We start from the raw sequence: 57,671 nt of genomic DNA on the forward strand, positions 1-57,671 counted from the left end.
CGCCGCCACCTGCGGTGGGCAGGAATCCGACCGGGCGCAGCGCATGGGTGTCCACCGGCGGGACGAGGGTCCCGTCTCTGGCCTCGGTGGCGAAGCTCTCCAGAACGGCCCGCGGAGCGTCGACGAGCGTGCGCCACGTCGGCCGCCGCTCGTGGCCGCCGATTCGCACCACGGCAGGGTGCACGGCGTCGGGGGGACCGGCGGCGTCGGTCAGGACCACGTCGATCGAGTCCGGGACGTCGCCGTCGACGGGTGTGGCCCCGGTTTCGATGCGAACAGCCGCTGGGTCTCCGCATGCCCACGGCATGGCCCACGGCAGCGCGTTGTCGATCCCCAGACGCAACCCACCTGTCGGACGGCGGAAGGTCGACGTGCCGCCCTCGAGCGTCGTGGCGAGGACGTCGGCGAGCCGGAGGAGCCCACGGAAGCGCATGGTGAGCCGTACGTGAGGGATCGGCTGCTCGACCACCTGCTGCTGAGCGCTCACGACGGCCCGGATGCCGACTGAGCCGTTCGGGAGCCTGACCAGGCCCGTCTTCGGCAGGCCACCGATGACGAGGTCGAACACCTTGCTCGCGCAGCCCATGGCCACCAGTTGCGGCAGCATGGCACGCAGAGCGACCACCGAATCGGCCACCACCATGATCCGGGTCCACGTGGCGTCCACATGGCTCTTGACGTCGCCGCCGAACAACTCGGAAAAACCGACGACGGTGTCGCATTCGCGACCAGAGGCAAGATTGACAAGCTCGTCATCGGTTGTGATGAGTAATCCAAGTGCAGCCACGGCTCGTTTTCCGCCCTTTCGGAGTCGGGGCGACCTTACCTGAGCTCAGTCGCTAGAGTCTGCCATCGGTTTCGAACTTCAGGGAGTTGTTCATGATCACGACCGCTCGCCGAACCGCCGCGGCGCGGAACGACTGGCGCAGCCTCTCACCGCGCGCGCTCGGTGAACCGCCCACGACGCAGGTCGCAGTGAGCGTGGTCATCCCGGCGCACAATTGCCAGCATGAGCTCGATCTCGCGCTGGCGGCTCTGGACGCGCAGAGTCACCCGCGCGAGCTGATCGAGGTCGTCGTCGTCGACGATCGGTCCGAGCCCGCGCTGGTCCTGCCGCAGCGTAGGCCCGCGGCGACGAGCATCGTCCGGGTGGAGGGCGGAGGCCACGGTTCCGGCCATGCCCGGGACGTGGGTGCGCGCCGCGCCAGCGGCGATGTCGTGCTGTTCCTCGATGCGGACATCATCGCCGATCGCCATCATGTCGAGGCGCACGCGCGTTGGCACGAACTCATCGACGACGCCGTCGTGTTGGGCTTCCGCGATTTCGTCGACGTCGAAGGCATCACCGCGGAGCAGGTGGGTTCGGCCGTGGACGGCGACCGGTTGGCCGCTGTCGTCGAGGGCCGGCCCAAGGAGCCCCACACCTGGATCGAGCAGTTGCTGGAGAAGACCGACGATCTCGTGACCGACCGCGAGGACCTGTGGCGCGCGGTGGTAGGGGCGAGCGTCTCCACGCGCCGGGACTTCTACGAGTCCATGGGCGGATTCGCCCACTTTCCCCGCCGAGGGATCGTCGACACCGAATTCGGATATCGCTGTTTCACAGCCGGCGGCGTGATCATTCCCGAGCGTGCGGCGTACAGCCTGCACCAAGGTCAGCGATCCTTCGCGATCAGGGGTGACGAGATCGCGCGCCGTAGGGCTCCGCTGATCGCCAATCACATCGCCAACCACCGGTATCGGCCGCCGGTCAATGGGCGGCAATGGGCCGTTCCCTATCTGCATGTCATCGTTCCGCCGGCCAGGGCCACGTTCATCACGGTGCGGAACACCGTCGACGACCTGCTCGCCGGCGATTTCACCGACCTGGTGGTCAGTGTGGTTTGCCCGCCGGACCACCCCGAGGCCGATCTGTATGCCGACTACTGGCAGTCCGATGGGAGGGTCCGGCTGGTCCCCGAGGCACCGAGCACCGGATTTCCCAGCCCGGCGACCATGGTGGTGCCGATCGGTACTCGGGTCGGCCGGACCGCGGTCGGCGGCTTGGTGACTCGTCTACGGGCGTGGACGCACGGCCTGGTCAGCGTCAGCGTGACGGGCTTGGACGCCCCGGTCGAGGTGTGGGCCACTCGCGCCCTGACTCGCGCGGTCCGCGCAGCCGGAGACTCCTCGTTGCGCGCGTGTGCACGCGACCTCTTCGGCGAGGCGTGGGTGGCCGGGGTCGACCATGGCATCGGGGTCGAGTCGGGCGCCTCAGACCGGCGGTTCGAAGACGGCCGCTTTCACGCCGGTCGGTAGACGAGTACAGCCGAACGGTCGGTGCCGCTGGCCTCGCGGGCCAGGCCCGGGGTCTCGGCGAGCCAGGCCTCAGCGGCCTCCTGTTCCTCAGGACGATCCACGTCGTCGAGCACGACCCGGGCGCCTGGCGCCAGCCGCGGTCCTAGCAGCGGCACCGCTGGGTAACGCGCTCGTGGACCACTCGCGCGTGGCGGGCCGTCGACCAGGAGGAGCTCGATGTCCTTGAGGTCCTGCACCGCGCCTGGGTCGTACCAGGTGAATGTCTGCCCGTCGAGGTCGATCTCACTCAGCGGCGCCGTGCGTACCTCGGCCACGTGGGACAGGCCGTGTTCGTCCAGTGCTCGCCGGGTCTGCTCCGCGTAGCGCTCGTCGTGTTCCAACGCCACGAGCTGGCCTTGGCCGATGGACTCCAGGGCGTACGCGAGCCAGACCGTCGATGCGCCGCTTCCGCACTCCACGACGAGGGCCGGACGGCTCTGCTCGACGAGGTGGAGTAGCCGGAGGATCGCGGTGGGCTCCATGGCCCAGCCTCCGGTCGGAGGCAGGGGAGCGCGGGCGGTGACGCGGTCCCGCAGCTGCAGCAGGGCCTGGACTTGCCGCACCGGCTCGTAACCCAGCTTGTCGATGTGTTCACGCAGCGTCACTTGCCGGCGCTTGTTGGCCTTGGAAGCCTCGTCGAGGCTGGCGATGACCTCGCGGCGCAGGTCGGCGACGCTGTCTGTGGTGTCGGAGACACCGTCGCGGACGCTGGCGACACCACTGCTGACGCCCAGGATGTCGGCGATCACCTTGTCGACCCGCTCGGTCAGTTCAAGATGCCGCTCGGCCGCGGCCAGCCGCTCCTGGGCGATGCCGCTGAGCGTTCCCTCCCCGGCGGCCTCGATGCGGCCGGCAGCGACCTGGAACTCGTCCGTCAGGGCTGCCAACGACCGCTGAGTGGCGGCCTCGACGTGACGCGGCAGCGTCTGCAGCCGGTCGAGACGCCGGTTGGCGTGCAGCTGTCGCTCAGCCGTCCGCTTGAGCCGCCGGGCCAGCTCGCCCTGCCTGCGCCGGACGTCGACGACAAGGATGAGCAGGCCAGCGAGCAGGAGTCCTATGGCCCCCACCGCAACATCGGTCTGGCCCGCCACCCCGGCGATCGCGGTCGCGACACCGAGTGTCGCGGCGGCGACACTAACGACGAGTTGCCGACCTGTCATGCCCAACACGAATTCGCCCAACCTTCCTTCGTCAGCGTGGCCGTGAGACTACCCTTTCGCGCGGCGGCACAGGCAAGAACCGTCTCCGTGTGGGCCATCAAGGCCGGCCGGGTTGTGAGTTCGTGATTCGAGGAGACGCGAGATGCGCGCATTCGTGCTGTGCACGGGCCGCTGTGGTTCCGTGACGTTCATCAAGGCCTGTGCCCACATCGACAACTTCAGCGCCGGTCACGAGACCTTGGCGAGCGAGGTCGGCACGCGGCGCTTCGCCTATCCGGACGACCACGTCGAGGCGGACAATCGGCTCTCCTGGTTCCTCGGCCCCCTGCATGCGCGGTTCGGTGCGGACGCGCTCTTCGTCCACCTTCGCCGCGACCCCGTCCTGGTCGCGCAGAGCTTCGAGCGGCGCTGGGACAACGGGCACAATGCGAACATCATCAAGGCGTTCTCCGAAGCCGTGATCCCGCACCGGCGTGAACGGCCGGTCGGCGAGCGCGGCGAGCTCGCGCGGTTCTACGTGGACACCGTGACCGCCAACATCGAAGCGTTCCTGCGGACGGTCCCGTACTCGATGACGATCGACCTCGAGGACGCGAAGGATCGCTTCCCGGAGTTCTGGTACCGACTCGGCGCGGAGGGCGACCTGGACGCCGCGCTGGCCGAGTTCGACCGTCGGCACAACGCCAGTGTCACTGACGCCACGGACGGTCAGGACAGGAACGGCGCCAGCGACTCCTCGAGCCGCGGTGCGAGGGTCCGCGCGTAGGTCGCCGTCAGATGGTGTGAGTCCCGCCAGACGACGACGTTGCCGATGACGGCGGGGCAGGTGTCGGTGGGGCAGATGGCCTCGTTGAGGTCGATGAGGTCGATCCCGCCCAGCTCCTGGACCGCGAGCACCTGGGTATCGCCGGAGCGGTCCAGGGCGTCGTCGGTGGGTTCGGCGCAGGTGGTGAGCCGGTCGGGGTTTTCGGAGATGCATTCGGCGGGGTCGTTGCCGAGCCAGGGGGTGTTGCGGATGACGGCGAGGTCGACGCCGGCGTCGCGGACGGCGTGCCAGCTGTCGCGCATGCCCGCGGCCAGGCGCTGGCTGCTCTCGTCGTCCCCGAGCTCGTGGCCGTCCTCGGCGACCCGGTAGGAGTTACTGCCAGTGGTGATGACGAGGTCGGGCCGGTCCGGGCCGGTGAGCTCGTCGAGGAGGACGTCGTTCCACTCGGTGCACGACGTGTACGGAGCGCCGTCGGCGTTGATGACGTCGACGCTGAAGAACCCGCATGCTGATTTGGTGTAGGTCTCGAGCCGCCAGCCGTTGCGGGAGGCGACCTCCTCGAGGGCGGGTTGCCATTGCGCGGCGTGGGAGTCGCCGACCAGCGCGACCACCCGGTCGGAGTCGAGATCGCCGTACGCGCACATGAGGATCTCGGCGTCCGTCTGGGACTGGTGGCAGCCATCCGCGTACACGTCGGCGTTGTCGTCGGGGACGTGGACGGGGTCGGGGGTCATGGCGGTGACGTGGTCGACGGGGCGGGCGTCGGGGTCGGTGGCGGGGTCGGGGCCGAGGGCGGCGGCGCCGGGGGCGTGGGTGGGGGTGTCGTAGTCGGGGATGGCGCGGGTGGTGAGGAACGCGGCGGTGAGGGCGATGGCGGTGGCGGTGGCGCCGACGGCGAACGCGCGGGCGGGGTGGGTGGCCAGGGCGCGGGCGTGGTGGATGGGTGCCTCGACCAGGCGGTGGGTGAGCCAGGCCGGGACGAGGCTGGCGGTGACCACGCCCAGGCCCTGGGCGGGGGTGAGCTCGCCGAAGGCGGCGGTGGCGGCGATGAGCAGGGGCCAGTGCCACAGGTAGAGGGAGTAGGACAGCGCGCCGATGAAGCGCATCGGGGTCGTGGACAGCAGCCGGCCGGGGGTGGTGTGGGTGGTGGTGAGCCCGGCGGTGATGACCGCGGCGGTGCCCAGGACTGGGAGCAGGGCGGTGTGGCCGGGGAAGGTGGTGGTCGCGTTGTAGGTGATGGCGGCGGTGGCGATGGCGCCCAGCCCGGTCCAGGCCAGGACGGTGGCCGCGGCGTGGGGTAGGCGGGTCAGGCGGGTGGCGCTCAGGGCGATGGCCGCGCCGATGCCCAGTTCCCAGGCGCGGGTGGTGGTGATGAAGTAGGCCGGGCCGGGTGCGGTGGCGCTGAGGTGGATGGACCAGGCCAGCGACGGGACGGTGATGGCGGCCAGGGCGGCCAGCAGCACCCGGCGCGGTGAGCACCCGCCGCGGCCGCGGCGGGTGGTGTGGCGGCGGTGGGCCCAGATGACGGCGATGATGAGCAGCGGCCAGGCCAGGTAGAACTGTTCTTCCACGGCCAGGGACCAGAAGTGCTGCACCGGGCTGGGTGGGGCGTCGGCGGCCAGGTAGTCCACCGTGTCCCCGGCCAGGCGCCAGTTCACCAGGTAGGTCGCCGAGGCGGCGATGTCGCCGGCGGTGGCCGCCCACCGCACCGGGGGCAGCAGCGCCACTGTGAGTGCGGCGGTGGCGCCCAGCACCACCGCGGTGGCCGGGAGCAGGCGGCGGATGCGGCGGGCGTAGAAGCGGGCCAGGCGCAACCGGCCGGTGGTCTCGATCTCGCGCAGGATCAGCCCGGTGATCAGGAACCCGGAGATGACGAAGAACACGTCCACCCCGACGAACCCGCCCGACACCAGCGGCAGCCCGGCGTGATACGCCAACACCAACCCCACCGCCACCGCACGCAAACCCTCGATATCCGCACGGAACCGCGATTGCCCGGTGTCAGCCGGGGCCGAGCTCAGGACAGCGGACCCGGCCACCGTCGCCATCAATGTCATCCTCCGTGCGTCTTCCCCTGCGTCCGCAGCCCACGATGATGCCATCCCGCATCGTCGACGCACGCCAGAACGCCGGTACTGGAGTGGGTCCGGGCCGCGGTGCTTCCAGCTCTCGTGCCTGTGCCACGGTCGCCATGATTTCCGCGATAAAGTCCCCCCTGGCGGCGCTGCCGCGGGGAGCATAGTGGTGGGACTCATGGCAGGAGGAGCTTCTCGATGACCGACAACTGGATCCGGAACGTGATTGCCGAGGCGGTGGGCACGTTCGCAGTTGTCTTCGTCACCGTGATGACGCTGGGCGTCGTCGGGCAGGCGACGCCGGCCATACTCGCGTACGGCTTCGTCGTCATGGGTATGGTCGCGGCGTTGGGTCACGTGTCCGGCGGGCACTTCAACCCTGCGATCACGCTGGGCATGTTCCTGGCGAAGAAGATCGATCCGTTCGGAGCCGCGGTGTACTGGGTCGCCCAGTTCGGCGGCGGTGCGCTGGGCGCCCTCGCGGTCATGCTGACGACGAACCGGGAGAGTGTCGCCGCCGGCACACCCATGATCAACGAAAGCCTCGTGAACGTCGGCGGCGCCATCGCCTTGGAGGCGCTGGTGACCATGCTGCTCGTGCTCGTTGTCTTCGGCACCGCCGTCGACGAGCGGTCGCCGCTGTCCGTCTACCCGTTCGCCATCGGCGGTACCGTCATCGCTGGCAGCGCTGCGCTCCTCGCCGTCACCGGTGGCGCGCTCAACCCGGCGCGTGGCTTCGGCCCTGCCGTCGTCAGCGGCGAGTGGGACGGTATCGCGGCCTGGCTGGCCGGGCCTCTCATCGGTGCGGTCCTGGCGTGGGCGCTCTACTGGTTCGTCATCGCGGACCGGCCTTCGTCGAGGCACACCCGCTATCCCGAGCCCGTTCCGCCGCCCGGGCCCTCGCTGCTTCCCTGACGCGGGACAGAAGGTCAGCTACAGGTCAGTCGGTTAGTCACAAGTGCGTTGGCCCGGTGTCTCCAGCGCGGGCCGAGCACTACGCCGGACCTGGTCGCGCCGCGTTCATCGTGCCGGATCGCCGGCCGGTCGTGAACGGGCGACCATAGTGATGCGGTAGGCAATTCCTCCGCTAGAGTCCTGCATGCTGGGGGCTCGTCGGCCATATCGGGCACACCGACGACCACGGCCCGCTCGGGGTGGAGCGAGCTGAGCCGTGGTGCGGGCTCCGCTGTTGGTGACGACGAAGGAGCGAGATGTATCCGGATGAAGGCGGCGGGGAGTACACCTCCATCGACGTGGACGCCCTTGGCGATGCCGTCGACGACCTGGACGCCACGCTGACCGGGCTGACCGACAGGATCTCCGGCCTGGAGTCCGACTTCGGCTATTTCGGGGTCGACAAGGGCAACCTGAACAAGCTGCTCGAGGCCAAGACCGACCTCGAGGACATCATGCCCGACATGCGGCGCCGGCACAGCCTGGCCGTCCAGCTGCTCGCCGAACAGCAGAGCAACGGGTGGGCCGGCGACGGCGTGATCAGCGTGCAGGGCACCGACATCCTCAACGACGACTTCGAGTCCGTCGAGGACGCCCAGAACGCCGGCCGGGAGCTGGCCGAGCAGGTCAACAACGGCGAGGGAGAGATCCCGCCGGAGGTCTACGAGCAGCTCGAGCAGTACGGCCATGACCCCGACTTCGCCGAGGCGTTCGTCAACAATCTCGACCCGGCGTCGCGCGGGCTGTTGCTCATGGACGCGGACAACCAGGCCAACGAGTACGGCGACGACGCGAACGAGGCCCCACAGCTGGCCGTCGCCAACGTCTTCTCGACGGCGAGCTTCCGCATCGACTACGACGCGGAGTTCATCAGCGAGATCAACCAGGCGCTGCTGGACATGGGTCTGCATCCGGACGGCATCAGGATCGTCGACCGCATCAGCGCGCTGACCCAGCACGGCAGCTGGGATCACGGCTCCCTGGTGGCGTTCTCCGAGGCCGCGCTGCACGGCGACTACGAGACCGTCGGCAAGGTCGAGAACTGGGCCGCGGTGTACTCCGGCCTGGCCCGCAACCCGCGCGCCAGTGCGGAGTACATGGCCGAGCACCGCGACGAGGTCTGGGAACAGATGCAGGTCATCGGCCCGGTGACCAGCGAAGAGGACTACCAGGTCGCGTTCGCCGAATTCTTGAACGCCGCCACGGTCGACGCCCGCGGCGTGTACGAGCGGCTCGGGCTGTACAACGACGACCAGGTCAACTTCGCCGAGCAGAACGCCGCCTTCGTGATCGAGAAGGTCGGCACGCTGGATGAGCCGTTCCCGTTCTTCGACGCCTACCGCACCACGTTCGTGAACATCACCGAGGAGTACTGGGACGACCTCGTCTACAGCATGGGTGCGCCCGGTGGCGTCAGCGACAACCCGGACCGGGACGGCATCGAGGTCGACCCCTCGGCGTGGCAGGCGTTCATCACCGAGGGCATGCGCAACCCCGACGGCGCGGCCCGGCTGCACGAGATGATGTACACCTGGTACGGCGAGTACATCAGCGGCAGCGCCGGGTCCGAGAACGGCAACGAGCACTTCTGGGACGACCTGGTGTCGCAGCAGATGGCAGCCGCGTTCAGCGGGTCGTGGGACACCGTCCTGCAGGAGATCGCCGACGACGAAGCGGCCCGTGAGGCGTTCATCGGCTCACTCGTCGACTTCGGCTTCAGCTTGGTCCCGCCGGACCCCCAGGCGCTGATCGACATGGGCAAGGACGCCTTCATCGACGCCATGAAGAACACGATCACGCAGGCCATCGTCAACGCGGGTGGCGGTCAGGGCCCGCCCGAGCTCAGCTACGACTTCGCCAACCAGCACAAGACCTGGGTGGCGACGGCGGTCGCCGAGTACAACGCCGGCAGCGTCGACCCGTACAACGACGGCGACGTGACCTGGGACTCCGACCCGGCGTTCTACGAGGAGCTCTACGGCGGCGACTTCACCGACTCCTCCGGCAACGTGATCTCGCCGTTCCTGCCCAGCGGGGAGCCCAACCCGGACTTCCCCGACGACCCCAACTCGCTGCATGCCTTCAACCAGTGGGCACAGAACCCGGCCATGCAGGTCTACATGGGCGAGAACCACCACGGGCGGTTCTGACCGGCCGCGCCGCCGCACCGGCGCGAGCTCAGTCGGGCACGTCGATCAGCACGATGATCTGGTCGTCCTCGCCGGTGGCGGCGACGGCGATGGTGTCGTCGTCCGCCCAGGCGGCAGGGCCCCCGAACGCGGCGGCGACGGATGCCTGGCCGTCGGCGGAGAGGTAGAGCGTCGGGTGTGCCGTCTGGTCGTCGTCCGCGGCGGCGTCGGCGACGGCCTGGGCGTGCTCGCTGCCGTCCTCAACCCGCCAGCCGTAGGCGTCCTCGTCCCAGCCGGTGAGCGCTCCGGTGCTGGCGAGGATGCCGCCGTCGTCGTTGACCGCCAATGTGAGCTGCGGGAAGCTGGGCTGGTAGTCGATGCTCAGCGCGTCGGCCGTGCCATTGAACGGACCGTCCTCGGTGACCGGCGGCGCGGACCCTCCGGCGGCCGAACCGAGCACCGTCGTCGCGATGCCACCGTCGATGGTGAAGACGCTCTGCGTAGTCTGCACCACCACCTGCTCGCCGGGGCCGGCGGCGATGGCCGACTCGCTGAACAGGGTCAGGTCGGCGGCGGCGGTGCCGTCGGGGAAGAACGCCGCACTGGTTTCGTCGTCGGTGAGGCTGCGATCGTGGTCGGGGTTGGGGCGGCCGGCGACGGTGGCCAGGGTGCCGTCGGACTCGACGCGGCGCAGCAGGAAGCCGGCGTCGGCGCCGGCTGGGTCGGCCTGCTCGGTGAACAGCAGGCGGCCCTCGGAATCGACGGCGATGTCGCCGACGTAGCCCAGTTCGGCCTCGGCCGCGGGGGCGCCGTCGGGCGTCACCGGCCCGGGAGCCTCGGGCGTGGGCGCGGGGACGCCGGCGGCAGGCATGAGCTCCCCGTCGGAGTACTCGTAGACGACGGCGTCGCCGCCCTCCTGGCCGGACCGGTCGGGGAGCACGTACACGCGACCGTCCGGGCCGGCGGCGATCTCCTGAACCGCACCTGCGGCCAGCTGGAGCTGCGCGGAGCGAACGGCGCCGTCCTCGCCGACCTGGACGATGACATCGGTACCGGCGACGCCCCAGAGGGTGCCGTCGCCGTCGGAGGTGAGCCGGGTGATGGCGAAGGGCAGCGCCGCGTCAGGTCCGGAGCCGTCGGACTGATCGCCGCCACCGGCCAGTAGTTCGACCTCGAACCCGTTCTCGTCGTCGGAGGAGCAACCGGTGACGACGGTGAGAGCGATGACCGTTCCTATGACCATCTTCCTGGTTCGCACGCAGTCACCCTAACCATCGCTGTCGGCCCGGTATGGAAGCGACATGGTAGCCTCACCATGCTCGTGACCGGACCGGAAGCAGGTAGTGATGAGCGACGACGTTCGCATGGTTCCCAACCCGTTCATCTCCGCGATGGAAGGGCTGCTGACCCGTACCGAGAACGCCGTTTCCGAGACGCCGAACATGGACGCTCCCACCGAGGCCATCGGCGATGGTCCGGCCTGGACGGGTAGCAAGGCCCGGCAGATCCACGACGACTACCTGTCGCCCAACGCCGGCCCGGTCAAGACCGCGCTGGACGGCCTGGCCGACGACGTCCAGGAGAAGATCGACGAGCTCGAGCCCGAGGTCTCCGAGGGCGCGGCCCGCGCCATGCGCATCGACCTGCAGATGCGCTGAGCGGGGTCCCGCCGGCCGGTCAGCGGTGCGGGGCTAGCGCCGCCAGCAGCTGCCGTTCCGTGCGCCCCAGCCCGTCCGGGCCCACCACCAGTGACGCCGTACTGCGGTACGTCACGAAGATCGCGCCCAGGGTGGCGCGCACGTACTCGTCCCACGGCTGAGCCGGATCGGTCCAGTCAGCCTCGGCGATCAGCAGCTCGGCCGGGTACCCGTAGCCGCGGGCGGCGGCCAGCGCGGGCGCGTCCATGACCACCACCGGCCGGAACCCGGCGGTCAGCACCTGCAGTTCGGCCAGCTCGTCCAGCACCGCGCGGACCTGGTCGGCCGAGCGGCCGATCATCACCACCACCACGACGGGGAGACGCTCGGCGCCGACCCCGGCCAGCAGCGTCCCCGGGGCGACGTCCATCGGGGTGTGCTGCTTGGAGTCGACCGCGAACAACCGGTGCACGACAGCCCGGGCGGTCACGCTGCCACGCAGCCGCGGCACCACCGTGCGGCGGGCGTACCGGTAGCCGGGGAGACGGCGCACGTGGCGCATCACCCGGCGGGGCCTGCGTCGGTCGGCCATGTCAGCCCTTCTCGGCGAGCGTGGTCAGCACCCGGGCCGCCTCGGCGGCGCCGTTGCCCGGGTCGGCGTCGGCGACCCGCTTCACCATCTGCTCGCCGCGGTCGAGGAGATCGGCCAGCAGCGGCTTGGCCTGGTCGACGGTGACGACGTCCAGCGAGTGCGCCCAACCCTGCTGGGCGGCGTAGTGCGCCCGGGCCTCCTGATCGTCCAGCGCCGTCGAATGGTTCGGCACGAACAGCGTCGGCAGGCCGAAACGCAGCAGCTCGTGGAACGAGTTGTAACCCGTAGCGCTGACGGCGAGGTCGAAGGCGTGGTACCGGCGCGACAGCGGGAACTCGCGCACGACGTGGACGTCGTCGACCCGCCCCTGCTGGGTGGCGATCTCCGGCTTCGTCACGCACACCTCGACCCCGAGGTCGCGCAGGGCGGCGACGACGGCGCCGAGGTCGCCGCTGGTGTCGTTGATGTTGCCGGCGCCGAGTGACACCAGTGCCAGCGGAACCGACGGGTCGAGTCCCAGCGCCGCACGGGATTCGGCCTTCGAGCCGAGGTCGTCGCGGTCCAGCACCGTCACCGGGCCGACCCGGTGCGCCGTGGCGGTCGTGGTGACACCGTGGTCGGCCGGAGCGGCCAGCTCACCGGGCTCGATGACCACGTCGAACCAGGCCGCCTTGGCCAGCTGCTCCCGGTTCTTGCCGGCGCGCCACATGCCGCGCCGCGACCACACCCACCGCACCTCCGGGAAGGCCGAACGGACCAGCGTGATGCCCTCGTAGGGCCACGTGCCGTCGAAGACCACCACCGACGGCCGGATCCGCTCGATGGTGGCGGACAGCCGGGCGGCGAAGTACTTGTGCCAGCGCGCCGGCTCCAGGCCGGTGGCGGTGGCCGACGGCAGGTACTCGTAGGGATGCCCGAAGTTCCCCACCACGGGCGCGGCCTGCGACAACGAGAAGAAGTGCGGCTCCAGGGCGGGCACGCTCCGCTGCGCGTAGGCCAGCAGTCGGGTCAGATGTCCCATGCCGGCACCGTTGCTGCTGACGAACAGCGCCCGCGGCGTCGCGGCGGTGCTCGCCGCGGCGGCGGCCGCGGCCGGTGCCGTCGTGCCGATGGGCGCCCCCGACGGCGGCCCGATGAGCCGGTGCAACCGCTCCACGTGGGCCTCGTGGCCGAACCGGGACCTGGCGGCACCGCGGGCCCGCTCGACCTGGGCGTCGTAGGCGGCCCGATCGGCATACAGGGCGTCGATGACACCCCGCACCTGGTCGGGCTCGGCGTACACCGCGGCGTCGCCGAAGACCCGCTCGAAGTGCGGCGGCAGCACGGCCGGGACCCCGGTGGCGAGCGCTTCCAGGATGGTGCGCCCGAACGCCTCGACCCAGCGCGGGTTGTGGAAGTAGACGAAGAAGTCGAGCGAGGCGAGGAAGTCCCGCGGCGGCAGCGCGCCGAACTCGAGCACCTCCCAGCTGTCCGGTAGCTCACCCAGCAGGTGCTCGGCCGGGCCGGCACCGCCGAGCACGCGCACCGTCCAGGACCCGTCGACGGGGTAGACGGCACGCAGGGTGGCGGCGTCGGCGGGCCACTTCTGCGGCGACGAGCGGCTGTGCCGGCCGACGACGGGACGGTCACCGGGCCGGGTGCCGGCCGGCCGCTGCGTGGCCCACGCGTCGACGTCGATGATGTTGACCCAGTCGGAGTCTGTCAGCGTGTGGGCGGGCACTCGCCCGGCGATGGAGTCGCGCACCAGCGGGCCGATGGGCGCCCACAGCGGCTCGCGGCCGAACCGGTGCCGGGCGATGTCGTGGACGGCCTCCGGGCGGTAGTGCTCGTGGCCGTCGATGTCGTAGGGCGCGGCGTTGGCCACGATGACGACGTGGTCGGCGTCGACGGGCGGCAGCTGGTCGGCGGCGTGCTGCAGCACGGCCGGATGCCGGACGACGACGACCTTGGCGCGCACCGGCGCCGGGCCGACGAACAACCGCGCCCGGCCGGCCTCGACCGCCCGCCGGATGAGCCGGTTGACCGGCGTGACCTTGGCCACCAGGGGCCCGTTCAGGCTGATCAGCCCGGTGGAGTAGCCGGCACGAGCCTGCGCGGTGATCTCCTCGGCGACACTGTGCGACGTGCCGCCCGGGAAGCGCAGGTCCGAGACGTCGAGGACGTCGACTTCTCGCGCGTCGTGTGCGGGCATGGTTTCAGATGGTGCCACACCCGGAGGGGCGCTCACTCCTGCCCGCCCGGATCGAGAACGGCACGGCCATGGTGATCGAACGGGTCAGGTGGTGGAGGCCGTCACCCGCTCGGCGGCGGAGCGGGCCGCCCGGCCGTCCGGGTTCTCGTTGCGCACCAGGACCGCTGACCCGCCGACGGCCAGCGGCACCAGGAGCGCGTCCAGCAGGGCGGTCCCGAGGTCGTCAGTTCCCACCAGGAGCCGGCTGCCGGGCCCCGCATCGAGCTGTTCGGCGCGCAATCGGCCGCGGTCCACCAGGCCGGCGAGCGTCTGCGTGGTCCCGGCGTGCTCAAGGGCCGGCTCGGCAGGGTCCGGCGGCAGGATCGGCGCGAACCGGTCCGGGTAGCCGGGCACCTCGACGGCGTAGTCGACCACGCCGGCCGGCAGCGGTTCGGTGAACCGACCGCCGAGCGGGCGCAGCGCCAGGGCCACCGCATCGCCCGGCCGGCCGGCCGCGACGTCCAGGGCGTCCGGCCCCGCGACCGTCACCTGGACGGCGTCGTCATCGGCGTCGAGAACCACGCAGGCGCCGACGGTCCAGCATGCGCACGCCCAGGCCAGCGCCTGCCAGTGGGCCGGCAGCAGCAGGCTCACGCGGTCGCCGGGCTCCACGCCCAGCCCGTCGGTGAGTAGGCCGGCGGTCTTCGCCACCCAGTTGTCGAACGTGATCGTGGAGAGCTCCACTCGCTCGCCGGTGGCGTCGTCGTAGAAGGTGACCAGCGGCCGCGAGCCGTCACGGCCCACCTCGGTGCGCAGTAGTCCTGCCGGGGTGTCGGTCATGGGTCGCAGCCTACGGCGGTGGACGGGCAGGCTGTCGGATCGGCGTGCTTGACTGGCGATGTGATGAGCAGGACGTGGCGGCCGCGGCGTCCGGTCGACGTTCTGCCGACGCTCGCCGTCCACCAGCGCGGGCCGTACGACCCCGCCTTCCAGGTCGACGGCGCCCGCATCTGGCGTACCTGCCGGCCCGGCGGCGAGCCCGCGACAGTGTGCCTGCGCGTCGTCGCCGGCAGCCGGGCCGGAGCCACCGAGGTGGCCGCCACGGCCTGGGGGCCGGGTGCCGCGGCCGCGCTGGAGGCCGTGCCCGACTGGCTCGGCGAGCACGACGACCCCACCGGCTTCGATCCTGAGCACCCCGTGCTGCGGGAGGCACACCGACGCCATCCCGGCGCCCTGATCGGCCGCACCGGGCTGCTCATGGAGGCGCTCGTGCCCGCCATCCTCGAGCAGAAAGTCACCGGCACCGAGGCATTCCGTGGCTGGATGCGGCTGCTGCGGCGCTTCGGCGAGCCCGCGCCCGGCCCGGCGCCGAACCGGCTGCGGGTGGTTCCGACGGCGGCCGAGTGGGCGCGCATCCCGTCGTGGGAGTGGCACCGCGCCGGGGTCGGGCCGCAGCGCTCCCGCACCATCGTCACCGCGGCCCGGCACGCCGCGCGGCTGGAGGAGACCACCGGCATGTCCACCGCCGACGCCGACCGCCGGCTGCGCGCCATCCCTGGCATCGGCCCCTGGACCTCGGCGGAAGTGCGCCAACGCGTGTTCGGCGACCCCGACGCGGTCTCCGTCGGCGACTACGGGCTCCCGCACGCAGTGACGTACGCCCTGACCGGGCAGCGCCGCGGCAGCGACGAGCTCATGCTGGAACTCCTCGAGCCCTACCGCGGGCACCGCCACCGCGCGTGCGTGCTGGTGCTGCGCTCCGGGCCCATGCCGCCGCGGCGCGGCCCACGCGCCCCGGTCCGCGACTACCGCGCCATCTGAGCCCCGGCGCCGCGGTCGCCTGGGCGACCTCCCCGCCCGCCCGCGCACGCCCCCGCCAACCCCAGCTCCTGCCGTCCCGCCCTCGCCAGCCCCTGCCGTCCCGTTGATCTTGGAGTTTTCGCGGAAAAGGCAGGCGAAATGTCCGGCGGCGTCCAGCGGTGGAAGCAACGGTCATGCTGCTGCCGGGTTGGCGAGCAGTTCGGCCAGCGCTTGGGCTGGGGTCTTTAGGTCGAGGGTAGGGCGGGGCCGCTGGTTGAGGGTGGCGGCGATGCGGTCGAGGTCGGCGGCGGTGTGGGTGGACAGGTCGCTGCCCTTGGTGAGCCAGAATCGCAGCAGCCGGTTGGTGTTCTCGTTGCTGCCGCGCTGCCAGGGCGAACGCGGGTCGCAGAAGTAGACCGGCATGTCCAGGTCGAGTTGGATGCGCTGATAGTCGGCCAGCTCGGTGCCGCGGTCCCAGGTCAGGGACCTGCGCAGATGGTCGGGCAACCCGCGCATCTGGTTGATCATCACCGCGGCTACGCTGGCCGCGTCGTGGCGCTGCGGCAGGTGCAGCAGCATGGTGAAGCGGGTGGTCCGCTCGACCAGCGTGCCGACCGCCGACGCGTTGCCGGCGCCCACGATCAGGTCGCCCTCCCAGTGTCCCGGGACGGCCCGGTCGGCGACCTCGGCCGGGCGTTGGCGGATCGTGAACGCCTCCCGGTACGGGCTGCTTTCCCGCTTGCCGGCGGTGCGTGGTCGACGCGCGGCGCGTTGCAGGCTCAGCTGCCGGTGCAGGTCCCGGCGCAGCTGCCCGCGGGTCTGCACATACAACGCCTGGTAGATCGTCTCGTGGCTCACACGAGCCATCCTCGCCCCAGCATCGGCGCCGGGACGCTCGCGCCGCAGGACCGTCGCGATCAGTCCCGGCGACCAGCCATCGTCCATCCACCCCTCGATCGCCCGGCACAACATCGGGTTCTCGACGAGCTTGAACGGTTTCGGCCGGCGGCGACGCTCGTGCGCGGCCCGATGCGCGACCGACGCGTAGTAGGAGCCGTCGCCGCCCCGGTTACGCCGCACCTCACGACAGATCACCGACTTGTCCCGCCCGATCGCCGCGCCGATCTGGGCATACGACAGTCCCTGACGCAGCAGCGCCGCGATCACCGCCCGGTCCTGACTGCTCAACGCCCGACGCTGCCGGGCCAGCGGCCGCTGCTGCCCGCCGGTGACACCGGGAACCGCTGCCGCCCCGCTGCCGGGCAGTCCCCCGCGGCGGCCTGGCTGGATCGATAGGTCCACAAGCCCCGATGCTCGCCACCACAGCACACCAGTCCACGACGACACGCCGACCACCCGCGCCGCCGCCTGCGCCGACAACCCGCCACACAACAGCTCAAAGAACTCCTCACGCACCTCACACGAGAACACCTTCGGCATCGGACAACACCTTCCACCAGGCGTTGCTACGACCGATGGAATCCGCCTCCGATAGATTCCGCGGAAACTCCAAGATCAACGGGGAGGGGGTCAGGGAAGGCCGGGGGTCGGAGGCGAGGGCGAGCCGGGTCAGAGCGTGACCGTGAGGTCGTCGACGGCGGCGGGCGGCATGAGCGGCGCAGTGACGGCGGCGTGCCCGATCGCGACCGCGCCCATCGGCGTCCAGCCGGCCGGGAGACCCAGCGCCGCGGCGGACGGCGCCGGGTCGGGGAGCAGCCACACCGACGCCAGGCCCTCCGCTGCGAGCGCGATCAGCAGATTCTGCACCGTCGCGCCCAGACCCAGCAGCGCGTCGGAACCGTCGAGCAGGCAGGGAACGACGACGTACGGCGCGGAGCGCAGCAGCTCAGAACCGTTCAGCGCCCCCGTCAGCCGGTGCCGCGCCGCGGCCGACTCCAGCAGCGCGAACCGCCACGGCGGGCCGTCAGCCGGCGGCTCAGCGCCGCTCACGGCAGGCTCGGCGTCACTCGCTGCCGGCTGATCCGGCCGCGGTGCCGTCAGCGCCGCCGCGACCGCCTGCCGAACGGCCGCCGGGTCGACCGGTTCGGGCGTGAACTCGGCGACCGTCCGGCGGGCCAGCACGGCCTCCCGCATCGCTTCCGGGGTGCCGAGCCGGAACCGGTCCTCGGCGCTCGGCCGCACCAGGGCGCCGGCGCCGCGATCGTCGTCCGACGGGTCCAGCAGCAGATGGGACAGTCCACGCACCACGGCGACCGGGACCCCGGACAGTTTCGTCCGCACCAGCTCGGACGCCGCGGCCAGCTCGTCGACGACGGCGACCACGGTGACGCCGAGGTCGTTGCCGTAGGAGTCGGTGCTGCCCCGCAGGTCGTCGACGGCGCGGACGCCGGCCGAGCCGACGGCGAAGTCGGTCACCCCGTTGCGCCACACCCGCCCGGCGGTGTCGGTGACGACGACGCCCACCCGCACCCCGAGCCGGTCGCGCAGCCCGTCGCGCAGCCGCCGCGCCGAGGCGTCCGGGTCCACCGGCAGCAGCACCACGCTGCCCGGTGTGACGTTGGACGCGTCGACCCCGGCCGCCGCCATGACGAAACCGTGCCGGGTCTCGGCGATACGGGTGCGCCCGCGCGGCGTGGTCCACTCGGAGACGACGCGGACGGTCTCGTCGTCGATGGCGTCGTCGCGGTCGGTGCCGGCGCGGATGCGCCCCTCCGCCTTGCTGACGATCTTGCTGGTGACGACGACGATGTCGCCGTCGGCGAGCGCCGCGGAGCCGGAGCCCGCCGCCGCGGGGCCGGAGCCCGCCGCCGTCGCCAGTAGTTCGACGAGGTCATCGCCGGGGCGGACCTCGGGGATGCCGGGCAGGCCGAACACCTCGAACCGGTCGCTCACCGGGCCCGGGCCTCCTCGGCCAGGTCGAGCGCCGTACGGGCCATCGCGGCCGCGGCGTCGACGTCGGTCATGAGCAACGGCACCGCGCGGCAGCGCACCCCGACGGACTCGACCGCCGGCACGGCCGCTGCGTCGACCGTGTCGACCAGCCAGCCGTCGAGCAGGTCGGCGAACAGTTCGGCGACGGCGGCCGCCGACGTGGGCACGCCGATGGCCGTCAGGGCGGCGTCGGCCATGCCGCGTACCGGCGCGCCGCCGATGATCGGTGACACCCCGACGACGGGCGCGGCGGCGGCGCGCACGGCGTCGCGCACCCCGGGGACGGCCAGGATCGGGCCGATGCTCACCACCGGGTTGGACGGCGGCAGGACGATGACGTCGGCGGCGGCGATCGCGTCGAGGACGCCCGGCGCCGGTGTGGCCTGCTCGATGCCGACCAGCACGATGCGCCTGGCCGGTACCTCGGCGTGCAGTCGGACCCACCACTCCTGGAAGTGGATGGCCCGCTCGCCGCCGGTGTCTCCGCCGGCCGCCTCCGAACCGGACTCGGCCACGACGACGTGCGTCTCGACCCGGTCGTCGGTCATGGGTAGCAGCTGCACGCCGGGCCGCCACCGGTCGCACAGCGCCTCGGTGACGGCGGACAGCGGATATCCCGCGGCGAGCATCCGGGTTCGGATCAGGTGGGTGGCGAGGTCGCGGTCGCCCAGGGTGAACCACTGCGGCTCGGCGCCGTACGCGGCCAGTTCGGCGGCTACGACGTTGGTGTCGTCACGGCGCCCCCAGCCCTGGGACTCTTCGACGCCGTCGCCCAGCGTGTACATGACGGTGTCGAGGTCGGGACTCACGTGCAGGCCGTGCAGCGTGATGTCGTCGGCGGTGTTCCCGATGACGGTGACTTCGGCGTCGGGGACGGCGCGCAGCAGCCCGCGCAGGAACCGCGAGCCACCGATCCCACCGGCCAGCGCGGTGATCCTCAGCACAGCTCGACCGTACCCGGTGACGCGGTGCCGGACGGCGCGCAGGCCGGACTCCGAGACGGCGCCGGTGGGCCGGCCGGAGCGGCGCATCGGCTGAATGACCGGCTGGCGCGGGGCCCGGACCGGGGCCTATGCTCCCGCGTCGAGCCGGTGCGCACGATGAGCGCCGGACCGCGGCAGCGAGGCCGCGAACCGCGTGCGCGGCAGCGGCCGAGGAAGAACAAACGAAGATCTTTAGCACGGATCCGCTTGACGAGCACGTATTGCATGCATGTAATTTCGTACGTGTCGTTCAGTGGTTTCGCGAATCGACCACCGCGGAGCCGCATCGGGGGCCGGTCGCAAGGCCGGGCGAGGTCGAAGGAGGCGAGCCATGACTGAGTGGGAGGAACTGGACCTGCTCTTTGGCGACGCCGAAGAGTTGAGTTGGCAGGAGCGGGCGCTGTGCGCCCAGACCGATCCGGAGGCGTTCTTCCCGGAGAAAGGTGGGTCCACCCGAGAAGCCAAGCGGGTGTGCCTGGGGTGCGAGGTCCAAGCCGAGTGCTTGGAGTACGCCCTGCTCCACGACGAGCGCTTCGGTATCTGGGGCGGACTGTCCGAACGGGAGCGCCGCAAGCTGAAGAAGCGGGCTGTCTGAGGCCCTGTCCCCGCGGTCACGGGGCCGGTGAACGCTGCCGTTTTCAGCATCTGCGCGTAAGGTTGGCGGTCGGCGCACGAGTCGCTCGGTCGACACCGGCCGACTCGCCCCACCGGACGCGGAGTCCGGAGGCAGAGTCCGTGCGTCACACACAGAATCGCTGGAACGACGACGAGGCATGGCACCGGACCCTGTGACCGCAACCGACAACGGCAGCCCGACGCCCAGTGTCTATTCCGACCCGGGCATCGGAGCCGACGCCGCACTCGACGCCTTCGCCGGTGACGTCGCCGAGCCGCTTCCCGTCGACCCGACGGAGCTGCTCACTCACGACGTCACCGCCGTCCTCGTCGGTCACGACGGCGGCCGTTGGCTGCCCCGCACCCTGGAGTCCCTGGCGGCGCTGCGCCGCATGCCCGAGCGCATCGTCGCCGTCGACACCGGCAGCAAGGACGACACCGAGCAGATCCTCACCACCGCGCTCGGTGCGCCGTCGGTGGTGTCCATGCCGCGGTCGGCGGGGTTCGGCGCGGCCGTGGCGGCCGGGGTGCAGGCCGCCGACGAGATGGTCCGCGCCGGTCACGCCGGAATGCTGCGCCGTGACGAGACCACCAAATGGGTCTGGCTGCTCCACGACGACAGCGCTCCCGCGCCGGATGCGCTGTCCCGGCTGCTCGAGGCCGCCGTGCGCCGGCCCGATGCCGGCATCATCGGGCCGAAGGTCCTCGACTGGCGCGAAGGCCGCCAGCTGCTCGAGATCGGCTTGACCGTCACCGGCGGCGGTCGCCGTCACACCGGCCTGGACAAGCGCGAGTACGACCAGGGCCAGCACGACATCACGCGCAACGTGCTGGCGGTCGGCAGCGCCGGCATGCTGATCCGCCGCGACGTCTGGGACGAGCTCGGCGGGTTCGACCCGAAGCTCACGATCTTCCGCGACGACCTCGATCTCGGCTGGCGGGCCAACGAGGCCGGCCACTCCGTCGTCGTCTGCCCGGAGGCCGTCGTCTACCACGCCGAGGCCGCCGCACACGGCCGGCGCCGCCTGGGCGCCACCCGTGACCGGCCGCACCTGGCCGACCGCCGCAACGCGCTGTACGTGCTGCTGGCCAACACCCCCGCCAGGTCGCTGCTCCTGGTGTTGCTGCGGGTGCTGGTCATGGGGCTGGGCCGGTCGCTGACGTTCCTGGTCGGCAAGCAGCCGGCGCTGGCCGGCGAGGAACTGCTGGCGCTGCTGTCGGTCGTCGGCCGGCCGGACGTGCTGATCCGGGCGCGAGCCCGGCGCAAGCGCACGCGCAAACGCTCGGCGAGCCAGCTGCGCTCGTTGTTCCCACCGCCGGGGCAGCAACTGCGGCACGCGGGCGAGAACGTCCTCAGTGTGCTCACCGGCTCCGGCTCCGGAGCCGGCCACGACGTGTCCGGCGGCCGGCGGGCGGCGAGCTCCGGCGGCGACGACGATGACGAGGCGCCCGCCGGCGACGACACCTTCATCCTGCGCTTCCTGCTGCATCCCGCGGTGCTGCTGGTCACCGCCCTCATCGTCGTGACGCTGGTCACCGCGCGCGGGCTGATCGGCACCGGCCGGCTGTTCGGCGGCGCGCTGCTGCCGGCCCCGGCGGCGGCCGGTGACCTCTGGCAGATCTACACCGAGTCGTGGCACGGCGGCGGCCTGGGCAGTCCGTCCGCGAGTCCGCCATACCTCGCCGTGGTCGCGCTGCTCGGCTCGATCGTCCGCAACGCCTCGGTGGCCGTCGACCTGTTGCTCATCGGGTCCGTCCCGCTGGCCGGGCTCACCATGTACCTCCTGGTCCGCCGGCTGGTCCGAGGCCGCGTGCTGCGGGTCTGGGTGGCCGGAACCTACGCGCTGCTCCCGGCGCTGACCGGCGCCATCGCGGCCGGGCGGCTCGGTACTGCCGTAGCCACCGTGCTGACCCCGCTTCTGGCGTTGGCGGTCATGCGCACGCTCGGCACGCCCGGGCGTTCGGGGCCGGGCCGCGCGGCCTGGAGCGCCGGCCTGCTGCTCGCGGTCATCGCCGCGTTCGTGCCACTGGCCTGGATCATCGCGCTGGTGCTGGCCGGCGTCGGCCTGGCCACGATCTTCCGTGACCGCCGGTCGCTGCTGCGCATGGTCGTGATGCTGGCGGTCACCCCGGTCGTGCTCATCCCCTGGACCGGCAGCGTGCTCACCCGGCCGATGTTGCTGGCGACCGAGGCCGGCGTGCCCGGCCCGGACCTCTCCGACCCGGAGCTCGTCCCCTGGTCGGTGCTGCTGCAGAACCCCGGTGGCCCGGGAAGCGCTCCGATGTGGCTGGGTATCGGCGTCCTGCTGGCCGGTTGGGTGGCGCTGTTCCGGCCGGCCCGGCGCCTGGCCGTCGGCACTGCCTGGGCCGTGGCTGGGGTGGCGCTGGTGTCCGGAATCGTGCTGTCGCGGCTGGCGGTCAGCGGACCGACGCTGGAGACGCCGGTCGCCGGGTGGCCCGGTTATGCGACGGTGCTGGTGGCCGGCGGGCTGCTGGCCGCGGCGGCCATCGGCGGTGAAGGCGCGCGTGAGCGCCTGTCCCGGGCCAGCTTCGGCTGGCGGCAGCCGGTCGCGGTCATCGTCGTCGCCGCAGCGGTGCTGGCCCCGCTGGCCGGCGCCGGCTGGTGGCTGGTCCGCGGCGCCGGCGACCCGCTGGAACGGCGCGAGCCGGCGATCCTGCCCGCGTACGTGTCCGACGAGGCGGCCCGGCCGGAGCGAGTACGCACGCTGGTCCTGAGCCGCGCGGACGACGGGCGCATCACCTACGCGCTGCTGCGCCAGTCCGGGCCCCGGCTCGGTGACGCCGAGACCAGCCCGCCGCCGGAGGAGTACGGGCCGCTCGACGAGGTCGTCGCCGACGTCGTGTCCGGACGCGGCGGCGCCGACGGAGCGGGCCTGGCCGAGTTCGCCGTCCGCTACCTGTACCTGCCGCGCCCGTTCGACCCCGAGCTGGCCGACACCCTCGACACCGTGCCCGGCCTGGTCCGCAGCAGCGCGCCGGAAGGCGCCGCGATGTGGCAGGTCGATCAGCCGGTGGCCAGGGTGTGGATCGCCGAGCCGCTCGCCGAGGGCGAGGTCGCGCCGCAGGCCGACGAGAACGCCGAGATCGTCACCATTCCCAGCGGCGAGGTCGACGCCGCGGGTCCGGTCCCGGAGGGCGCCGAGGGCCGCCTGGTCGTGCTGTCGGAGCTGGCCGACGACGGGTGGGAGGCCACCCTGGACGGCCAGGAGCTGGAGCCCACCACCTACGCCGGCTGGGCGCAGGCCTTCGAACTGGGGGCCGGGGCCGGCGAGCTGACGGTCACCTACGAGGGCAACCGCCGGGCGGTGTGGCTGTGGTTCCAGCTGGGTGCCGTCGTCGTGGCCGTCGTCCTGGCGCTGCCGGGGATGCGCCGCGACCGGGGCGCCGTCGACGACGCCGCCGACATCGACCCGGACGACTCCTCGCCGCGGCTGCCGCTGGCGCCCGTGCCAGCCGAACCGGTCGGCGCCCGGGCGGGACGGCGAGCCGGCTCCCGCACCGAGCCGGCACCCGAGCCCGTCGCGCCCGAGCCGGCGCGCGAACCCGTCGGGCCGTCGTGGCTCGCCGAACCCGCGCCCCTGGGCGAACCCGCCGCCCCGGTGGGCGAGCGCGATCCGCTGCTGGAGCCTGATCCGCTGGCCGACGAGCCCGCCCGGCAGCCTCAGCCGCAGTTGCGCGCCGAGCCGCCGCTGCGGGTGCGGGCCGAACCGGCGGCGGGGGAGCGCGAGCGGCACGCCGTCGGCGAATGGGACCCGTTCGCCCGTGCGGGAGCTGAGCGGGACGCACCGCGAGGGTCCATCAGCGACGCCTACCGCGGCCGCCGGGCGGCGGCTCAGCCGGCCGATGAGGGCGCCGGCACCGAGCCCGCCGAGGGCGGCTACCGAGGGCGCCGCGCGGCCGGCAAACGGACCAGCAGCAAACGGACCGCCAGCAAGCGGGCCGAGACGACCGGCACGCGTGGCCAGACCGCCAAGCAGGCCGACAGCGGCAAGCAGGCCGACAGCAGCAAGCGCACCGCCGGCCGCCGGTCCAAGGGCGGTCGCCGAGGGGACAAGGAATGATCAGCGCACGTTGGGCCGGGCTCGCGGTGGGCGCCGGGGTGGCCGTGGCCATCGGCGGGGCCACCCTCGTCGGGCCGCCGGAATCCGTGGTCACCGACTACCCGGAGGTCAGCGAGCCGGTGGTCCGGTCGTCCCTTGTCTGCCCGTTCGTCGGCGGCGAGGACGAGGGGGCGGCGGAACTCGCCGTGCTGGCGCTGCCCGACGTCGCGGTCCCGGAGACCTCCGGTGACACGCAGCCCCCCATCACGGTCCAGGGCCTGGCATTGCCGCCGGATCCGGAGGCCGAGGAAGAGCCGGCGGCGCCCGCAGAGCCGCTGCTCACCCTGCCCGACCGCGGTGTCCCGTCCATCACGCCGATCGAGACCCCGGCCGGCACCTCGTTCGCCGTGACCGGCCAGGGTGCGCTCGCGCCCGGTCTGGCGGCGGAGCAGTCGCTGGTCATGCAGTCGGTCGACCTCCGGGGCATCAGCACCGCGGCCTGCACGGCACCGCGGCGCGAGCACTGGTTCGTGGGCGCGTCCGGCGAGGTCGGCCGCCGCGGCCGGCTGGTGCTGGCCAACCCGACCGACGTTCCCGCCGTCGTCGACGTCGAGCTCTGGGACGAAGCCGGCCCGATCGACGCGCCCGGCACCCAGGACGTCGGCGTCCCGGCGCGCGGCCAGCGGATCTTCCTGCTCGACGCGCTGGCACCGGGCTCGGTGGCCACCGGTGTGCACGTCGCCACCAGCCAGGGCCGGGTGTCCGCGGCGCTGGAGGTCCGGGAGATGTCCGAGATCACCCCGCAGGGCATGACCTATGTGCCGGCGTCCGTCGCGCCGGGCGACGAGCTGGTGATCCCCGGCGTCCCGGGCCAGGGCGAGCGGTCGCTGCGCATCGTCGCGCCGGGCGACACCGATGCCATCGTGTCCATGCAGTTCCTGGGCCCGGAGGGTGCGTTCAGCCCGGTCGACCAGGACGTGCTCACCGTCACCGCCGGGTCGGTCGCCGACATCCCCATCGATCCCGGCGTCGAACCCGCCGCCATCCGGTTGCGCAGCGACGAGCCGATCACCGCGTCGGTGCGGGTGGTCCAGCCGGCCGAGGACGGCCTGCCCGATCTCGCCTACACCGCGGCGTCCGAGCCCCTGACCGGCCCGAGCCCGGTGCTGCTCAGCCGGGCCGCCGGCGGATTCACCAGCACGCTGTTGCTCACGTCGGCGTCCGACGCGACGTCCCGGGTGACCGTGCGGACGCTGGCCGCCGACGGCTCCGTCGCCACCGAGGAGCCGCTGGAGATCCCGGCCGGCGCGACCATCCCGGTGGAGCTGGCGCCGCAGGGCGACGCCGTCAACGCCACCGCCGTGGTGGTGCCGGAGACGCCGGACACGGTGGTGGCGGCCCGGCAGATCGCCGCGACCGACGACGACGGCGCGCTGCTCGACCTGATGCCGCTGGTGTCGCCGACCATCGAGGTGAACGTGCCGGAGGTCGTGGGCGAGCTGCCGTCGGTGCCCGAACAGTCCGTCACACCTGACTGACGCGTCAATCTCCTCCCGCCGGTCCGTTGATCTTGGAGTAACTGCGGAATCGCTGGGCGAAATGCCCGATTGATTCCGCAGTTACTCCAAGATCAACCGAGGGGAGCGGTTGCGGTCGGCGGGTGGGCCGGCTGCCCTGGCGCTCAAGCCACCGCGAGCCGTTGGCGCTGCCTGTCCATTGCCCGCCGTACGCGAGCGCACAGGCGACTCGGGTGGCGCAGGTCTTCGGCCGTCACGCGGATGACCTCCCAGCCATGGTCGCGCAGCACCTCGTCGCGGGTGATGTCGGCCTGCCATCGCCTGCGATTCGTGCGATGTACGTCGCCCTCGTACTGGATGGAGATCTTGAGGTCGGGGTAGCTCAGGTCCGGCCGACCGATCCAACCACCGTGCTCATCGCACACATCCACATTCGGCGCTGGACACGGTAGTCCGCCGGCGACGAGGGCCAGGCGTAGGCGAGTCTCCTGCGGGGAGTCGACCCGTGCTCGGACCTGCCGCGCCAGTGCCCGAGCCCGTACTATCCCGCGCCGCCGCCGGGTGCGCTCGGTCGTTTCGACGAGTTGTTCAGGGCTCGTAAGTCGCCGACGGGCCATCGCATCGCCGACGACCACGAGCTCGATGTCGTCGAGCGTGAGGGACAGGTCGAGCCAGGTGCGTTCAGGCGTCGTGACCCGCAGTCCGCGCCAGATCCTCGTCTCATCAGGCCCCAGCCCTTCATGGGGTTCGAGTCCTGGCCGGCGGCGGGGCACCGTGCCGGGCGGCACGATGATCTGGAAGTTCCGAGGCCTTGACGCCGGGAGCTCGTACCACCATGCCGCTGTGGCGCCGTAAAGCGCGGCGTCGTCCGGTAGGGCGAGCATCCACGCGCGGGCCTCCTGCTCGCCGTCCAGTGTCAGCGCACGGTCGGCATAGACCCGCCGATGGACGTGCACGTAAGCGATGCGGCGTAGCTGATCCGCGCCGACGCCTGCTGCATGCGCGTCGGTGCGGGTGAACGCATTTCCGCGCAACCCGTCGGCAGCGGGGCAGGGTTGGCGCCCGGGCTTGCGGCGGCGCGGCAGGTGCATCCGTTCACCATTGGGCGACGGCCCGGTGGCCTCAAGGTGGGTTCGCCGGAATGTGGATGACTGCGGGCCTCGGCGAGCCCTGTGGATGGCGCTCTATTCCCTGCACGCTCGTTGATTTTGGAGTAACCGCGGAATTGCTGGGTGAAATGCCCGATTGATTCCGCAGTTGCTCCAAGATCAACGCGGGTAGGGGCTCGAGGAGGGACGGGGGCGGGGCACGAGCAGGGACGGGGGCGGGGCTCGAGGAGGGACCGGGCGGGCCGGGCGTGGTCAGCCGAGGTCGTGGCCGCCGTAGGCGGGATCGATCTCCTCCGGCTCGACACCGAACAGCTCGGCGACCTGCTCGGTGACGACGTCGCCGACCAGGGCGCGCAGCTTGCCCGACTCGGGGGCGCGGGTCTCGATGGGCCGGCGGAACACCACCACCCGGGCCGGTAACGCGCCGCTGCCGGCGAAGGCGCGGGCCAGAGGCACCCAGGTGCGGTCCCAGTCGTCCAGCGACGGGACGTCCTCGACCGCGAACTCCACCTTGGCCAGCTGCTCCTGCCAGCGCTGGTCGAGCCGCTCGACGGCGGCGATGACGAGGTCGTCGAAGCGCTGTGCACGCGACACGGCCAGCGGCGACCCGCTGGGCGCCAGCGGACCGCGCATGCCGCGCCCGTGCCGGTCGCGCCACACTCGGGGGAGGTCGACCCGGGACGGCACGTCCGGGCCTGGCACACGTCGGCTCACCCTCGGCAGACTAGTCCTGTCGGGCGGGTCGTGCCCGGATCTGGCGTGCCGTGCCCGGTGGTGACCGCCTAGACGCTAGCCTTCCCTTGTGAGTCCGATGCGTCGCTGCTCCCGATCAGCATGTCCGCGGACTGCTGTGGCGACGCTGACCTACGTGTACGCCGACTCCACCGCGGTGCTGGGCCCGCTGGCCACCTACGCCGAACCGCACAGCTACGACCTGTGCTCCGAGCACTCCGAACGGCTGGTCGCGCCGCGCGGCTGGGAGGTCATCCGGCTGGCTCCCGACCCCGCCGCCCTGGGGCCGAGCAACGACGACCTGCTCGCGCTCGCCGACGCCGTCCGGGAGGCCGGCCGCCGCCCGGAACCCGCGCCGCCCCCGGCCGTCGGCGAGGGCGGCACCCGCCGGGGCCACCTGCGCGCACTGCCGGACCCCGACGCCTGACGCCGGCCGTCTCACCATGGCCAGCCTCCTCATCGTCGGGCGCGACCAGCGCGTCTCCGTCCCCGTCCGGGCCTGTCTCGGCCGCCGGGGATATGTCACCCAGATCTACACCGACCCCGTGGCCGCGTACGCGCCCATCACCGTCGGGCTGTTCGACGTGGTCCTCGTCGACATCGGCGGACCCGGCGACGATGCGTGGCGTCTGCTGGGCCAGCTGCGCTCGGCCGGGTACTCGGTGCCGGTGATCGCGCTGGCCGGGCCATGGGACCGTACCGGCGAACTGTGCCGGCGGCACGGGGCCGACGACGTGCTGGGCAAGCCGTTGCGGTTCGACCAGCTGCCGGACCGGGTCGTCCAGCGGCTGCGCCGGCCGGCCACGGCGACGGCGGACGTGGCCGGGATCCGGCTCGATGTCAAGGCCCGTCGCGCCTGGGTTGCGGGCCGCCAGGTCCAGCTGACCGACCGGGAGCTCGCTCTACTGCAGACGATGGGGCGCGAACCGGGCCGGGTGTTCGGCCGTGCGCAACTGCTGTCGCAGGTGTGGGACCGGGTGGACGAATCGGCGACCAACCTGGTGGCGGTGTACGTGAACGCGCTGCGCCGCAAGCTCGGCCCCGGCGTGATCGAGACGGTCCGCGGCGCCGGCTACCGGCTCACCGCGCAGGGCTGAGCGTGGTGCGGGCCGGGGACGCTCCGGTCGTGGCCCCGGCCGTGTCCGGCGCGAGGTAGTGTCGGCCCGTGCGCGACCTCGCCCCCGTCCTCAAGGCCTACGACATCCGTGGCCTGGTCCCCGACCAGTTCGACGAGGACACCGCGAGGGCCATCGGCTGGGCGGCCGCCCAGGTACTGGCCGGCGGCTCCGGCTCTCTGGTGGTCGGGTACGACATGCGGCCCACCTCGCCGGGCCTGGCCGCCGCGTTCGCCGACGGCGCCACCGCGGCCGGGGTGGACGTCGTCGACGCCGGCCTCACCAGCACCGATCAGCTCTACTACGCCAGCGGGGCGCTCGACCTCCCGGGCGCGATGTTCACCGCCAGCCACAATCCGGCCGCGTACAACGGCATCAAGCTGTGCCGCGCCGGTGCCGCTCCGGTCGGCCGCGACACCGGGCTGCTGGAGATCAAGGCGCTGATCGACGACGGCGTCCCCCCGGCCCCAGTGGCGGGCCGGGGCGCCGTTGAGCGGCGCGACACCCTCGGCGGCTATGCGGCCTACCTGCACGGCCTGGTCGACCTCAGCGGGAGCCGGCCGCTCACCGTCGTCGTCGACGCCGGCAACGGCATGGCCGGGCACACCGTTCCGGCGGTCCTGGCCGTCGACGGTCTCACGGTCGTGCCGCTCTACTTCGAGCTCGACGGCACCTTCCCCAACCACGAGGCCAACCCGATCGACCCGGCCAACCTGGTCGACCTGCAGGCTGCGGTCCGCGAACGCCGCGCCGACCTCGGGCTGGCCTTCGACGGCGACGCCGACCGCTGCTTCGTCGTCGACGAGCGCGGCGAGCTGGTGTCACCGTCGGCGCTCACGGCGCTGATCGCGGTGCGCGAGCTGTCCCGCGACCCCGGCGCCCCGGTGGTGCACAACCTCATCACCTCGAAGGCGGTGCCTGAGATCATCGCCGAGCACGGCGGGCTCCCGGTGCGCACCCGCGTCGGCCATTCGCTGATCAAACAGACCATGGCCGAGACGGGTGCGGTGTTCGGCGGCGAGCACTCCGGGCACTTCTACTTCCGCGACTTCTGGCGGGCCGACTCCGGCATGCTGGCAGCCCTGCACACGCTGGCCGCGCTGGGCACCGACCCGGCGGGACGGCCGCTCTCACAGCTGCTGGCGCCGTACGAGCGGTACGCCGCCTCCGGCGAGATCAACAGCACCGTTCGCGACGCCGACGCCGCGACGGCCCGGGTCGAGAAGACGTTCGGCACGGCGCCGGACATCACCATCGACCGGCTGGACGGCCTCACCGTCGAGCACACAGGCACGCCGATGTGGTGGTTCAACCTGCGCCCGTCCAACACCGAGCCGCTGCTGCGGCTCAACGTCGAGGGCGCCGACCACGCCGTCATGGAACGGGTGCGCGACGACGTCCTGCGGGTGGTCAGGGAGCCCGGAGAAGGAGACACATGAAACTCGACGCGACACTGCTGCAGATCATCGCCTGCCCCGCGTGTCACAGCCGGCTGGAGCCCGACGACGCCACCTCCGAGCTGGCCTGCACCGGCTGCGCGCTGGCCTACCCGGTGCGCGACGACGTCCCGGTACTGCTGATCGACCAGGCACGCACTCGCTGAGCCGGAGACACACCCTACTGATGAGAGGGAGCCACCACACGTGTTCTTCGACGGATCGCTTGACGACCCCAAGGCGCTGAGTGTCATCGACCCGGTGCTGCGGGCCATCGCCGGCTGGGGTGCGCAGGTGCGGCTGGCGGAGACGGCCGCGGCCGACGTGCTGAGCGGGCTGGACAGCGGCAGGGACCGGCCGCGCGCCGTCGTCGCCGGCGGGCCCGACGGCCGGTTGTTCCGTGCGGTTCTCGAGCCGATCTGCCCGGTCCCGTTCGTGGCGTGGCCGCATCACGGGCTACCTGGCTGGGCCGGCCCGCTCGACCTGGTCATCGTGGTGTGCCCCAACGGTGCGGGCGAGGACGAGATCTCCGCTGTCGCGGAAGCCCGCCGCCGCGGCTGCGCCCTGCTGGTGGCCGCGCCGGAGGGGTCGCCGATGCACCAGGCGGCCGCGAGCCGGGGCACCGTCTTCATCCCGGCCGGGTCGGCCGACGCCACCGCGCTGGCCGTTCCGGTGCTGCACGCGCTGCACACCCTGGGTCTCGGTCCCCAGGTGGAGGCCGAGCCGGTGGCGGCGGCCCTGGACGACGTCGCCGAGCGGTGCGGTCCCGGCACCCCCGCCGACGTCAACCCGGCCAAGGAGCTGGCGCTGGCCTTGGCCGACGACATCCCGGTCGTGTGGGGTGGGTCCGTGCTGGCGGCGCGGGCGGCCCGGCGGGTCGCCGAGGCGCTGCGCTCGGCCAGCGGCCGGCCCGCGGTAGCCGGCGACGCCGACCAATTGGTGCCGCTGCTGGCTGGTGCCCCTGAGCCGGACCTGTTCGCCGACCCGTTCGAGGACGGCCCGGCCACCACCACCCGTCCGGCGCTGGTCATCCTCGACGACGGCGCCGACAACGCGTCCGTCGTCGCCGAGCGGGCCCGCCTCGACGAGGCCGCCGCCAGCGGTTCGGTGCGGGTGCAGGAGGTACGAGCCATCGAAGGCCCCGACATCGGCCGGTTCGCGGCGCTGCTGGCCACCGGCCGGTACGCCGCCGCCTACCTCGCGCTCGGGCTCGGCCGCCCGGCCTGACAGCGGCCTCGCGCCGACGTCACGACCCTGGCGACAACGGGGCGGCTAGGCTTGGCGCTCGTGGCCCTGCTCCTGGACAACCCGGTGCGTTCGTACGCCTGGGGTTCCCCCACCGTCATTCCCGACCTGCTCGGGCGGCAGCCGACCGGGCGGCCCGAGGCCGAGCTGTGGGTCGGTGCTCACGCCGGCTCGCCCTCGACCGTGGTCGGCGACGGGCGCAGCCTGGACCGCTACGTGGCCGACGACCCCACCGCCGCGCTCGGCTCCGCCGTCGTCGAGCGGTTCGGCCCGAAGCTGCCGTTCCTGCTGAAGATCCTCGCCGTCGAGCAGCCGCTGTCGATCCAGGTGCACCCCACCATCGAGCAGGCCGTTGAGGGCTACGCCGCCGAGGACGCCGCCGGCATCGCGCTGGACGACCCACGCCGCTCCTACCGCGACCGCAACCACAAGCCGGAGATGGTCGTCGCCCTCACCGAGTTCGAGGCGCTCCTCGGCTTCGACGACCCGCTCGCCGTGGCCGAGGCGCTGGAGACCTGTGACCACCCCGATCTCGCCGGGGCCGGGGCCGTGCTGCGCACCCCGGGCGGCCTGGAGCAGGTGGTTCGCCGCTGGCTGACGCTCGGCGACGACCAGGCGGCCGAGATCGTCTCCGCGCTCGTCTCAGCAGCATCCGCCCACCGCGACGACCCCCGATTCGGCCTGGTGACACGACTGGCCCAGGCGTACCCGCACGACCGTGGCCTCCTGTTGGCGCTGCTCATGCGGCTGGTGCGGCTGGCGCCCGGTGAGGCGGCCTTCGTCCCGGCCGGGGTGCCGCACGCCTACCTGTCCGGTGTCGCCGTCGAACCGCAGGCCAGCTCCGACAACACGTTGCGTGCCGGCCTGACGCCCAAGCACGTCGACGTCGTCGAGGTGCAGCGCCTGCTGCGCTACGAGCCCGGCGGCGCCGTCATGGTGACGCCGAAGCCGGCCGGTGCCGAGGACGTCTACCCGGTCCCCGGCGTCGACGAACTCCTGCTGTCGCGGGCTGCGTTGACGGCGGGGACGGCGGTGCCGGTGCCGGGGCCGCGCCTGGTGCTCGTGGTAGACGGGAACGCCGTCGTGAGCAGCGGGGACGCCGTCGTGAGCGGCGAGGTGACCCTGCGACGCGGCCAGGCGGCGTTCGTGCCGGCCACCGAGGCCGGTGCGACACTGCACGGCGACGGCGTGGCGTTCACGCTCACCACCGCGCTCGACACGGCACGATAGACCTCCCCGCCTCCGGCAACAACGAAGGAACTCGCACCCATGGCCACTGAAGGTGGTACCAAGGCAGTCCTCGCCGCGCTCCTGGCCAACACCGGCATCGCGATCACCAAGTTCATCGCGTTCGCACTGACGGGGGCGTCCTCGATGCTCGCCGAGGCGGTGCACTCCGTCGCCGACGCCGGCAACCAGGTGCTGCTGCTGGTCGGCGGCCGCCGGGCGCAGCGCAAGGCGACGCCGGAGCACCCGTTCGGCTACGGCCGGGTGCGGTACGTGTTCGCGTTCATCGTGTCCATCGTGTTGTTCAGCATCGGTGGCCTGTTCGCGCTGTACGAGGCGTACCACAAGTACGAAGAGGTGCACGCCGGTCACCCGAACGAGCTGCTGGAGAGCCGGTGGTGGTGGGTGCCCATCGCGGTGCTGGTCGCCGCCATCATCATGGAGACGTTCTCGCTGCGTACCGCGGTCATCGAGTCGAACCGGGTCCGTCAGGGCGCCTCGTGGGTGCGGTTCGTACGCCGGGCGAAGTCGCCGGAGCTGCCGGTGATCCTGCTCGAGGACATCGGTGCGCTGCTGGGCCTGGTGTTCGCTCTGATCGGCGTGGGCATGGCCCTGATCACGGACAACGCGTACTGGGACGTCGCCGGTACCGCGGCCATCGGGGTGCTGCTGGTGATCATCGCCGTCATCCTGGCCATCGAGATGTCCAGCCTGCTGATCGGCGAGGGCGCGGCGGCGGAGAACGTCAAGGCCATCCACGCCGCGGCGATCGCCGGCGACGACATCGGGCGCGTCATCCACCTGCGCACGCTCTACACCGGCCCGGAGGAGTTGCTGGTGGCGGCGAAGCTGGCGGTGCGTCGCGACCAGACGGGCGAACAGATCGCCGCGGCCATCGACGGCGCCGAGGCGCGCATCCGGGCGGCGGTGCCGGAGGCCACCCACATCTACCTCGAACCCGACCTCGACCGGGCCGCACGCTCCGCGCCTTCCCCATGATCATCAAGAGTTGACCCGGCCATCACCGGGCCAACTCTTGATGATCATGGGAGGCGGGGGAGTAAACTCGGCGGCGACCACACCGGCGCAGGTGATGCCGCGGACTCAGATGGGTCGCGCCGGGTCGGACCGTTCGGCGCTGTCCTGCCGTGCCCGCCGTCCGACCCATCAGTCATCCGCTGAGAGGAACTGTCCCATGTCCGTCGACTTCAAGGTCGCTGACCTGTCGCTGGCCGAGTTCGGCCGTCGTGAGATCCGCCTGGCCGAACACGAGATGCCCGGTCTGATGGCCATGCGCGCCGAGTACGGGGAGAGCAAGCCGCTGACCGGTGCCCGCATCACCGGATCGCTGCACATGACCGTGCAGACCGCGGTGTTGATCGAGACGCTCGTGGCGCTCGGCGCCGAGGTCCGGTGGGCGTCGTGCAACATCTTCTCCACCCAGGACCACGCGGCCGCGGCGATCGCGGTCGGCCCGGACGGCACGGTGGACGCGCCGGCGGGGGTGCCGGTGTTCGCCTGGAAGGGCGAGACGCTGGAGGAGTACTGGTGGTGCACCGAGCAGGCTCTACGGTGGCCCGACACTGGTTCTGGCTCTGGCGGCCCGAACATGATTCTCGACGACGGCGGCGACGCCACGCTGCTGGTCCACAAGGGCGTCGAGTTCGAGAAGGCCGGTGCTGTCCCGGCGCCGGCGGAGGGCGACCCCGACGAGTGGCGGGTCGTGCTGGGGGTGCTGCAGCGGTCGCTGGCCGAGGCCCCCGGCCGCTGGACGGCGATGGCTCAGGAGATCAAGGGCGTGACCGAGGAGACCACGACCGGGGTGCACCGTCTCTACGAGATGATGCGCGACGGGGCGTTGTTGTTCTCGGGGATCAACGTGAACGACTCGGTCACGAAGAGCAAGTTCGACAACAAGTACGGGTGCCGGCACTCGCTGATCGACGGCATCAACCGGGCCACCGATGTGCTCATCGGCGGCAAGGTCGCGGTGGTGTGCGGCTACGGCGACGTCGGCAAGGGGTGCGCGGAGTCGCTGCGCGGTCAGGGCGCCCGCGTCGTGGTGACCGAGATCGACCCGATCTGCGCGCTGCAGGCGGCCATGGACGGCTACGAGGTCACCACACTCGACGACGTCATCGAGCGGGCCGACATCGTCATCACCGCGACCGGGAACCGCGACGTCATCACGGCGGAGCACCTGTCGCGGGCCAAGCACCAGGCCATCATCGGCAACATCGGTCACTTCGACAACGAGATCGACATGGCCGGTCTGGCCGCGGTGCCGGGTGTGACACGCACGGAGATCAAGCCCCAGGTGCACGAGTGGCGGTTCCCCGACGGGCACACCGTGATCGTGCTGTCGGAAGGCCGGCTGCTGAACCTCGGCAACGCGACCGGGCACCCGTCGTTCGTGATGTCGAACTCCTTCACCAACCAGGTCCTGGCCCAGATCGAGCTGTTCACGAAGAGCCAGGACTACCCGCTGGGCGTGTACACGCTGCCCAAGCATCTGGACGAGAAGGTGGCCCGGCTGCACCTGGACGCGCTCGGGGTGAAACTCACCGAGCTGACCCCGGCTCAGGCGGGCTACCTCGGCATCCCGGTCGACGGGCCGTACAAGAGCGAGCACTACCGCTACTGAGGCGACGGTCAGGACGGCGGAGCGAAGCCCTGGTCGTGCCGGGGCCGCTCCGCCTGTTCGTCTCCATGCGGGGACGCGGGCCGCGGTTCGGGGGCGGCCGCGGCGACGTGCCCGTCCCCGGCGCCTTCGCGCGGGGCGAACCTGAGACTGTCCCGGCGGCGACGCTCGGCCAGCACCGCGGCCAGGTAGGCCCACGGCGGCGTGCCTGGCGGCGGCGGAGGGCTGACCACGGATGCGACCTCGGACGCCAGTTGCGTGGTGAGCCGGTCGCGTGCCTCCGGAGCGAGCTGCGGCGCCCGCGCGAGCAGGGTGCGGGCAGCCATCGCCAGCTGGTCCGGCAGCCGCGACAGCTCCAGCGTCGGCGCCCAGGCGGCCAGGCGCGGATCGACGGCCGGTGGGGGCGCCGTCGTCGCCGGGATGCGTTCCCGGACGACGACGGTCCCGGCCAGCAGGTCGCCGATCCGCTTGTCCCGGGAATTCAGCAGCGAGCACACGACGGCGCCGACGCCGAGCGTCACGAGGAAGTCGGCGAAGACGCCGGCCAAGGCGCGGACCAGTGCATGCCGGAACCGGATCGGCCCGCCGTCGTCGCGCACCACCCGCAGCCCGAACGCGGCCTTACCCACTGACTTGCCCCTGGTCAGGGTCTCGATGGTGGTCGGGATCACGACGAGCACGAACACCGCGCCGGCGATCAGCATCGCGCTGGCCAGGGCGACGTCGACGTCCGGGACGACCTGGGTGAACAGCAGGAGCAGCCCGAGCCCGACGGCGGCGAGCAGGATGCCGTCCAGCACGAGGGCGAGCGCTCGGGACGGCAGCTTGGCCAGCCGCAGCTCCAAGGGGACGGCCTCGCCGGTGACCAGGTCGCTCATCCTGGCTAGTCTGCCGCACTCCCCATGACCATCGGCGATCGACCACGCCATGACGGGGCCGATCGCCGATGATCAAGGGGAGGGTCGATAGGCTCGGCTGCCGTGGACCTCGACGCGTTCGTCGCCGCGCACCGCGCCGAATGGGACCGGCTGGAACAGCTGGCCCGAAGGCGCGGCCGGCTGAGCGGTCCGGAGGCCGACGAGCTGGTCGCGCTGTACCGAGCCGCGTCCACGCACCTGTCCACGCTGCGTTCCGCGGCACCCGACCCGGCCGTCGTCGGGAGACTGTCGGCGCTGGTGGCGCGGGCCCGGACGGCCATCTCCGGCGCGCACGACCCGGGCTGGCGCGACGTCACCCGCTTCCTCACCGTCAGCTTCCCGGCGGCGGTGTACCTGAGCCGCCGATGGTGGGTCGCGGTGGCGGTGGCGTTCGTCGCGGTGTCGGTGGCCATCTCGTGGTGGGTGGCCGCCAACCCGAGCGTGCAGGCGTCCATCGGCGCGCCGGAGCAGATCCGCCAGCTGGTCGAGCACGATTTCGAGGACTACTACTCCGAGAATCCGGCGGGGTCGTTCGCGGCCCGGGTCTGGGTCAACAACTCCTGGGTGGCGGCGGCCTGCCTGGCGCTGGGGGTGTTCCTCGGCATCCCGGTCGTGTACGTGCTGTGGATGAACGTCGTCAACCTGGCGGCGTCGGCCGGGCTGATGGCCGCGGCCGGCCGCCTCGACATCTTCTTCGGGCTCATCACCCCGCACGGGCTGCTGGAGCTGACGGCGGTGTTCGTCGCGGCCGGCGCCGGGCTCCGGCTGGGCTGGACCGTCATCGACCCCGGGCCGCGCAGCCGGGCCACGGCGCTTGCGGAGGTCGGCCGGGCCACCATCGGCATGGCGGTCGGACTGGCCGGGGTGCTGCTGGTGTCCGGCGTCATCGAAGCGTTCGTGACCCCGTCCGGGCTGCCGACCTGGGGCCGCATCGCCATCGGGGTCGTCGCCGAGGTGCTGTTCCTCGCCTACGTCTGGGTGTACGGACGGCGGGCGGTGCTGGCCGGTGAGGTCGGCGACGTCGACCGCGGCGAGCGCGCCGACACGCTCCCCGTCGCCGGCTGATCCGCCTCCGGCCGTTCCCGCGCGGTCCTCCCCGGTTGATCTTGGAGTAACCGCGGAATCGCGACCCGAAATGTCCGACAGATTCCGCGGTTAGTCCAAGATCAACGGGAAGGGCGGGCCGATTCAGAGGCGGCCGGTGGCCTTGAGCTCGAGGTAGCGGTCGGCGACGGCGGGCGGCAGGTCCGCGGGGGCGGCGTCGACGACGTGAGCGCCTCGGCGGGACAGCAGTTCGGCCACCCGGGCCCGGGCCAGCCGGTCGTGCTCGGCGGCGGCCGCGGTGTAGACGGCGTCCGCGTCGCCCCGTCCGCGAGCCAGCGCGGCCAACCGGGGGTCGGCCACCGACGCCACCAGCACCGTGTGTCGGCGGGTGAGCTGCCCGATCACCGGCAGCAGCCCGAGCTCGACGGCGCTGGAGTCCAGGCCGGTGACGATCACGACGAAGGCGTGCCGGCCGGCCCGGGCCATGACCTGCGCGGCCAGCGCCCGGTAGTCGGTCTCCAACAGTTCCGGCTCCAGCGTGGCGACGGCGTCGACCATGCGGCGCAGCACGTCGCCCGGAGCTGGGCGCGCCACCTCGGCGCGCACCCTGCGGTCGTGGGCGAGCAGGTCGACGCGGTCCCCGGCGCGGGCGGCCAGCGCGCCGAGCAGCAGCGCGGTGTCGATGGCGGCGTCCAGGCGTGGCTCGTCGCCCACCCGGCCGGCCGAGGTCCGCCCGGTGTCGAGGACGATCAGCACGTGCCGGTCGCGCTCCGGCCGCCAGGTCCGGACGACGACGTCGCCGCGCCGGGCCGTCGCCCGCCAGTCGATGGAGCGGGTGTCGTCGCCGATGACGTACTCGCGCAGGGAGTCGAACTCCGTCCCCTGGCCGCGGACCCGCAGCGCCGAACGGCCGTCGATCTCGCGCAGCCGGCTCAGCCGCGACGGTAGATGTCGCCGGGCCCGGAACGGTGGCAGCACCCGCAGCGTCCACGGCGAGCTGTGCGAGCCCTGCCGCCCGGCCAGTCCCAGCGGGCCGAAGCTGCGCACCGTCACCCGGTCGGACCGGCGGTCGCCGCGCCGGGTGGGACGCAGCACGGTCTGCACGGTCTGCCGGCCGCCGGGCCCGATGTCGACGGCGGAGCGGTCGGACCCCGCGACCACACCGGCCGACGGCGGCCAGGCGTCGCGCAGGACACCCCGCACCGGGCGCCGCCCGGTGTTCACGACGGCGAGGGCGACGGTGGCCGCCTCGTCCAGCCGGACGGTCTCGTCGCCGCGTCGCTCGAGCCGCAGCTGCCGGGGTGAGCCGGCGAGCGCGGCGTCGAGGAGTGCCAGCGCCACCACGACGGCGGAGACGACCACGACGCCGCCGGCGGACGGCGCGGCCACCGCCACGACGACCACACCCAGCGCCGCGAGCAGCGCCACCCGGCCCGAGACCACCATCGCCCGACGCCTCCTAGCGCGGCACGGCGACGGTGGACAGGACGGTGTCGAGGACGGAGTCGGCCGCCACACCCTCCATCTCCGCCTCCGGGCGCAGCGTCAGCCGGTGCCGCAGGGTCGGGCGGGCCAGCGCCTTGACGTCGTCGGGAGTGACGAAGTCGCGCCCGGACAGCCAGGCCCACGCCCGCGCGGTCTTGAGCAGCGCCGTCGCGCCACGCGGGGAGACACCCAGCTGCACCGACGGCGACGTGCGGGTGGCCCGGCAGATGTCGACGATGTACGCGAGGACGTCCGGCTCGACCCGCACGGCCGCGACCGCATCGCGCGCCGCCACCAGGTCGGCCGGGCCGGCGACGGTGCGCACACCGGCGGCGTCCAGGTCGCGCGGGTCGAAACCCTCGGCGTGCCGGCGCAGCACCGCGACCTCGTCGTCCCGCTCCGGGACGGAGACGGTGAGCTTCAGCAGGAACCGGTCGAGCTGGGCCTCCGGCAGCGGATACGTGCCCTCGTACTCGATCGGGTTCTGGGTGGCCGCCACGAGGAACGGATCCGGCAGCGGACGGGGTTCACCGTCGACGGACACCTGGCGCTCCTCCATCGCCTCCAGCAGCGCCGCCTGGGTCTTCGGCGGAGTGCGGTTGATCTCGTCGGCGAGCAGCAGGTTGGTGAACACCGGGCCGGCTGAGAACGAGAACTCCGCGGTCCGCGCGTCGTAGACGAGCGAGCCGGTGATGTCGCCGGGCATCAGATCCGGGGTGAACTGGACCCGCTTCGTCTCGACCTCGAGGGCGGCCGCGAGGGCACGGACGAGGAGGGTCTTGGCGACCCCGGGCACCCCTTCGAGCAGGACGTGGCCGCGGCAGAGCAACGCGATGACCAGGCCGGTGACGGCGGGGTCCTGCCCGACGACCGCCTTCGCGACCTCCTGCCGGACGCTGGTCAGGGCTTCGCGGGCCGGTTCGGCCGGTGCGGTGATGGACGCGTCGGTCACGGTGAACGGGGATCCCTTCTCGTGGACGTCGCGGGGCCGGCGAAACCGGCCCGCTCGAGGGCGTCGAGGTCGTCGGCCAGGCGGACCAGGCCGGCGTCGTCGGCCGGAGCCGGTCCGGCCAGCAGGGCGGTGATGTCGTCCGCGGACCGGCCGGTGCGTTCGGCGAGTACCGCGGCCAGCGCGGCGACGTCGCCGGAAGCCGTGCCGCCGGGGGCCGTGCCGCTGGGGGCCGTGCCGCCGGAGCCGGAGCTGGTACCGGTGCCGCCTGCGGTGGCGCGCAGCCGCCGGATCGCCGCCGCCCGGAGCAGCGCCGCGGCGTGTTCCCGCGACCGCCCGCGCCGGTAGAGCCGGGCCCGTCCCTCGGTGGTCTCGCTGGCCCGGACGACGACGGGCAGCGGCTCCGGCACCAGCCGGCCCAGCCGCCGGGCCCGCCACAGCGCGGCCAGCGCCACGGCGACCGCGAGCTGCCAGGCGGCGGCCGTGACCCACCCGGGCAACTGGTCGGTGAACGGCGCACTGGACTCGTCGGAGGTCTCGGGCACCGGCCGGTACCAGACCAGGTGGTCGTCCGCGCCGAGCAGGCCCATCGCGAGCGCCGCGTTGCCGTCCTGGTCGAGGTGCTCGTTGGTGAGTGGGTCGGCGGAGCCGAGCAGGACCGCCTCGCTGCCACCGGCGGTGGCCGTCACCACGAGCGTCGGGTCGCCGTCGACGGGGTAGCAGCGTGCGCCGCCGGTGCGGCTGACGTCGCCGGTGTACCCGGTGTCGCCGAGCCGGGCCGATCCGGCCCGGTCCGCGGCCGGCAGGTCGCAGCCGGGGTCCGTCTCCGCGGCCCCGGCCACGGTGGTTGGCGAGAGCCCCGGCGCGAAGTCGGTGAGGCTGGACCGGGCGGCCACCAGCACCAGCCGGGCGCCGGTGTCGACCACGCGGTCCACCTGCTCCGGTGTCAGGAGGTCGGGGACGGTGACGAGCAGGGTGTCGTCCGGTCCGGCGAGGCCGACGGCGTCGGTAGCGGTGCGGACCGGGCTGATGCGGACGCCCTGGTCCTCGAGCAGCTGGGCCAGCGCCCGGGCGCCGCTGGCGTCGACGCCGTCCGGGTCGAGGAAACCGCGGCTGGCGCGGCTCTGCACGATGCCGAGCACGATGGCCGTGCTCAGCAGCAGCGCGATGACGGCGAGCGGGCGCCGCCACCGGCGCCAGTGTTCCGAGCGGGTCGGGTCGAGCGGCCGCGACTCGGCCGGCTGCGTTGCGGCGTCCGGGCGGGGCGCCGTCGTCGTCGCCGTCACGACGGCACCGCCAGGGTCGGCCCGGTGGGCGCCCCGGTCGTCGGCCGGGCGGCGGCCACGGCGTCGTCCAGCGACCGCAGCGCGGCGTCGTCGGCGGCCACCGCGTCGGCGCCGCCGTAGCGGACCGCGTCGAACAGTGAGGCGCCGCGGCGCATCGGCTCGGCGACTCCGGCCAGTGCCGCGCCGGTCTCGCGGGCGGCTTCGTCGGCGGTGCGGCCGGAACGGGTGTCGAGGACGCCGCGTTCCTCCAGCGCGGAGACGACGGCGCGATACCGCTCGACGACCGCGGTGTTCCAGTCGGAACGGGCCGCGGCAGCATCGGCGGAGGCGCGATGCTCGGCGGCCGTGCGGCGGCGATCGGGCAGGACCGGGCCCAGCCGGCGAGCCGACCGCCGTGCCAGCGGACCGGTGCGCAGCACGATGACCACCGCCAGCATCACCACGACCGCCACGATGGCGGCGACCGCCAGCCGGCTGGAGAACGCTCCCGTGGCGGCCTCGAGAAGCCGTTCGATCTGCTCCACGAACCAGCGCAGTACCCGGGAGAGCAGCGGCTCGTCGCGGTCGTACGAGGGCTTGGACAGTTCGTCGCGGGCGAGGTCACGGGCCTCGTCGCGACCCAGGTCGACCGGAACCGACGCCTTGATCACGGCGATGGCGGCGCCGTCGGTCCGCCACCACGGCCGGGCAGCTCGACGCCGGCCGCCTGGGCCAGCTCGATGTCGAGGCCCTCACGACGGATGCGCCGGTCGATGTACAGCAGCGCGGTGGCCGCCGCCGAGAACGGCGCGGTGATGGTGGCCGCGATCATGCCGGCGAGGGTGTTGAGCACGAACCAGCTGGTGGTGTCGTCGGGACCGTCGCCGAGCACGCCCGGGAGGCCGAACGGCACCGCCACCACCTGGTTGATCAGCCAGACCACGATGGTGATCAGCAGCAGGATGCCGAACACCCGCCACCACGACGTGCGCACCAGCGCGGCGGACCGGCGCAGCGACTCACGCACCCCGATGGGCCGCGGCCCACCGTTGCCGGCCGCCGACGTCTCGAGCATCAACGCCGGCATGGACAGCGCGAACCGCACGTACAACCACACCGTCAGCGGGATGGCCGCGAGCCCGGCCAGCACGGCGAGGATGGCCGCCGGCGCGCCACCGACCGCGGCCAGCGCGATCGCGAGCACGATGACCAGGATGGTGGGGCTGAGCCAGATCAACGTGTAGAGCAGTGTCAGGCCCAGCAGCCGCAGCAGGCGGCCCTTCGACGCGTTCCAGGCCTGCCCGATGCTCAACTGCTGCCCCAGCACCGCCCGCCCCACCACGACCGTCAGCACACCGGTCAGGAAGACCGTCGCGACCAGCGTGACGAGCAGACTCGCCACGGTGAGCGGGATACCGCGAGCCAGGGTGTCCAGAGCCTCGGACTCGTCGGTGATGCCGAGGTCGGGTTCGGTGATCTGGTCGCCGAACGCCCAGGCCAGGGTGGCCGCGGAGAGGATCTGGGTGGCCGCCGCGACCAGCGCGGACAGGCCCAGCATGGCGCCGAGGTTGCGGCGGATGGTGGTGACGGCGCCGTCGAGGATCTCGCCGACACCGAGCGGGCGCAGCGGGATGACGCCCGGCTTGGCATCGGGGATCCGCCAGCTGGGCGTGCCGCCTGCGGGCTGCTGCCACCCGCCGGGCGACTGCCAGCCGCCGGGACCACCCGTACCGCCTGGTGCGCCCGTACCGCCTGGTGCATTCGGGCCCGCACCGCCTGGTGCGCCGGCGGGACTCTGGCCGCCCGGGTCCTGCCCGTCCGGCTGCTGCGGGCCGCCGGCTTGCCAACCGCCGGCCTGCCAACCGCCCGCCTGCCAGCCGCCGGACTGCCAGCCGTCAGCCGGTGAACCGCCCGGCTGCTGCGGTGACCAGCCCGGGTAGGGCGGGGCCGGCGGCGGTCCGGCCGCGGTGTGGTCGTCCGGCTGGTCGTCGCCGGCAGGGCGCTCGTCCGGCGGGGGCGGCGACCCTGCGTTCCCGGACATCGGTCCTCTCCTTCGCGTGCACGTCGGGCGGCTGCTTCGGCCGTCGGCGCGGTCCCGTGCTGACTCGTCGCACGAGCGTCGGCGACGCCGGTGCACCGGTCGATCGGTGGTCACGACGCCTGCGCTGTTCGCACAGGCACGAACATCCTGTCACGTCCCCCCGACGGTGTTCGGACCAGGCGACCGGCGCGTCCGTTGATCATCGGCGATCCGGTACGCCCGAGGACTACTCCCGCTCCACCATGCCCACATCCCTGGTGGAGCGGGAACAGCCATGGTGGACGTGATCATTTGGGGGCACGACAGGCGGGTCACAGGCGGTTTTTCGACGTTCGGGCCACATCGGTGTCACGATATGGACATGAAAGGACGTGTGCTCATCGTCGACGACGACACCGCGTTGGCCGAGATGCTCGGAATCGTCCTGCGCGGGGAGGGCTACGAGCACGCGATCATCACTCGTGGTGACGACGTGCTGCCAGCGTTCCGGGAGTTCAAGCCCGACCTCGTGTTGCTCGATCTGATGCTCCCCGGCCGCGACGGCATCGACGTGTGCAAGGAGATCCGCGCCGAGTCAGGCGTGCCCATTGTCATGCTCACCGCCAAGAGTGACACCGTCGACATCGTCGTCGGTCTGGAATCCGGCGCCGACGACTACGTCGTCAAGCCGTTCAAGCCCAAGGAACTGGTCGCCCGGGTGCGGGCCAGGCTGCGCCGCACCGACGACCCGAAGCCCGAGACCCTGCAGGTCGGCGACGTCCTCATCGACGTGGCCGGGCACTCGGTCAAGCGTGACGGCACCCCCATCTCGCTGACGCCTCTGGAGTTCGATCTGCTGGCGTGCCTGGCGCGCAGGCCGTGGCAGGTGTTCACCCGTGAGGAGTTGCTCGAGAAGGTGTGGGGCTACCGCCACGCCACCGACACCCGGCTGGTGAACGTGCACGTGCAGCGCCTGCGCTCCAAGATCGAGCACGACCCGGAGCGTCCCGAGATCGTCGTGACCGTTCGTGGTGTGGGGTACAAGGCCGGCCCTGGGTGATCCGGTGACCCGCCCGGTGCGTGACGGCGCCGCGGCACCCGCCGGTGCCGACGTCCTCACCCGGCTGCTGCCGCGCCTGGCGCAGTGGTCGATGCGGCCGTGGCAACTGGTGCGCGGAGCGTGGCGGCGCTCCATCCAGCTACGCGTCATCACCGCGACACTGACGTTGTCGGTGGTCGTGGTGTCCCTGCTGGGCATCACCCTGTCCAGGCAGATCACCGACGGCCTGCTGCGGGCCCAGGCCGAGGCGGCCGTGGCCGACGCCTCGGCGGGCATCGACAGCGCCCAGCGCAGCCTGGACGCCGCCGCCGACCAGACCCCGGCGGAGTTGCGGCAGACCCTCGTGCAGATCGCCGAGACGCTGGCCGCCGGCGGCAGCACGTCCGCGGCCACCGAACCGTTGTACGAGATCGTCCTGCTCGGCTCGGAAGGCGCACCCACCTACCGTTCCCGGGCCGCCCGAGACAGCGTCCCGGCGGCGCTGCGCGAGCGCGTCAGCGACGAGCCGCGGGTCTTCCGCACCTACACGGCCATCGACTACGTCGACGGGCGCAGCGTGCCCGGCCTCGCGGTGGGCGGCCAGATCACCGACCCGACCGGTGAGGATTACGAGCTCTACTACCTGTTCCCCCTCACCGAGCAGCAGCAGACCATCGACCTGGTTCTCACCGCGCTCGCGACGGCCGGCGTGCTGTTGGTGCTGCTGCTGGGTGCGCTCGCCTGGCTGGTGGCGCGGCAAGTGGTGACGCCGGTACGGCTGGCCGCCCGGATCGCCGAACGGTTCTCCGCCGGGCGGCTGTCGGAACGGATGGCGGTACGCGGCCGCGACGACCTCGCCCGGCTGGCCATGAGCTTCAACCAGATGGCCGCCAGCCTGCAGCACCAGATCGGCCAGCTGGAGGAGTTGTCGCGGATGCAGCAGCAGTTCGTCTCCGACGTCTCGCACGAACTGCGTACCCCGCTGACCACGGTACGGATGGCCGCCGATGTGCTGTACGAGTCCCGCGACGAGTTCGACCCCGTCGTCGAACGCTCCGTCGAGCTCTTGCAGGCTCAGCTGGACCGGTTCGAGGCGCTGCTCACCGACCTGCTGGAGATCAGCCGCTTCGACGCCGGCGCCGCGGCGCTCAACGCCGAGCGTGGCGACCTGCGCGACATCGTGCACAAGGTCGTCGACGCCGCGACCCCGCTGGCCGTACAGAAGGGCAGTGACCTCGTGGTCGACGTGCCGACCGAGCCGGTCATGGCCGAAGCCGACTCCCGGCGCATCGAACGCATCGTGCGCAACCTGGTGGTCAACGCCGTCGAACACGGCGAAGGCCGGGAAGTGCGCATCCGGGTCGCCGCCGACGACCACGCCGTCGCCGTGGCCGTCCGCGACCACGGCGTCGGACTGAAGCCGGGGGAGTCGTCCCTGGTGTTCCACCGGTTCTGGCGTGCCGACCCGGCCCGCGCCCGCACCACCGGCGGCACCGGCCTCGGCCTGTCCATCGCGCTCGAGGACGCACGGCTGCACGGAGGCTGGCTCCAGGCGTGGGGTGAGCCGGGCGAGGGCTCGCAGTTCCGCCTGACGCTGCCGCGGGTGGCCGGCGACGACCTCCGCTCGTCGCCGCTGGCGCTGGTGCCCGACGACGTCGGCGACGACGCCGTCGACGCGCCCGGTGTCGGCGGGCCGTACCGGCGGCTCGGCGGCCGCGTGACTCCCTCCGACCCGGGCGAACCCCCGGTGCCGGGCCCGGCACGCGGTGAGCCGGCGCCGTCGTCAGCAGGCCAGGACACGGAACCCTCGGAGGAGGTGCCGCGGCATGCGTAGCGGTATCGGCCTGGCCACGGTGCTGCTCGCCGCCGCCGTCGTAGCCGGGTGCAGCGAGATCCCGACCTCCGGGCCCGTCATCGGCGGCGAGTCGGTCGAGCCGCCGTCGGAGGAGCAACGGTTCATCCAGGTCGAGGCGCCGCCGCCAGCACCAGGCGCCAACCCGCTCGGCATCGTGAACGGCTTCATCGAGGCGATGGCGTCGTACGAGCCCGGTTACGAGACGGCCCGGGAGTTCCTGACCGACGAGGCCGCCGCGGCCTGGAACCCGGCCGAGGGCGTCACCGTGTACATGGGCGCCACCCCCACGTTCGAGACCATCGCCGAGGACCGCGTCGACGTGCAGATGTCGGTCGCCGCGACAGTAGGAGCGGACGGCACGTACCGCGCTGCGGAGCCGGGCACGGTGCGCCGGCTGAACCTGCAGCTGGTGCAGGAAGGCGGCGAGTGGCGGATCGCCAACCCCGAGCCCGGCATCGTCATCGCCGTGTTCAGCTTCGAACGCGAGTACGAGGCGCGCAACGTGTATTTCTTCGACCCCAGCTTCGAGGTGCTCGTGCCCGACCCGGTGTACATCCCGCGAACGGCCAGCGCGGCGACACTCCTGGCGCGCAAGGTGCTGTCCGGGCCCACGGACTGGCTGGCCCCGGCGGTACGCACCGCGTTCCCGGACGGCACGGAGCTGGAGGTGAACGCCGTCCCGGTCGAGGGTGGCGTGGCCACGGTCGAGCTCGGTCCGGCCGCCGCGGTGGCCGACCCGGAGATGCGCGAGTTGATGGCCGCCCAGCTGACGTGGACGCTGGGAATGCTGCCCGACGTCGAGCGGGTGGCCGTGACCTCCGGGCGGGCTCCGCTGTTCCAGGGCGAGGCGCTGTCGCCACGCGACCCCAGCATGAGCCAGTACGACCCCGCAGTCCTCGGGCCGGACACCCCCGCCTACGCGGTCGGGGAGGCCGGCGTGGTCTCGCTGGGCGGTGAGGAACCGACGCCGGTGCCAGGGCCTCTGGGCTCCATGACGAACGTGCGTGAGGTCGCCGTGAACATCGGGGGCAACCGCGGCGCCGTCATCACCGGCGACGGACACCTGCTGCAGGTGGCCACCTTCGGCGACGGCGAGGTCCTGCAGACAGTGCTGGAGGGAGTCGATCTCACGTCACCGGCCTGGGACCGCACCGGCCTGCTCTGGGCGGTCGACCACGGCGTCGAAGGTCCCGGGCTGGTCGCGGCGCGCGCCGACGGGAACCCGGTGCAGATCGCGGTACCGGCACTGGCCGGCCGCGACGTGGAACGGCTCGCGGTGTCGCCCGACGGTGTCCGCATCGCGATGATCGTGGACGGCCGCGCCTACGTCGGCGACATCATCCGTGACGCCGACAGCCGCGGCGCCGTCAAGATCGAGGGGCTGCTCGCCATCGGCCCGGCCGGCGAGGCCGTCGACGTCGCCTGGACCACGTCGAGCGGGGCATGGAGCACGTCGGACAGCGTCATCGTGCTGTCCGGTACGGAGCAGGGCGTCCTCCCGCGCACTGTCGGGCTGTCCGGCCAGGTGACTACACCGCGCGGTGTCCCCGTCGACGACGCGGTCCGGGTCACCGCCGCGCCCGGGCTGCCGGCCGTGCTCGAGACCGCCGACGGCGTCCTGTTCGTCCAGCGCGCCGGGAACAGCTGGAGCGAGATCGGCGCCGGCCGCGCCCCGGCCTACCCCGGCTGACCCGTCCGGAAATGATCACGTTCGGCATGGGTGTGCCCGCTCCACCAGGCATGCTTGCCGCGCCCGGCGAGTAGACGCCTGGAGGCGGCCCGGCGCTGTCGGCGGCCCGGCGCATGATGACCCGCATGAGCGGAACGGGTGAGGCAGCCGCCGGGCATCGCCGGGGACGCCGGACGGGCCCCGTCGATCGGCCCGCGCCAGGGGCGACGCAGCGCGCGGCGCTGTGCCAGGCGGTGGCGCGCCTGGGCCACGCCGCGGCCGAGCTGGGGCACGCGGCGGCCGACCTCGCCCTCGGCAGCGCGTGCGCCGGATGCGCTGAGCATCCCGGGCTCCTCTGTCCCGCCTGCCGCGATGCCCTCCTGGGCCCCGCGACGGTGCGTGCGCTGCCCGGCAGTGGGCCGGGGTTCTGGGACGAGCCCGACCCGGGCGGTCCGGGGCAGCGGGGGCCGGAGTTGCCGCTCGCCGGTGCGGCGGCGTATGCCGACCCCGTCCGGTCGATGATCATCGCGCACAAGGAACACGGCCGGCTGCCGCTGGCCCGGCCACTCGGTGACGCACTCGCCGTGGCGGTCACGGAACTCCTGGCCGCGGGCCCCGGTTGCGATCACAGCGGCCGGCCGGTCGTTCTGGTGCCGGTGCCGTCGAGCCGCACCGCGGTCCGGCGGCGCGGGCACGACCCCGTCCTGCGCACAACGCGCCGCGCCGCGGCCACGTTGCGCCGCTCCGGCCAGGTGAGCACGGTGGTGGGCGCGCTGCGGCACCGGCGGAAGGTCGCCGATCAGGCGGGCCTGGGCCGCCGGGAGCGCGAGGCCAACCTCCGCGGCTCGCTCATCGTCCGGCGCGGTGCCGCCGGTCTGCTGTCCGGCCGGTGCGTCGTGCTGGCCGACGACATCGTGACCACCGGCGCCACCCTGCGCGAGGCGACTCGTGCCCTGGTCGGCGCGGGAATCCAGCCGTGTGGAGCGGTGGTGGTGGCGGTGGCCTGACGACGAAAATGCGGCAGATTCAGGTGTACAGCAGGCAACGAGCGGCTAACGTTTGTGCATGGCACCCCATGTCAGTCTCCGAGCAAGAACGGAGGAAGGCCGGGTGCACAACCCGGTCTCGCGAGCGCGCGGGTGTCCCTCGACCGTTTGACCCCACGACCGGGAGGTTTCGAGTGGATATCGTCATCAAGGGCCGTCACACGTCGGTGCCGGAGCGATTCCGGAATCACGTCACCGAGAAGCTCGCGAAGCTCGACAAGGTCGCGCACAAGGTGATCCGGGTGGACGTCGAGGTCACAGCCGAATCCAATTCGCGCCGGACCGATCAGGCGGAGCGGGTCGAGCTCACCCTCCACTCCAAGGGCCCGGTGATCCGCGCCGAGGCTGCCGCCGCCGACCGCTACTCCGCCCTTGACCTGGCCACCGACCGGCTCTACGCCCGGCTGCGGAAGGCCGCCGACCGCCGCCGGGTGCACCACGGCAACCGCACCCCCATCTCCGTGGCCGCCGCCACCGCGCCGCTCGCCACCGCGCCGCCCATCCCCGCGCAGGCGTCGCCGGCCATGGTCGCGCAGGCCGCCGGCGCCGGCACCCAGGTCGACGACCGGCCGGAGGACTACCCGACCGAGGAGTCCGGTCCCATGGTGGTGCGGGAGAAGACGCACCGCGCCGAGCCGATGACGCTCGACCAGGCGCTGTACGAGATGGAGCTCGTCGGGCACGACTTCTATCTCTTCGTCGACGCCGAGAACAAGATGCCCAGCGTGGTCTATCGCCGGCGCGGCTACGACTACGGAGTCATCCACCTGGACGTGTGACACGGGCGACGACTCCGGGCGGCGGCTGGCCTGCGGGCCGGCCGCCGCCTCTCGTCGGTGTCGACCAGCCCGGTCGTGACGGCCACCGGCTCGGCGCGTCGCGCCGGTACTCCATCAGCCGTTCCTGTCGGTGCCCGCTGATAACTTCGCGGCCATGCCACGTCGAGACAAGCTGTCCGCCGCCGCGGCCCGCCGGGTGGCGCTCGCGGCGCAGGGCCTCGCCGATCCGCGGCCGCCGGTGCCGGACCGGCGGGCCATCCGCCGGGTGACCGACCGGGTCGGCGTGGTCCAGATCGACTCGGTGAACGTGCTGTCCCGCTCGCACTACCTGCCGTTCTTCAGCCGCCTCGGCCCCTACCCGCGCGAGCAGCTCGACCGTGCGCTCAACAAGGCACCGCGCATGCTGTTCGAGTACTGGGCACACGAGGCGTCGGTGCTGCCGGTGCGCTTCCAGCCGTACCTGCGCGGCCGCATGGCCAGGGCCGAGGAAGCCGCGTGGGGCGGCATGCGGCGCATCGTGCGCGACAAGCCGGAGTTCGTGGAGTGGGTGTTCGACGAGGTCAAGCGGCTCGGCCCGGTCACGGCGGGCGAGATCGAGCACGACGCGCCGCGGGCCAAGGACAACTGGGGCTGGAACTGGTCGGAGGTCAAGACCGCGCTGGAGTTCCTGTTCTGGGCCGGCCGGGTCACGTCGGCGGGCCGCAACGGGGCGTTCGCCCGGCTCTACGACGTCCCGGAGCGGGTGCTGCCCCGCGATGTCCTCGACGCGCCCACCCCGTCGCCGGCCGAGGCCCATCGCGAGCTCATCCGCATCGCGGCGCGAGCCCACGGCGTCGGCTCCGAGCAGTGCCTGCGCGACTACTTCCGGCTGCGGCCGGAGCCCAGCAAGGCCGCCATCGCCGAGCTGGTCGAGGACGGCGAGCTGGTGCCGATCACCGTCGACGGCTGGAAGCGACAGGCATACCTGCACCGCGATGCGCGGGTGCCGCGCCGCGTCGAGGCCCGTGCGCTGCTCAGTCCGTTCGATTCGCTGATCTGGGAGCGGGCGCGCACCGAAGCGCTGTTCGGGTTCCGCTACCGGCTGGAGATCTACGTGCCGCCGGCCAAGCGCGTCCATGGGTACTACGTGCTGCCGTTCCTCCTCGGCGAGGAGTTGGTCGCTCGGGTGGACCTCAAGGCCGACCGGAAGGCCGGCACGCTGCTGGTCCAGTCGGCGTGGGGCGAGCCTGGGTCACCGGCGGACACCCCCGACGAGCTGGCCGTCGAGTTGGTGGCGCTCGCCGGCTGGCTGGGGCTGTCCGGCGTGGTGGTCACCGGCCGGGGCGACATCGCCGCCCCGCTGGAGGATGCCCTGCGGCGGGCGGGCTGACCACGTGGCGCCGGCCGCACCGTTCGCCGTCGCCGCTCCCGGCTCCCGTTCAGGGCTGCTGGTCGTCGACCAGCAGGTCGTACCAGTGCAGGTCGACGACGATGCCGCCACGGATCCGGTCGCCGGCCCGCTCCACGCCGTACGGGCGGAAGCCGGCTCGCTCGATCACCGTGCGGGAGGCGTCGTTGCCGGTCACGTGCGCGACGACGAGCCGACGCAGCCCGAGGCCGCCGTCCGAGGCCGGCGCGAACGCGTGCCGCGTCATCAGCCGCACCGCCTCGGTGGCCACTCCACGGCCGCGCGCGGACGGGTGCACCCAGTAGCCGATCTCGGCACCGCCGTCGTGCGACGGCAGTCCCATCAGCGAGAACGATCCCACGGCCGGCCCGCCGTCCGGCAGCGCCGCGGCCCAATGCACGCCGCGGCCGGCCGCCGCCTCCTCCTCGCGGTCGTGGATGTACGAACGGGCGATCTCGTGGGTGTACGGCGACGGCAGCCCACCGAGCCAGTGCTGGGTGACGGGGTCGTTGCAGGCCTCGACGACGGCGTCGGCGTCGGCGTCCTCGAACCGGCGCAACACCACGCGTGAGCCGCGCACCGTCGGGACGTCCAGCCACGGCGTGGCCGGCCGCATGCGGTCACCGGCGGCCAGCGTGGCCACCCAGGTGTCGTCACGGACACCCTGGCGGGCGATGCCGCCGCGCACCCTGCCCTCGACCCGGAACCCGCACGCCCACGCGACCCGGCGCGACGCCCAGTTGCCGACGGAGGCCCGCCAGTGCAGGTGCGTCAGCCCGGGCCCGACGTCGGCGAAGGCGTACTCGGCCACCAATCGGACCGCGCGGGACATCAGGTGCCGGCCGCGGGCCTCCGGCGCGAGCCAGTACCCGACCTCGGCGGCGCCCTCGCCTCGAGACCGCAGACCGATCATGCCCAGGACGCGGCGGTCCTCCGGATCGCGCACCGCCCAGACGAGGCCGTGACCGGACTCCCAGCCGGCCGAGACCGTGTCCTCGACGAAGGTCTTGGCGTGCTCGTGCAGGTAGGGCGTGGGCAACGTCGTCCAGCGGCGGATCTCCGGGTCCTGGCAGATCTCGGTGATCCGGTCGACGTCGCCGGCCGTCGGGGTGGCCAGCAGGACGCCGTCGCCGCGGAGCTCGAACGGTTGCACGCCCAGCATCTTGCCGGGCGCCACGACCTAAGGTCGAGTCGTTATCTTTTCCGTGACCCGACGTACCATGGGTCGTCGAAGCCCTGTACTACACGGGGTGCACCGGGCGCGTCCCCTGCCGCCCAAGCCCGATACGTAGGAGTTGACCCGCGTGCCTGTTCTGCTCGACAAGATCCTCCGTGCCGGGGAAGGCAAGATCCTGAAGCGCCTCGAGGCGATCGCGAAGCAGGTCAGCAGCATCGAGGAGGACTACACCTCGCTGTCCGATGCCGACCTGCAGGGCATGACGGCGGAGTTCCGGTCCCGGCTCGCCGACGGCGAGTCGCTCGACGACCTGCTGCCCGAGGCGTTCGCGACGGTGCGGGAGGCGGCCCGGCGCACCATCGGTCAGCGGCACTTCGACGTCCAGATCATGGGTGGCGCCGCCATGCACCTCGGCAACATCGCCGAGATGGGCACCGGTGAGGGCAAGACCCTCGTCGCGACGCTGCCGTCGTACCTGAACGCGCTCGCGGGCAAGGGCGTTCACGTCATCACCATCAACGACTACCTGGCGCGCTATCACGCCGAGTGGATGGGGCGCATCCACCGGTTCCTCGGCCTGGAGGTCGGCGTCATCCTCAACGGGCTGACGCCGGCACAGCGCCGCGAGGCCTACGCCGCGGACATCACCTACGGCACCAACAACGAGTTCGGCTTCGACTACCTGCGCGACAACATGGCACAGCGGGTCGAGGACCAGGTGCAGCGCGGCCACAACTTCGCCATCGTCGACGAGGTCGACTCCATCCTCATCGACGAGGCCCGCACGCCGCTCATCATCTCCGGCCCGGCCGACCAGCCGACCCGCTGGTACACCGAGTTCTCGAAGATCGCGCAGCGGCTGCGCAAGGACGTCGACTACGAGGTCGACGAGAAGAAGCGCACCGTCGGCGTGCTCGAGCCAGGCATCGAGAAGGTCGAGGACTGGCTGGGCATCGACAACCTCTACGAAAGCGCCAACACCCCGCTGATCCAGTTCCTCAACAACTGCATCAAGGCCAAGGAGCTGTACCGGCGCGACAAGGAGTACGTGGTCAAGGACGGCGAGGTGCTCATCGTCGACGAGCACACCGGCCGCATCCTCGGCGGGCGGCGCTACAACGAGGGCATGCACCAGGCCATCGAGGCGAAGGAAGGGGTGGAGATCAAGCAGGAGAACCAGACCCTGGCGACCATCACCCTGCAGAACTTCTTCCGCCTCTACGACAAGCTCGCCGGCATGACCGGTACGGCCATGACCGAGGCCGGCGAGTTCGACAAGATCTACAACCTCGGTGTGGTGCCGATCCCGCCGAACCGCCCGCTGGCCCGCATCGACCAGGACGACGAGATCTACCGCACCGAGGCGGCCAAGTTCGACGCCGTCGTCGCGGACATCGTCAGCCGGCACCAGAAGGGCCAGCCGGTCCTGGTCGGCACCACCAGCGTCGAGAAGTCCGAGCGACTGTCGCAGCTGCTGCGCAAGCAAGGGGTCCCGCACGAGGTCCTCAACGCCAAGCAGCACGAGCGTGAAGCCGCCATCGTCGCTCAGGCAGGTCGTCGCGGCGCCGTCACCGTCGCCACCAACATGGCCGGTCGAGGCACCGACATCATGCTCGGCGGCAACCACGAGTTCATGGCCCAGGCCGAACTCAAGCAGCGCGGGCTCGACCCCATCGAGAACCCCGAGGAGTACCAGGCCGCCGAGGCCGCCACCCTCGAGAAGCTCGACGCGCAGGTCAGGACCGAACGCGACGAGGTGCGCTCGCTCGGCGGGCTGTACGTGCTCGGCACCGAGCGGCACGAGTCCCGCCGCATCGACAACCAGCTGCGCGGCCGGTCCGGCCGCCAGGGCGACCCGGGCGAGTCGCGGTTCTACCTGTCGCTCGAGGACGACCTCATGCGCTTGTTCAAGAGCGAATGGGTCGAGATGATCATGCGGACGTTCAACCAGCCGGACGACGTCCCGATCTCCCACAAGCGGGTCAGCAACGCCGTCAAGAGCGCGCAGACCCAGCGCGAGGCGCAGATGTTCGAGATGCGCAAGGACGTGCTGAAGTACGACGACGTCCTCAACCGCCAGCGCCACGTCATCTACGACGAGCGCCGCCGCGTCCTGCACGGCGAGGACCTCCACGAGCAGATCACCAGCATGCTCGACGACGCCGTCACCGCCTACGTCCAGGGCGCCACCGCCGGCGGCTATCCGGAGCACTGGGATCTCGACCAGCTGTGGACGGCGCTGAAGACGCTGTACCCGGTCGGGGTCACCGTCGAGGAGCTGGAGAAGGAGGCCGGTGGCCGTACCAGCCTCACTCCGGTCGGCATGACCGAGCGGCTGGTCGACGACGCGCGGGCCGCGCTCGCGCGCCGCGAGGAAGAGCTGGGCAAGGACGTCATGCGCGAGCTGGAGCGGCGCGTGCTGCTGACCGTCCTCGACCGCAAGTGGCGCGAGCACCTGTACGAGATGGACTACCTGCGCGAGGGCATCGGCCTGCGCGCGTTCGCGCAGAAGCAGCCGCTGGTGGAGTACCAGCGCGAGGGCTATGACCTCTTCGCCGCCATGATGGACGGCATCAAGGAGGAGTCCGTCGGTCTGGTCTTCAACCTCGAGGTCCAGGTCACCAAGCCGAGCGCCGAGGCCGCCGAGGCCGAGGTGGACGGCCAGGCCGCCCCGGTGGTCGAGGCCAAGGGGCTGGGCGGCCCGCAGCGGCCGCAGCAGTTGCAGTACACCGCGCCGACGGTCGATGGCGACGCGCGCGTGCAGCGGCAGGTCGAGCAGACCGGTCCGCGGCCGGTGGCTTCCGGCGCGAACGGCGGTCGTGGCGCACACGCCGCCTCCGCCGGCGACGACGAGATCGACTTCAGCAACGTGTCGCGCAACGCCCTGTGCCCGTGTGGCTCGGGCAAGAAGTTCAAGCGCTGCCACGGCGACCCGCGCCACCGCGAAGAGGACTCCACCCAACCTGTCGGCTGACGACGGGTGCTGTTCTCCTGATCGTGGCCTGTCTGACGGTTCCGTCCGCTATCGTCCTGCTTGACGCCCGGTGATCCCGGGTGTCAAGCCTTGGATCGGATCGGCCCCGGACGGCGGATGGGAGGAGCGGCCGCTCACCCGGCCGCGCAGCGCTCATGACACACCGACCAGACAGTCACGACACCGACACAGGATCGTCCCGCTCCGGAATGAGGAAGGCCGTCGCATGGTGTGCGGCGGCCTTCGTCGTGGTCGGGCTCGCCCCGGCAGCGACGGCGGCGGAACCAACGACGGCGACGACGGCCGACGTGCCGAGCGCCGTCATCGCGCTGGGCGACTCGTACTCGTCGGGCTTGGGTTCCGGGGGGTACCAGGACGACTGCGACCGCACACCGCAAGCGTGGGTGCACCTGCTGTTCGGCGGCGAGGTGAGCGACCGGACGCTCCTGGCGTGTTCCGGTGCCACCATCCCCGACGTCGCGGGCCAGGTGGGGCAGCTGGCGCAACTGCCCGGGGCGGGTGACCGGCTCATCACTGTGACCGTCGGCGGCAACGACGCCGGATTCGCCGACGAGCTGGTCAACTGTCTGGTGTCCATCGTCTCCTGCACCAGCCGTGAGACCGCGCTGACGGCCCGTATCGAGGCGCTGCACCAGCCGCTGGTGGAGCTGTACGACTCGATCCAGGCAGCGGCACCTGGTGACGAGGTCATCGTCGGCGGCTACCCGCTGCTGGTACCCGACCCCGCCGTCCGCAGCAACTGCCCGGCGCTGACCGGCCTGCTGTCCACATCCGAGCGGCAGATGATCCGGCGGCTGGGCGTCCTGCTCAACGACGTCGTGGACGAGGCAGCTGCCGCGGCCGGTGTCCGCTCGGCGTCAGCGCAGGTGGAGAGCACGTTCGTCGGGCACGAAGCCTGCGCGAACGGTCTGGACGACTGGCTGTACGGGTTGAAGATCTCGTGGCGAGACAGCGCCTCCGCCGAGACGCCGGCTCCGAGCGCGACCCCGAGCCCGTCGTACCACGCCCAGTGGGCCATCGCGTCGTCGTTCGTGCGCGACTCCTTCCACCCGACCGTCGCCGGGCAGGCCGGCTACGCCTCGGCGTTCGAGGCGGCGTGGGCCGGTAGCTGAGACCGCCGTCCTGACGGTCGCGCGGGTGGCCGCTCGACCACGTCGAACGCGGTGCACAGCCAGCGGTCGTCGACGGCCTCCAGCCGGACGGCGACCGCTCGCACCCGCGTGCCCAACTGCACCACCACGCAGACCTCCGCGACGGTGTCGGTGACCTGGCAACTGCGAATGGTCCGCACCCGCGGCCGGACGGCGGGCGTGGCCACCTGCTCAGCGGCTCGGCGCGCGATCGCCTTGTAGACCGCCTCGTCGGTCCACCGCACCAGCTGTTGGATCGACCGGCGGCCGTGCATGCCCTCCAGAGCGGCCTGGGCCAGCGTGGCGGTCCAGCGCCGCGGGTCGGGGAGGGCTGGGCGCGGGTGCGCGCCGTCCGCCGGGTCCGGGGGTGGCGGCTCCACGAGATCGGCCGAGGCCACCACGGCGAGTGCCAGCGTGCCCTGGACCTGCCCACGGCGTCGGGTGCGCCGCCGCACGGCACCGGCCGGCGGTGCGACGCCGATTTCGTCGTCGAACGGGGGCTGGCTGACCGGCACCGGAAGGCGGCGCAGGGTGCCGCCGGCCTTGGGCGGACCGGTGTCGCGGGCCGGGGTGTGACCGGCGTCGTCCGCGGCTGGACGGCCGGGACGTGCGCCGGCGCTGCTCGTGGTGGCCATCGGGGTCTCCTGTCCGGGGGCCGTCGGGGTCAGCAGGATCGAACCCGCCGGCGCGGGGCGGGGTCAACGGCTTCCGGGACGCGGGCCAGTTGCCCGCCCGGGCGGGCTAACGGGCAAACACGCTCCTTGCCGCTGGGCCGCCCCGACGCCGTTAGCCCCGACGACCGGGCAATCCACGGCCGGTCACACGGTGCGTGGCACGAACGCCTTTGTTACATCATCATTAGGAGATGGAGGCCATTCGTCACACGGGTCGTCGTCGCGGTCCACGGCGAGGCCTGGTGCTCGGCGGAGGCGGGGTCCTCGGCGCGGCGTGGATGGTCGGTGCGCTCAGCGCGATCGAGGAGTCCACCGGCGTCGACCTTCGTTCGTTCGACCACATCGTCGGCACGTCGGCGGGCGCGGTCATGGCCGCGCTGCTCGGCGCCGGGCTCGATGCCGGTCAGCTGCGCGATCACCAGCTCGGCGAACTCGCCGACGGCCCGCTTGCCGACCACGACTGGGACTACGACACCGCCACCGGGGGCTCGCGGCCGCTGCTGCCCCGGCTGGGGGTGGGGTCTCCCGCCCTCGTCAGACGCAATGTGCGGCGCCTGCGCCGGATGCCGCCGACGGCGGTGCTGTCGGCGCTGATGCCGGTCGGCCGTGGTTCGCTGGACGGCGTCGGTGAACTCGTCGGCGCGGTCACGGGGCCGGAAGCCGGCTGGTCGCCGCACCCGGGCGTCTGGATCGTGGCGATGGACTACGAGACCGGCCGGCGCATCCCGTTCGGCCGCCCGGGGGAGCCGCGGCCGTCGTTGCCGCAGGCCGTCATGGCCTCGTGCGCCATCCCGGGCTGGTTCGCCCCGGTCGTCGTCGACGGTCACCGCTACGTCGACGGCGGCACCTGTTCCGCGACGTCGGTGGACCTGCTGGGCGGCCTCGGCCTCGACGAGGTCTACGTCGTGGCGCCGATGGTCTCGTTCGAGACGGACCACCCGCGGCCACTGCTGTCCCGGCTGGAACGGCAGTGGCGACGCCGCTGCACCCGCCGGTGCCTGCACGAGGCGCAGAAGTTGCGTGGCGAGGGTACCGACGTCACCATCC

The 57,671-nt window shown here is 72.4% G+C and carries 47 protein-coding genes (2 of these 47 only partly in view); 27 read left to right on the forward strand and 20 right to left on the reverse strand.

The window, feature by feature from the left end:
• Nucleotides 1-643: the 5' end (the start) of a glycosyltransferase family 2 protein gene (locus JIAGA_RS33170; RefSeq protein WP_157553179.1), read on the reverse strand. The gene continues 1,172 nt to the left of window position 1, outside the view; only the first 643 of its 1,815 coding nucleotides appear in the window; it begins with the start codon at nucleotides 641-643; its stop codon lies off the left edge, out of view.
• A gap of 236 nt (nucleotides 644-879) precedes the next feature.
• Between JIAGA_RS33170 and JIAGA_RS29905 the strand changes: the two genes are divergently transcribed.
• The gene (locus tag JIAGA_RS29905; RefSeq protein WP_051426108.1) at nucleotides 880-2,298 is read left to right on the forward strand and encodes a glycosyltransferase family 2 protein; all 1,419 of its coding nucleotides are present in this window, start codon (nucleotides 880-882) and stop codon (nucleotides 2,296-2,298) included.
• Here the strand turns inward: JIAGA_RS29905 and JIAGA_RS33175 are convergent.
• Nucleotides 2,283-3,497, reverse strand: a complete 1,215-nt coding sequence (locus tag JIAGA_RS33175) for a class I SAM-dependent methyltransferase (RefSeq protein WP_051426109.1) — start codon at nucleotides 3,495-3,497, stop codon at nucleotides 2,283-2,285. The genes JIAGA_RS29905 and JIAGA_RS33175 overlap by 16 nt on opposite strands.
• Before the next feature lie 142 nt (nucleotides 3,498-3,639).
• Here JIAGA_RS33175 and JIAGA_RS29915 point away from each other — a divergent pair, with 142 nt between their 5' ends.
• A complete protein-coding gene (locus JIAGA_RS29915; RefSeq protein WP_051426110.1) occupies nucleotides 3,640-4,263 on the forward strand; it encodes a hypothetical protein in 624 nt (207 codons plus the stop codon).
• Here JIAGA_RS29915 and JIAGA_RS35940 read toward each other — a convergent pair.
• A complete protein-coding gene (locus JIAGA_RS35940) occupies nucleotides 4,206-6,365 on the reverse strand; it encodes an acyltransferase family protein (protein WP_425402768.1) in 2,160 nt (719 codons plus the stop codon). The two genes, JIAGA_RS29915 and JIAGA_RS35940, sit on opposite strands and share 58 nt — an antisense overlap.
• A 171-nt stretch (nucleotides 6,366-6,536) precedes the next feature.
• On the opposite strand from JIAGA_RS35940, the gene JIAGA_RS29920 reads away from it, so the two are divergent.
• Nucleotides 6,537-7,253, forward strand: coding sequence for an MIP/aquaporin family protein (locus JIAGA_RS29920; protein ID WP_051426111.1), 717 nt, complete (start codon nucleotides 6,537-6,539; stop codon nucleotides 7,251-7,253).
• 296 nt (nucleotides 7,254-7,549) lie between these two features.
• Nucleotides 7,550-9,442, forward strand: coding sequence for a hypothetical protein (locus JIAGA_RS0114830; protein ID WP_026876270.1), 1,893 nt, complete (start codon nucleotides 7,550-7,552; stop codon nucleotides 9,440-9,442).
• A 28-nt stretch (nucleotides 9,443-9,470) separates the two neighbouring features.
• Here the strand turns inward: JIAGA_RS0114830 and JIAGA_RS0114835 are convergent, their stop codons facing one another.
• Nucleotides 9,471-10,679: a hypothetical protein gene (locus tag JIAGA_RS0114835; RefSeq protein ID WP_157553181.1), complete on the reverse strand. Its 1,209-nt coding sequence runs from the start codon at nucleotides 10,677-10,679 to the stop codon at nucleotides 9,471-9,473.
• A gap of 88 nt (nucleotides 10,680-10,767) precedes the next feature.
• On the opposite strand from JIAGA_RS0114835, the gene JIAGA_RS0114840 reads away from it, so the two are divergent.
• Nucleotides 10,768-11,079: a hypothetical protein gene (locus JIAGA_RS0114840; protein ID WP_157553183.1), complete on the forward strand. Its 312-nt coding sequence runs from the start codon at nucleotides 10,768-10,770 to the stop codon at nucleotides 11,077-11,079.
• Between the two features lie 19 nt (nucleotides 11,080-11,098).
• Here JIAGA_RS0114840 and JIAGA_RS0114845 read toward each other — a convergent pair whose 3' ends face one another.
• The 3 genes from JIAGA_RS0114845 to JIAGA_RS0114855 all read right to left on the reverse strand — a co-directional run bounded on the left by JIAGA_RS0114845 (nucleotide 11,099) and on the right by JIAGA_RS0114855 (nucleotide 14,660).
• A complete protein-coding gene (locus JIAGA_RS0114845) occupies nucleotides 11,099-11,650 on the reverse strand; it encodes a hypothetical protein (protein WP_035812559.1) in 552 nt (183 codons plus the stop codon).
• 1 nt (nucleotide 11,651) lies between these two features.
• Nucleotides 11,652-13,841 carry a glycosyltransferase gene (locus JIAGA_RS35290; protein ID WP_026876274.1) on the reverse strand — a complete coding sequence of 730 codons (2,190 nt, stop codon included), beginning with the start codon at nucleotides 13,839-13,841 and terminating at the stop codon, nucleotides 11,652-11,654.
• Nucleotides 13,842-13,925: 84 nt separating this feature from the next.
• The gene (locus tag JIAGA_RS0114855) at nucleotides 13,926-14,660 is read right to left on the reverse strand and encodes a TIGR03089 family protein (RefSeq protein ID WP_035812561.1); all 735 of its coding nucleotides are present in this window, start codon (nucleotides 14,658-14,660) and stop codon (nucleotides 13,926-13,928) included.
• Between the two features lie 63 nt (nucleotides 14,661-14,723).
• Between JIAGA_RS0114855 and JIAGA_RS0114860 the strand changes: the two genes are divergently transcribed.
• Complete coding sequence (locus JIAGA_RS0114860; protein WP_211239669.1) at nucleotides 14,724-15,641, forward strand: DNA-3-methyladenine glycosylase family protein; 918 nt, start codon at nucleotides 14,724-14,726, stop codon at nucleotides 15,639-15,641.
• Nucleotides 15,642-15,812: 171 nt separating this feature from the next.
• Here JIAGA_RS0114860 and JIAGA_RS0114865 read toward each other — a convergent pair whose 3' ends face one another.
• From JIAGA_RS0114865 to cofD, 3 genes are all read right to left on the reverse strand, one after another.
• Complete coding sequence (locus JIAGA_RS0114865) at nucleotides 15,813-17,060, reverse strand: IS30 family transposase (protein ID WP_026876277.1); 1,248 nt, start codon at nucleotides 17,058-17,060, stop codon at nucleotides 15,813-15,815.
• A gap of 129 nt (nucleotides 17,061-17,189) precedes the next feature.
• A complete protein-coding gene (locus JIAGA_RS0114870; RefSeq protein ID WP_026876278.1) occupies nucleotides 17,190-18,473 on the reverse strand; it encodes a coenzyme F420-0:L-glutamate ligase in 1,284 nt (427 codons plus the stop codon).
• The gene (gene cofD / locus JIAGA_RS0114875; RefSeq protein ID WP_026876279.1) at nucleotides 18,470-19,453 is read right to left on the reverse strand and encodes a 2-phospho-L-lactate transferase; all 984 of its coding nucleotides are present in this window, start codon (nucleotides 19,451-19,453) and stop codon (nucleotides 18,470-18,472) included. Before cofD ends, JIAGA_RS0114870 begins: the two co-directional genes overlap by 4 nt.
• Before the next feature lie 373 nt (nucleotides 19,454-19,826).
• On the opposite strand from cofD, the gene JIAGA_RS0114880 reads away from it, so the two are divergent.
• From JIAGA_RS0114880 to JIAGA_RS0114890, 3 genes are all read left to right on the forward strand, one after another.
• Nucleotides 19,827-20,090: a WhiB family transcriptional regulator gene (locus JIAGA_RS0114880; RefSeq protein ID WP_035812562.1), complete on the forward strand. Its 264-nt coding sequence runs from the start codon at nucleotides 19,827-19,829 to the stop codon at nucleotides 20,088-20,090.
• Between the two features lie 178 nt (nucleotides 20,091-20,268).
• Nucleotides 20,269-24,192 (forward strand): glycosyltransferase, encoded by a 3,924-nt coding sequence (locus JIAGA_RS29925; RefSeq protein ID WP_051426112.1) that lies wholly within the window; start codon nucleotides 20,269-20,271, stop codon nucleotides 24,190-24,192.
• Nucleotides 24,189-25,709, forward strand: a complete 1,521-nt coding sequence (locus JIAGA_RS0114890) for a DUF5719 family protein (protein WP_157553185.1) — start codon at nucleotides 24,189-24,191, stop codon at nucleotides 25,707-25,709. The genes JIAGA_RS29925 and JIAGA_RS0114890 overlap by 4 nt, the downstream gene beginning before the upstream one ends.
• 143 nt (nucleotides 25,710-25,852) lie before the next feature.
• Here the strand turns inward: JIAGA_RS0114890 and JIAGA_RS29930 are convergent, their stop codons facing one another.
• On the reverse strand, nucleotides 25,853-26,779 hold the full coding sequence (locus JIAGA_RS29930) for a type IV toxin-antitoxin system AbiEi family antitoxin (RefSeq protein WP_157553187.1): 927 nt from the start codon (nucleotides 26,777-26,779) through the stop codon (nucleotides 25,853-25,855).
• A gap of 270 nt (nucleotides 26,780-27,049) precedes the next feature.
• Nucleotides 27,050-27,511, reverse strand: a complete 462-nt coding sequence (locus JIAGA_RS0114900) for a metallopeptidase family protein (RefSeq protein ID WP_245597184.1) — start codon at nucleotides 27,509-27,511, stop codon at nucleotides 27,050-27,052.
• 88 nt (nucleotides 27,512-27,599) lie between these two features.
• Between JIAGA_RS0114900 and JIAGA_RS0114905 the strand changes: the two genes are divergently transcribed.
• From JIAGA_RS0114905 to ahcY, 8 genes are all read left to right on the forward strand, one after another.
• Nucleotides 27,600-27,956 (forward strand): DUF3499 family protein, encoded by a 357-nt coding sequence (locus JIAGA_RS0114905; protein ID WP_026876283.1) that lies wholly within the window; start codon nucleotides 27,600-27,602, stop codon nucleotides 27,954-27,956.
• A gap of 16 nt (nucleotides 27,957-27,972) precedes the next feature.
• Complete coding sequence (locus JIAGA_RS0114910) at nucleotides 27,973-28,626, forward strand: response regulator transcription factor (protein WP_026876284.1); 654 nt, start codon at nucleotides 27,973-27,975, stop codon at nucleotides 28,624-28,626.
• A 68-nt stretch (nucleotides 28,627-28,694) separates the two neighbouring features.
• Entirely contained in the window at nucleotides 28,695-30,083 is a 1,389-nt protein-coding gene (locus tag JIAGA_RS0114915) for a phosphomannomutase/phosphoglucomutase (RefSeq protein ID WP_026876285.1), read from the forward strand.
• Nucleotides 30,080-30,247 (forward strand): Trm112 family protein, encoded by a 168-nt coding sequence (locus JIAGA_RS33865; RefSeq protein ID WP_084469694.1) that lies wholly within the window; start codon nucleotides 30,080-30,082, stop codon nucleotides 30,245-30,247. The genes JIAGA_RS0114915 and JIAGA_RS33865 overlap by 4 nt, the downstream gene beginning before the upstream one ends.
• A 40-nt stretch (nucleotides 30,248-30,287) precedes the next feature.
• On the forward strand, nucleotides 30,288-31,307 hold the full coding sequence (locus JIAGA_RS0114925) for an SIS domain-containing protein (protein WP_026876286.1): 1,020 nt from the start codon (nucleotides 30,288-30,290) through the stop codon (nucleotides 31,305-31,307).
• A 60-nt stretch (nucleotides 31,308-31,367) separates the two neighbouring features.
• Entirely contained in the window at nucleotides 31,368-32,555 is a 1,188-nt protein-coding gene (manA, locus tag JIAGA_RS0114930) for a mannose-6-phosphate isomerase, class I (RefSeq protein ID WP_211239670.1), read from the forward strand.
• Nucleotides 32,556-32,594: 39 nt separating this feature from the next.
• On the forward strand, nucleotides 32,595-33,551 hold the full coding sequence (locus JIAGA_RS0114935) for a cation diffusion facilitator family transporter (RefSeq protein WP_026876288.1): 957 nt from the start codon (nucleotides 32,595-32,597) through the stop codon (nucleotides 33,549-33,551).
• 196 nt (nucleotides 33,552-33,747) lie between these two features.
• Nucleotides 33,748-35,196, forward strand: a complete 1,449-nt coding sequence (ahcY, locus tag JIAGA_RS0114940) for an adenosylhomocysteinase (protein ID WP_026876289.1) — start codon at nucleotides 33,748-33,750, stop codon at nucleotides 35,194-35,196.
• A gap of 8 nt (nucleotides 35,197-35,204) precedes the next feature.
• On the opposite strand, the gene JIAGA_RS0114945 is transcribed toward ahcY, so the two are convergent.
• Complete coding sequence (locus tag JIAGA_RS0114945; protein ID WP_026876290.1) at nucleotides 35,205-36,071, reverse strand: RDD family protein; 867 nt, start codon at nucleotides 36,069-36,071, stop codon at nucleotides 35,205-35,207.
• 102 nt (nucleotides 36,072-36,173) lie between these two features.
• Between JIAGA_RS0114945 and JIAGA_RS0114950 the strand changes: the two genes are divergently transcribed.
• Entirely contained in the window at nucleotides 36,174-37,175 is a 1,002-nt protein-coding gene (locus JIAGA_RS0114950) for a stage II sporulation protein M (protein WP_026876291.1), read from the forward strand.
• Nucleotides 37,176-37,298: 123 nt separating this feature from the next.
• Here JIAGA_RS0114950 and JIAGA_RS0114955 read toward each other — a convergent pair whose 3' ends face one another.
• Genes JIAGA_RS0114955 through JIAGA_RS29945 form a run of 5 tightly spaced genes read right to left on the reverse strand, consistent with a single transcriptional unit; the run spans nucleotide 37,299 to nucleotide 42,894 of the window.
• The gene (locus JIAGA_RS0114955; RefSeq protein ID WP_026876292.1) at nucleotides 37,299-38,600 is read right to left on the reverse strand and encodes a DUF58 domain-containing protein; all 1,302 of its coding nucleotides are present in this window, start codon (nucleotides 38,598-38,600) and stop codon (nucleotides 37,299-37,301) included.
• A 13-nt stretch (nucleotides 38,601-38,613) separates the two neighbouring features.
• Nucleotides 38,614-39,591: an AAA family ATPase gene (locus JIAGA_RS0114960; protein ID WP_035812563.1), complete on the reverse strand. Its 978-nt coding sequence runs from the start codon at nucleotides 39,589-39,591 to the stop codon at nucleotides 38,614-38,616.
• Nucleotides 39,588-40,874 carry a DUF4350 domain-containing protein gene (locus tag JIAGA_RS29935; RefSeq protein ID WP_051426116.1) on the reverse strand — a complete coding sequence of 429 codons (1,287 nt, stop codon included), beginning with the start codon at nucleotides 40,872-40,874 and terminating at the stop codon, nucleotides 39,588-39,590. The genes JIAGA_RS0114960 and JIAGA_RS29935 overlap by 4 nt, the downstream gene beginning before the upstream one ends.
• The gene (locus tag JIAGA_RS29940) at nucleotides 40,871-41,524 is read right to left on the reverse strand and encodes a DUF4129 domain-containing protein (RefSeq protein WP_051426117.1); all 654 of its coding nucleotides are present in this window, start codon (nucleotides 41,522-41,524) and stop codon (nucleotides 40,871-40,873) included. The genes JIAGA_RS29935 and JIAGA_RS29940 overlap by 4 nt, the downstream gene beginning before the upstream one ends.
• Nucleotides 41,521-42,894, reverse strand: a complete 1,374-nt coding sequence (locus tag JIAGA_RS29945) for a hypothetical protein (protein ID WP_051426118.1) — start codon at nucleotides 42,892-42,894, stop codon at nucleotides 41,521-41,523. The genes JIAGA_RS29940 and JIAGA_RS29945 overlap by 4 nt, the downstream gene beginning before the upstream one ends.
• A gap of 361 nt (nucleotides 42,895-43,255) precedes the next feature.
• Between JIAGA_RS29945 and mtrA the strand changes: the two genes are divergently transcribed.
• From mtrA to JIAGA_RS0115005, 6 genes are all read left to right on the forward strand, one after another.
• On the forward strand, nucleotides 43,256-43,933 hold the full coding sequence (gene mtrA / locus JIAGA_RS0114980) for an MtrAB system response regulator MtrA (RefSeq protein ID WP_026876294.1): 678 nt from the start codon (nucleotides 43,256-43,258) through the stop codon (nucleotides 43,931-43,933).
• Between the two features lie 4 nt (nucleotides 43,934-43,937).
• The gene (gene mtrB, locus JIAGA_RS29950; RefSeq protein ID WP_051426119.1) at nucleotides 43,938-45,746 is read left to right on the forward strand and encodes an MtrAB system histidine kinase MtrB; all 1,809 of its coding nucleotides are present in this window, start codon (nucleotides 43,938-43,940) and stop codon (nucleotides 45,744-45,746) included.
• The gene (locus tag JIAGA_RS0114990; RefSeq protein ID WP_026876295.1) at nucleotides 45,739-47,457 is read left to right on the forward strand and encodes an LpqB family beta-propeller domain-containing protein; all 1,719 of its coding nucleotides are present in this window, start codon (nucleotides 45,739-45,741) and stop codon (nucleotides 47,455-47,457) included. The genes mtrB and JIAGA_RS0114990 overlap by 8 nt, the downstream gene beginning before the upstream one ends.
• Nucleotides 47,458-47,582: 125 nt before the next feature.
• Nucleotides 47,583-48,443: a ComF family protein gene (locus JIAGA_RS29955; protein ID WP_157553189.1), complete on the forward strand. Its 861-nt coding sequence runs from the start codon at nucleotides 47,583-47,585 to the stop codon at nucleotides 48,441-48,443.
• A 173-nt stretch (nucleotides 48,444-48,616) separates the two neighbouring features.
• Nucleotides 48,617-49,261 carry a ribosome hibernation-promoting factor, HPF/YfiA family gene (gene hpf / locus JIAGA_RS0115000; RefSeq protein ID WP_026876296.1) on the forward strand — a complete coding sequence of 215 codons (645 nt, stop codon included), beginning with the start codon at nucleotides 48,617-48,619 and terminating at the stop codon, nucleotides 49,259-49,261.
• Between the two features lie 154 nt (nucleotides 49,262-49,415).
• Nucleotides 49,416-50,630 (forward strand): winged helix-turn-helix domain-containing protein, encoded by a 1,215-nt coding sequence (locus tag JIAGA_RS0115005; RefSeq protein WP_026876297.1) that lies wholly within the window; start codon nucleotides 49,416-49,418, stop codon nucleotides 50,628-50,630.
• A 49-nt stretch (nucleotides 50,631-50,679) separates the two neighbouring features.
• On the opposite strand, the gene JIAGA_RS29960 is transcribed toward JIAGA_RS0115005, so the two are convergent.
• On the reverse strand, nucleotides 50,680-51,801 hold the full coding sequence (locus JIAGA_RS29960) for a GNAT family N-acetyltransferase (RefSeq protein WP_157553191.1): 1,122 nt from the start codon (nucleotides 51,799-51,801) through the stop codon (nucleotides 50,680-50,682).
• Between the two features lie 151 nt (nucleotides 51,802-51,952).
• On the opposite strand from JIAGA_RS29960, the gene secA reads away from it, so the two are divergent.
• Nucleotides 51,953-54,799 (forward strand): preprotein translocase subunit SecA, encoded by a 2,847-nt coding sequence (gene secA, locus JIAGA_RS0115015; protein WP_026876298.1) that lies wholly within the window; start codon nucleotides 51,953-51,955, stop codon nucleotides 54,797-54,799.
• Nucleotides 54,800-55,008: 209 nt separating this feature from the next.
• On the forward strand, nucleotides 55,009-55,932 hold the full coding sequence (locus tag JIAGA_RS0115020; RefSeq protein ID WP_026876299.1) for a GDSL-type esterase/lipase family protein: 924 nt from the start codon (nucleotides 55,009-55,011) through the stop codon (nucleotides 55,930-55,932).
• On the opposite strand, the gene JIAGA_RS33185 is transcribed toward JIAGA_RS0115020, so the two are convergent.
• A complete protein-coding gene (locus JIAGA_RS33185) occupies nucleotides 55,893-56,585 on the reverse strand; it encodes an Rv3235 family protein (RefSeq protein WP_051426120.1) in 693 nt (230 codons plus the stop codon). The two genes, JIAGA_RS0115020 and JIAGA_RS33185, sit on opposite strands and share 40 nt — an antisense overlap.
• Nucleotides 56,586-56,815: 230 nt before the next feature.
• Here JIAGA_RS33185 and JIAGA_RS29970 point away from each other — a divergent pair, with 230 nt between their 5' ends.
• Nucleotides 56,816-57,671 carry the 5' portion of a patatin-like phospholipase family protein gene (locus JIAGA_RS29970; RefSeq protein WP_084469699.1) on the forward strand. The gene runs 140 nt beyond the window's last position, so the window shows 856 of its 996 coding nt (coding positions 1-856); it begins with the start codon at nucleotides 56,816-56,818; its stop codon lies off the right edge, out of view.

The sequence above is a fragment of the Jiangella gansuensis DSM 44835 genome (assembly GCF_000515395.1).
GTDB classification, from domain to species: Bacteria; Actinomycetota; Actinomycetes; order Jiangellales; family Jiangellaceae; genus Jiangella; species Jiangella gansuensis.

Coding starts and splice junctions, on each gene's coding strand:
- JIAGA_RS0114935 (WP_026876288.1), top strand. CDS start 32,595: ATGGCCACTGAAGGTGGTACCAAGGCAGTCCTCGCCGCGCTCCTGGCC.
- JIAGA_RS0114860 (WP_211239669.1), top strand. CDS start 14,724: ATGAGCAGGACGTGGCGGCCGCGGCGTCCGGTCGACGTTCTGCCGACG.
- JIAGA_RS0114840 (WP_157553183.1), top strand. CDS start 10,768: ATGAGCGACGACGTTCGCATGGTTCCCAACCCGTTCATCTCCGCGATG.
- JIAGA_RS29905 (WP_051426108.1), top strand. CDS start 880: ATGATCACGACCGCTCGCCGAACCGCCGCGGCGCGGAACGACTGGCGC.
- JIAGA_RS35940 (WP_425402768.1), bottom strand. CDS start 6,365: ATGGCATCATCGTGGGCTGCGGACGCAGGGGAAGACGCACGGAGGATG.
- JIAGA_RS0115020 (WP_026876299.1), top strand. CDS start 55,009: ATGAGGAAGGCCGTCGCATGGTGTGCGGCGGCCTTCGTCGTGGTCGGG.
- JIAGA_RS29920 (WP_051426111.1), top strand. CDS start 6,537: ATGACCGACAACTGGATCCGGAACGTGATTGCCGAGGCGGTGGGCACG.
- JIAGA_RS29945 (WP_051426118.1), bottom strand. CDS start 42,894: ATGTCCGGGAACGCAGGGTCGCCGCCCCCGCCGGACGAGCGCCCTGCC.
- JIAGA_RS33175 (WP_051426109.1), bottom strand. CDS start 3,497: ATGACAGGTCGGCAACTCGTCGTTAGTGTCGCCGCCGCGACACTCGGT.
- JIAGA_RS0115005 (WP_026876297.1), top strand. CDS start 49,416: ATGCCACGTCGAGACAAGCTGTCCGCCGCCGCGGCCCGCCGGGTGGCG.
- JIAGA_RS33185 (WP_051426120.1), bottom strand. CDS start 56,585: ATGGCCACCACGAGCAGCGCCGGCGCACGTCCCGGCCGTCCAGCCGCG.
- JIAGA_RS0114855 (WP_035812561.1), bottom strand. CDS start 14,660: ATGACCGACACCCCGGCAGGACTACTGCGCACCGAGGTGGGCCGTGAC.
- JIAGA_RS29930 (WP_157553187.1), bottom strand. CDS start 26,779: ATGCACCTGCCGCGCCGCCGCAAGCCCGGGCGCCAACCCTGCCCCGCT.
- mtrA (WP_026876294.1), top strand. CDS start 43,256: ATGAAAGGACGTGTGCTCATCGTCGACGACGACACCGCGTTGGCCGAG.
- ahcY (WP_026876289.1), top strand. CDS start 33,748: ATGTCCGTCGACTTCAAGGTCGCTGACCTGTCGCTGGCCGAGTTCGGC.
- JIAGA_RS0114990 (WP_026876295.1), top strand. CDS start 45,739: ATGCGTAGCGGTATCGGCCTGGCCACGGTGCTGCTCGCCGCCGCCGTC.
- JIAGA_RS29925 (WP_051426112.1), top strand. CDS start 20,269: ATGGCACCGGACCCTGTGACCGCAACCGACAACGGCAGCCCGACGCCC.
- JIAGA_RS0114910 (WP_026876284.1), top strand. CDS start 27,973: ATGGCCAGCCTCCTCATCGTCGGGCGCGACCAGCGCGTCTCCGTCCCC.
- JIAGA_RS0114880 (WP_035812562.1), top strand. CDS start 19,827: ATGACTGAGTGGGAGGAACTGGACCTGCTCTTTGGCGACGCCGAAGAG.
- JIAGA_RS29915 (WP_051426110.1), top strand. CDS start 3,640: ATGCGCGCATTCGTGCTGTGCACGGGCCGCTGTGGTTCCGTGACGTTC.
- JIAGA_RS0114865 (WP_026876277.1), bottom strand. CDS start 17,060: ATGCCGAAGGTGTTCTCGTGTGAGGTGCGTGAGGAGTTCTTTGAGCTG.
- JIAGA_RS0114830 (WP_026876270.1), top strand. CDS start 7,550: ATGTATCCGGATGAAGGCGGCGGGGAGTACACCTCCATCGACGTGGAC.
- JIAGA_RS35290 (WP_026876274.1), bottom strand. CDS start 13,841: ATGCCCGCACACGACGCGCGAGAAGTCGACGTCCTCGACGTCTCGGAC.
- JIAGA_RS0114945 (WP_026876290.1), bottom strand. CDS start 36,071: ATGAGCGACCTGGTCACCGGCGAGGCCGTCCCCTTGGAGCTGCGGCTG.
- JIAGA_RS0114955 (WP_026876292.1), bottom strand. CDS start 38,600: ATGGTGGTCTCGGGCCGGGTGGCGCTGCTCGCGGCGCTGGGTGTGGTC.
- JIAGA_RS0114845 (WP_035812559.1), bottom strand. CDS start 11,650: ATGGCCGACCGACGCAGGCCCCGCCGGGTGATGCGCCACGTGCGCCGT.
- JIAGA_RS29955 (WP_157553189.1), top strand. CDS start 47,583: ATGAGCGGAACGGGTGAGGCAGCCGCCGGGCATCGCCGGGGACGCCGG.
- JIAGA_RS0114890 (WP_157553185.1), top strand. CDS start 24,189: ATGATCAGCGCACGTTGGGCCGGGCTCGCGGTGGGCGCCGGGGTGGCC.
- JIAGA_RS33865 (WP_084469694.1), top strand. CDS start 30,080: ATGAAACTCGACGCGACACTGCTGCAGATCATCGCCTGCCCCGCGTGT.